Here is a 56,534-nt window from a genome sequence, read left to right on the forward strand (position 1 = left end):
TGCCGAAGCGTTCGAAGATGAGGCGTGCGTGGCCGACGCCGGTCACGGCGCCCAGGCGCAGGACCATTTCCTGGTTCACATAGAGAACCGGAATCAGCAGCGCGAGCGTCCAGAGCAGCGACGTGCCGTAGTTCTGCCCCGCCTGCGTATAAGTGCCGAAGGCGCCGGCGTCGTTATCGCCGACCATGACGATGAGGCCGGGGCCGAGGATGGCAAGCAGTGTGCGCAGGCGCGCCATCCAGTTGCTGCGCGGAGCGGTGTCGTGGCGGGCGATGGTGCCGAGGGCGCCTTTGATATCGCCCACGTGCGCGTCGTCGAGCACGGCACTCCGACGTTGCGTGATGTTTGCAGGAGTGGTGGACATCGTTACTTATTCCTTAGTAGTACTTTTTTGAACTTAATGATTGAGACGTGGCGCTGCCCCGCCGACTGCTGATGCGGGAGCAGGGGCAGAAGTCGGCGACGCCAGGCCGTGTCAGCGAACGAGCTTTTTGAATGCCGTCCAGACGGCAGCGACTACGCCGGTTGAGCCGTGCGAATGTGAGTCGATCCCGAGCATGCCGTTGTAGTGCGTGCGAGCTTCTTCGACGTGCGGGAGTTGCGAAACGAGGAGAGCGAAGTGCATGGTGATTCCTCCAGATGCCTGAAACGTGGCGCCATCGATCAGGCGTACCTTCGTTTCGCTTCACGCGGGGGGCGATATGCCCGGGCGTGTGGGAGGAACGTGTGCGGACTGATGTCAGGCGAAGCGGGCCGCGCCTTGTGGGAGCGCAACGCAATTCGTGCAGGGACAAGGCTCAGGGTCGGGCATTGTGAACTCCTCTGTTGTCAGGGTCAGGGTCCGAGTCAAGCTTGACGGACGTGTTTAACCACACGCCAGGTCCCGCGCGCCAGTGCGCGAAAACGGCGTGAACAAGCGGCGTCGCGAGCCAATGGCTCGACGCGCCGGGTCGCGTTGACGAACGTGCGTGACAGCACGCGCGTCAACGACGGCGGCCAATCGAAAAGATGCGCGGGAGGGACTGCGGAAGCTACTGCGGCGCGCACCGTCTGCCTGCTGGCAGGACGGCGGCTAAGGAAGAATCCAGGCGGGCGTCGTGCCGGTCAGGCAGAAAAACGATTCGAAGGTCGACAACTACAACTGTCCAAGGCATATGCCCCTTTCGTGGAAACAGGCGAATTCTAGTGACGACGCGTGAGCCGAGTCAACGACTATTTCAAAGATTTTTCTTTCGAATCTGTTACTTCCATTTAACGAAATTCATTTGCATTCCGTTTTGTTATGCACTCCACAACAGAACCACTGTCGGTGAGTTTGTGTTGCACACGTGCTGCGCCGCGCACGCTCGTGAGCCTCCCAGAATGCCATTGAGCTGGCACAGTCCGGTGCGTTTGGCATCCCTCTTCGAACTGCTCTGCACTGCATGACAATTTTTACTTGCGCGCTCGCAGATGGCGCGCATAGAATCCGCCCTGTCTTAGAAACAGGAGAGTCCTTCGTGGACGCAAGCTCTAGTTGTCGATCTTGTATGCCGGCGTGTGCCGGCAACCAGACTGCAATCGCGCGTTAGCGACCGGACTTTCCCTCCTGCCGCTGACCCCGATTGACGGGTCAGCGCGCTTCTTCCGGACCGCCCGTGCGGTCTGTCTGTAGCTCGCTCCCTTTTTGCTTAAGTACGCCGACAGCGCCCGACTTCGCTGACGGTGTGCCACTTATCGAACGTTGCCCGGCCAGCCGGGCTCGACGGGAGTTGAATCATGCATATCGAACGCTTTCTCCTCGCCTCACGCGATTACCTGCGTGCAACGCCAGCAGTCGCACCGCAACGCGAACCTGACGGGCACAGCCAGCTCTGGCGGCACACAGGTGCCGACAGAGTCCAGGCAGTGCAACGCGGCACCTCGGTTGCAGCCCTCTGGAAGATGCCAGGACGCACCGGTGGCGGTACTTGGTGGCCCGCCTGACCGGGTCATCGTCGCAAATAGGCTTTGCAAGACTGCAGCCCCCACGGCGAGTCGGCGCCGGACACCCTCCCGCGTTGGCATCGCTTATTCATCAGTTCGCTTCCCAGAAAAACACAAAATGATCTCCTTTGGCACGCCCACACATAACGACAACAGCATTGACAGCCGATGTATGCTCGCTCCGCCCTCGCGCCTGAAGCCAGTCTGCGCCGCCGCAGCGCTGTTGGTGGTACTGGGGGCCAGCATCAACATGCCGGCTTACGCACACTCGGAGTCAGCCGCGCCCACATCGGCGGACCAGGGCTCTTCCGCAACCACAAACACCGACACAAGCGCGGCATCGGCCGGGGCCGCCGCCGCGCCGACCGGCTTCTGGGAGCGCTCTAACCTGCTCGGCGACATGGGCGGACTGCGCACGCTACTGGGCGATCACGGCATCACGTTCAACGCGCAAGAAACCAGCGAGCTCTACGGCAACTTCTCCGGCGGTATCTCGAAGGGCGCTTCATACAACGGCGCCACTCAGTTCGGCCTTAGCGTCGATACTGACAAGGCGCTCGGCCTGAAGGGCGGCACCTTCTTCGTCGATGCCCTGCAGATTCACGGACACGGCATCACGGCGGCACGCCTGAATGCGCTGCAAGCCGTGAGCGGCGTTGAAGCCAAAGCGTCGACGCGTTTGTGGGAACTCTGGTACCAGCAGGCGATAGGTGACAAATTCGACGTCAGGATCGGCCAGCAGAGCCTTGATCAGGAATTCATCATCAGCCAGTACGGCAGCACGTTCGCGAACGCGACTTTCGGCTGGCCCGTCCTGGCCGCCACTGACATGCCTGCGGGCGGCCCTGCCTATCCGCTCTCGTCACTTGGCGTGCGCCTGCGGTTCAAGCCGAGTGACTCGATGACGATTCTCGGCGGCATCTTCGACGGCAACCCCGCGCCGGGCAATGGCGACCCGCAGCAACTCAACGCCAGCGGCACCCGGTTCAACCTGCACAACGGCGTCATGATGATCGGCGAGGTCCAGTACGCGATCAACCAGCCGCCGGCAGGCGGATCTGGTTCGGCACAGCCGGGCGGGCTGCCGGGCACCTACAAGCTGGGCTTCTGGTACAACAACAATCACTTCGCGGATCAGCACCTCGACACGAACGGCATCTCGCTCGCGAGCCCGGCGTCGAACGGCGTGCCGGCCACGCATCGCGGCAACTTCAGCATTTATGCCGTTGCAGACCAGATGGTGTGGCGCCCGAGCGCCGACAGCCCGCAATCGGTTGGCGTGTTCACGCGTGTGATGGGCGCGCCGGGCGACCGTAACCTGCTCGACTTCAATATCAATGGAGGCGTCGTCCTGAAAGCTCCGTTCAAGGGCCGGGACAGCGACTCGGTCGGGCTCGCGGTGAGCTACGCGAACGTCAGCTCGAGCGCGAGCGCACTCGACCGTGACATCGCAACGCTCAAGACGCCGGGCTACCCTGTGCGTTCGGCGGAGACGGTGATCGAGGCGACCTATCAGTATCAGGTTGCGCCGTGGTGGCTGCTGCAGGGCGAACTCCAGTACATCTTCCATCCGGGTGGCGGCATCCCCGACCCGAATAACAGCGGCGCACGCATCGGCAACGAGGCCGTAGCCGGACTGCGAACGGTCGTGACGTTCTGATGCCCTGACGTTCTGCAGTGTCCGGGCCTGCCGACGATTTGTCGAAAAGGCCCGGACAGGTCACTAATAGGACGCGTTCGTCTCGACTTCCGGCCACCGCATCAGTCGGTAGCCGGCCTGAAAGCGGCCGTTCGATCTGCTAACACCGTGATGCGTCGGCTGCTATTGCGCTTGCCGTCGAACCGGCTGAACTGAAATTACTGCGCTCATTCCCGTGCGACGGCTTCGAGCAGAAAAACGAGCAGATTCGGCGTTTCAGTTGGGAATCAGCGTCGCTCGTCCTTCGCAATGCGACGCAGGCCGAGCGCGAGTGCGAGCGTGGCGAAGCTCAAGGCGGCGATGACGCCGGCGCCCAGATACACGGCGAAGCCCAGTCCGTGAACCGTCGCCACGCGTCCCAGAATCGGCGCGAGTATGCCGGCGGCCAGATAACCAAGGAGATACAGCGCCGACAGGGTGCCGCCTCGTCCATCGCCGGGGGTCGCGCGGTTGATGAAATCGCGGTGGCAGTCGGGCAGGCTGTATGGGTCATGCCCGTCTCCCCCGGTATCAGAGCTTGGAGCCGCCATCGACACGCAGCGTGTCACCCGTCACCCAGCGCGCCGCATCGGATGCGAGGAACAGGGCAGCGCCTGCGATGTCGTCGGGTTGCGCCACGCGCTTGAGGGCCTGCATGCCGAGGGTGAAGTCCCGCCCGGCATCGGTTTTGGCGAAGTTCGACATGTCAGTTTCAACGACGCCCGGCGCGACGGCGTTCACGCGAATGCCGCGCTCGCCGAGCGCTGCGGCGAAATGCTTGACCAGGGTGTCGATTGCTCCCTTACTCGCGGCGTAGGCTGACAGATTGCCAACCGAAGCGCGGGCTGCAAGTGAGGACAGCAGGACTACGCTACTGCCCTCGCCCAGCACGGGCAGCAGTTGCTGGACGAGGAAGTATGGGGCGCGCACATTGACGGCGAACAACCGGTCGAAGTCCTCTACCGTCGTTTCCGCGATCGACGAGGCCTTCGAGATGCCAGCATTCGCAACGAGAATGTTGAGACGCTCGCCAATCAGCCCGCGTACCTGACGGGCCAGTTCGTGAGGGCCGTTCGCCGCGCTCAGGTCTGCCGCGACCTTGTCGGCCGAACCACCCGACGCACGGATCGCCTCGACGACGGAATTCGCAGCCTTCTCGTCGCTGCCGAAGTGCACGATCACGCGCGCGCCTGCTGCTGCCAGAGCCTGAGCGGTTGCGCGGCCGATGCCGCGCGAAGCGCCCGTGACGAGTGCAGTTTTGCCGTGAAGATTAGTAGTCACGATTAACTCCTGTTGAATTCGGGATCAAATGTCGGTGTAACTGGCGACTCAGGAAAGGAACCTGGAAACGTCTTCCACGAAACGCTCGGGGTATTGATAGAGCGAGCCGTGATTGGCGTCCGGATAGATGATCAGTTGGGCATTCGGGATGTGCTGGCGCAGAATCAGCGAATTGACCGTATAGATGATGACGTCGTCGTCACCATTGACGACCAGAGTCGGCTGGCTGAGTGCAGACAGGTAGGCATACGGCTTGTCTTGCGGCGCGCCCCATTTCGCGAGTGCCGCGAGCTGGGCCGGTGCCACGGCTTCGTTGGCCGCTGGATCACGGTTCTCCGTGCGAAGGCGGAAGCGTTCGAGGAACGCACGTCCGGCCGTCTGGCTGGTCCTGGTCGGCGAGAAATGGACGCGCAGCCAGAGATGGTCCGGTTCGGCATAGCTCGCGCCGAAGATATCCTGCGCTTCGGGCGTCAGCGAGGCCATGCCTTCTCCGCTGCGCGGGCCCGTGCCGACGAGGATCAGGCGGCGAACCAGCGTGGGCTCAGCAATGGCGAGCGTCTGCGCAATCAGGCCACCCATTGAGAATCCCAGTACATCGACCTGTTCGAGACCGAGCGCACGAATGAATGCGGCAGCGTTGGCCGCCATTTCCTCGATCGATTCGGGAACGCTGCCTGAACTGCTCGAAATGCCGGCGTTGTTGAACAGGATGACCTCACGTCCGGCGGCCAGGCCGTCGGTCACGGCGGGGTCCCAGTGATCCATGGTGCCGGTGAAGTGGATGTTCATCACAAGCGGTACGCCCGCGTGATTGCCGAAGCGGCGATAGGCGAAGCGGATACCGTTTGCTTCAACGTACTGCGTTGGTGCGGTCTGGTGCGTCTGGTGGCTCATGATTGCGATCCTTTCAGAAGTAAGTGCAGCAGTTGTTTTGCCGGTATGTTTGAAATGCATGGGGTGCTGCTTTGGCAATCCAGTCACGCGCCTGGAAATCTCGTGGGGCGGTGCCTGCTGATGGGTACTGTATGCGGTGGCTGGCAAGAGGAAAAAGACTTTGTAGGCAAGTGGCCATGCCTGAAAGATATGGCGCGTGCATGACTGCGCGGTCGCAGCCCGCTGGAATAGTTCAGGTGGACGCGGGCTCGTCAATCCTGCGAGGATGCCCGCCGGTCAGCGCGAGCGTCAGGATCGAAACCAAGGCGAGTCCGGCACCGAAGTACATTGCATTGAAGAGACCCAACCCGTCGACGATCCGGCCGCCGACGAACGAACCCAGTGCAATCGAGATCTGGAAATTGGCTACGAACAGCGCCATGCCACCTTCGCGGACTTCGCGGGTTGCCTGCGCCATCCACATCTGCAGTGCGACGGGCATGGCGCCGTATGCGGTTCCCCACGCGGCCAGCGCGACCAGCACCGACGGCCGACTGGTGCCGAGTGCGGGAAGCATGGCGAGCGGCAATGCGATAAACAGGATGCTCGCGATGAGCGTGGTCCTGACGTTCCGTTGCGCGAATGAACCACCGATGAAATTACCGAGCAGCCCGATGAACGTGTAGCCGAGCAGCAGCAACGAGATGACCTTGCCGCCAAATCCCGACACCGTTGCGAGGAACGGAGTGATATACGTATAGGTCGCAAACTGTCCGCATAGGGCCAGCGTCATCGCGATCAGCCCGATGCGTGCCGGTCGCGTACCGAAGATGCCGAGCAGATCGCGTGTGCTTACCCGATGCTCTACGTGTAGCGACGGCAACGAAACCCACTGGGCCAGCAGCGCGGCAACGGACAGCGCGAGCGCTGCGCCAAATGCGGTACGCCAGCCAGCCAGGTCTCCGATCAGTGCCCCGGCCGGCCCGCCGATCAGCATGCCGAGCGAGACGCCCGCGAAAATCAGCGATGTGGCCCGACCGACATTTTTCTCCGGCACGAGTCGGGCGCCGAGCCCCACACTGATTGCCCAGAATCCGCCGATTCCGAATCCGAACAGCGCACGGGCCGCGACGAGAATCGTAAAGTTCGGCGCCAGCATGGCCGTCAGATTCGAGATTACGAGCAGCAGGCCCAGGCCTAGTAGCACGCGCCGACGGTCGAAACGTCCGACCGCTACCGTAAGAAACGGCGCGGCGATGGCGGCCAGCAGCCCGGGCGCCGTGACCATGATGCCGGCGGTTCCTTCGCTGACGCCCAGTCCCTGGCTGATGTAACGCAGTAGCCCGACGGGAAGGAATTCCGTGGTGCAGAACACAGTCGCGCTGAGTGCGACCGAAAGAACCGCGAGCCAGTTTCGCGTGCGCGGGGGCTGTATTGAGGTAGTTAGCGACATTGATATATCCGGGTGCGTGAATCGAATTGGATGGCCGAAATGGCGGCGTCGCGCTCGACTCGCTCAGAGCTTCGAGCCGCCATCCACATTGAGCGTCGCGCCGGTTGTCCATCTGGCCTGGTCGGAGGCGAGAAAGGTGATCGCAGCGGCGATGTCATCGGGTTCGGCGAGCCGTTTGATGGCCTGAAGGCTGAGTGTCATGTCGCGGCCTTCGTCGGTGCGGTTGAAGCTCGACATGTCGGTTTGCACCACGCCGGGCGCGACTGCGTTCACGCGGATGCCGCGCGGTCCCAGGCCAACCGCGAAGTGGCGCACAAGGGTGTCCACGGCGCCTTTCGTGGCCGAGTAGGCCGATAGTTCGCCGACGGCCGCATGGGCCGCGAGCGACGAAAGCAGCGTGACGCTGCTGCCCTTGCACATGATCGGCAGCAATTGCTGAACGAGAAAATACGGAGCGCGGACGTTGACTGCGAACAGTTCGTCGAAATCTTCGACGCCTGTTTCCTCGAGCGTGGCTGCCTTCACGATGCCAGCGTTGGAAACGAGGATGTCGAGCCGTTCACCGACGATTGCCCGGACATGGCGCGCGAGCCTGTGCGGCCCGTCGGATTCGGCTAGATCGGCCTGGAGGGCATGGGCACGAGTGCCCGTCGCAGTGATTTCGGCGACGACGGCCTTGGCCTCACGCGCACCGCGGCCATAGTGAACGATGATCTGAGCGCCTGCCTGCGCGAGCGCAAGCGCAGTGGCGCGTCCGATGCCACGGGAAGCGCCGGTGACGAGCGCGGTCTTTCCTGTCAGGGTATTCATGATCGTCCTTCCAGCAGATAACTGACATTGGGGCGAGGTAGGGTTTCGTCCGGCTGATGTGATCGAACGATAGCCGCCACTTGTCCGCGCGAAAAAGACTTTGTAAGCTGATCCCCATACCTGTCATGCATGACTAAAAGGAACGCGTGAATGGAACTGCGTCATCTTCGTTATTTCCTCGCCGTGGCCGAAGAGGGCAGCCTGACCGTCGCGGCGGAACGTCGGCTGTACACGTCCCAGCCGTCTCTGAGCCGGCAGATCAGAGACCTTGAATACGAAGTAGGTGCGCAACTGTTCGTGCGTAGCGCGCGTGGCATTGAACTGACCGACGCCGGCAAGGCATTTCTGGTCCATACTCGCCTCGCCCTTGCACAAGTCGATGCGGCGTGCGAGGCAGCGCGGCGGGCGGCGCGACCGTCCAAGCCGACGTTTGCGGTTGGCTTCCTGAGCGGACAGGAAGTGACCTGGCTCGCGGAAGCGACTCGCGTGCTCGCGAGCGATCTGCAGAGCATCGAAATGACGGTATCGAGCGAGCACTCCCCTGAACTCGCAGAGGGATTGTCGACGGGACGGCTGGACGTCGCCTTCATGCGTGCCGAAGCCAACCGACCCGACCTCGATTACGTGACAGTCGCACGCGAGCCTTTCGTCGTGCTGATGCCAAGCGATCATCGCCTTGCGGCCTTCGATGAGATCGACGTGCACGAACTGGCGGGTGAATTATTCATAGGTGGTTCAGACGTAGCCGGTCCCATGCGCGGCGCGATCGAAAACTATCTGGCGACAAACGACGTCGTCATCGAGCCCGCGCATCGCGTGCACAACCTGACGATGGCGATGTCGCTAATCGCCTCGACGAGAGGCGTCGCACTACTGCCCTCCTATGCCGAGAAACTGCTGCCCTGGTCGGTAACAAGCCGACCACTCAAGGGCGAACCGCCGAGAATCGAGCTTGTGGTGGGCTATAACCGGAATAACCGCTCAGCGATTCTGTCGACGTTTCTGTCGCGCATCGACCAGATCAAACAATAAGATGCACGACGCGGTGTGGCCTGTGCGGGGTGCAGTCCCGCACGCGTTGAAAGTGCTGAAACGCGCTGAAAGAAGCTGATGCTTACCGGTGTTCGCGCCGTTCGGGCGGCAGCCAAAATGCTGACGACACTCGTGAAGCTCAGATTTCCGCACTTCGCCGCGCTCTCGGAGACGACCGGGCGGCAATACGTACGGTGACCGGGCGCGGATACCAGTTCATCGCAGAAGTGCTCCCGCAAGTCACGAATTCGGATAGGCACCCTGCTGCACCTGCAGACGGACCGGCTTTTTCCGGCCTGCCGCTACCTGCAGAGGTCAGTCCTCTCATCGGCCAGGAAATTGCCATACGCGAGATTTGCCGTGGCCTGCAAACGCATCGTCTGGTCACGCTCGTGGGTACCGGCGGTGTGGGAAAGACGCGGTTGGCGCTCGAAGCCGCGCACGGGGCCGCCAGGATTGCCGAAAGGCTGCTTCGGATCGCTCCGCGAGCAGTCGTACTTGCAACAAGCCGCGAAACGCTGCGCGTTGCAGGGGAGCTGATCTATCGTGTTCCGTCGCTCGAGGTTCCGCCGGACGAAAATTGCGATGTCGCTCTCGACTACAGTGCGGTACGTCTCTTCGAAGAGCGTGTCGGACCGCATGCCGGGCTCAGCGTGGATTCACGGACAGCGTTGAGGCTGAAGTCGCAAATCTTCCGCCGGCTCGATGGAATTCCGCTGGCGCTGGAACTTGCTGCGGCATGTGTGCCGGCGTTTGGGCTCCAGGGCGTGGCCGACCGGCTCGGGAATCGCTTCCAGCTCTGCCTGAGCTATGGAGAGCGAAGGCGGAGGTGCTGGTCGCGATCCGGGGCGACGAAGCGATACCGGCGGCCGAATCGATTTTGATCGATGCTCTTGAGACGGCCCAGAAACACGGATTCCTTGCGTGGCAGTCGCGTTGCTCGTTGAGTCTTGCCTGGCTCCGACACATGAAAGGCGACGCGAAAGCCGCGCTCAATGCCATCTTTCCCGTGACGCAGCAGTCCGCGGGTGCGGGTGACATTGGCGCGGCAGGTCCGACGCTTACCGGCCGTGAGGCGAATCGCAGAAGCCGGCCGCGCAGATACTGAGCGCACGGCATCGGTCACGACAGGCTACCTTGCGGGCCGTCATGCCTTCGACGACGGACGTGCGTTGACTTTGTCGTACCACGCTTGCAGTGCGTCGAAGCCCGTAGGAATGCTCAGCTTCATGCCGCCCGCCGCGAAGTCGATCGCAACGAGCGTAGTAATGTCAGCCACCGAGAATGCGTCGCCCGCGACGAATGGCACTGTCTTGAGGCGGTCGTTGAAATCGGCAAAGAAGTGCCCGACGCGCAGCTTGCTGCGCTCGACGATTTCGGGGATCTGCTCGTACGCATGCGGGCCTGAGAGCGCCCGACCTTTCAGCCCGGCAACGGCGTTCCTGACGCCCTCCATTACCGCCGAGAATCCGTCCAGCTCGGCACGTCGTTCCCACGTCGTGACGAGCGCCTTCGTAGTTGGCGTCGTGCCTAGCAATGCGGGCTTCTCGGGGTAGGCCTCCTCGATGTAACGCCAGATTGCCGGGACTTCGCCAATCGCTGTGCCGTCTCGCAGCACGAGCGTGGGAACCTGGCGGCGAGGGTTGATCGCAACGTAGGCATCGGAGAATTGCTCTTTGGCGCCGAGGTCCACCGCCTTGGCAGGAAATTCGATGCCCTTCTCGGCAAGGAAGATGCGAACACGGCGAGAGTTCGGGGAAGCCTTCGATTCGAAGAAGGTGAGATCGGTGTTCATTGATGGTTCCATCCAGAAGTGTCGCTTGTATAGGGCTTCGCCGGTTCAGCAGGAAGCCTAAACCGCGTTGAAAGCTCAACCCGCTGTCTTGCCTCCGTCGACGGTGAGGATCTGCCCTGTGACAAACGCAGCACCGTCATTGGCCAGGTAGAGCACCGCCGCCGCGATGTCGTCAGGCCTACCGATTCGTGCGAGCGGAACCGTTGCCGCGAGCGAGGCCTTGTTCTCCGGCGTGCCGGTGAAACGGTCCAACATGCCCGTGTCGGTGGGACCAGGCGCTACGGCGTTGACGCGAACGCGCGCCGAAGCGGCCTCGAGTGCAGCCGATTTCGTGATCCCTTCCACAGCATGCTTGCTGCCCGCATACACCGAAGCGAAGGCCGCACCCTCATGACCATAAGTCGAGGATATGTTGATGATGCTGCCAGCTTGCTGTGCGGTCATCACGCGCAGTTCGTGCTTGAGGCTCAGCAACGTGCCGAGCACGTTGGTGTCGAAGGTATCAGCGTAGCTCTCGGCAGTCTGATCGACCACAGGTCCCGGTTTACCTTCCGTGCCAGCATTGTTGACTGCAACGTCGAGCCGGCCGAAGCGAGCAACGGTTTCATCGACGAGGTGACGGACGTCTTCGTCGCGGCGTACGTCAGCCTGCACGAAGAAAGCTTGTGCGCCTGCTTCGCGCAATTCGGCCTCGAGCGCCGAACCTTCCGCGGCACGGCGGCCCGACACGACGAGACGTGCGCCCAAGCGGGCGAATGCAAAAGCGGTGGCGCGGCCGATGCCCGTGAGGGCGCCGGTGATCAGGACGACGGGTTGGTTCATTTTGCGGCTCCAGTTAGGTAAGTTCATGTCAAACGCAACGCAGAGAGAGCTTCGATTCCAGGGGCGCGCGCAATATCTATTGCTTAATATGCAGCTCCCGTCACTGGACGCGAGTTACGCGACAGCGACGGTGACGTCGTCCGGCGCGTGTGGAATGCTCTAACTCGTGCATGCAGAGTAGCGTTTCAGCTCGCAACGCAAAAAGACTTTCCAGGCTGACCGGCATGCCTGCGAAGCATGGCTCCGGAGCTGGGGATAGTGGGAAAGCATGACTACCGATCTACGTTAGCGCGTTACGGTCCCGAAGCAGCGAACCTCATCGCTGGTGGAGCAGCAAATAGCCGCGGCGCATCCGTCACCGGAGCACACCGTTTGCCCTGATTGATGAGGTACGCACAGAGCCTTCCGTGCCGGTTTCAGCGGCGCAGAATGGACCGGATGTGGCAACGCATTTAGACCCGTTGCGCCTGATGGCTTCCTAAGACTCGTTACGCCTGGCGATTTAGAGCTGGGTGCAACATCATGATGGCATCGTTCTCGGCCATCGAGAGTACCCGTGGCATATTGAACTGACTCACCAGCACAATGTGACGGTCCCGAATGCACCCACTAAGGAGCATCTCTTGGTCATCTATTTGCCGATGCCTGAGGAGTGGGAAATCGCCGTCGAAAGGTTCCGCGAATTGGGAAATGAACCAGTGCCAGCAGAGAATCCGTACTGGGATCGACGGGGTCTGACGTTCGAAGATCCCGATGGCTACCGCGTGGTCCTGCAGAATGCTTGTTGGACGCGCTAGCGCTGCTGGATCAGGTACTGCGCGGTCGTTCGGACGTGCGTTTGCGGCAGAGAGCCGCGTTCGGCCACGAACGGCCGTTCACAGGCCGAGCGTTAGTGCCCACGGCCGGTTGCCATATTCGGTGCCTGCGGGGCCCTGAGAGACTCTTGGGAATCGAGCCTCGAATGCCTGAACCTGCGTTACTGCGAGCGCCCTACGGCCCTCGCATGTCGGCCGTCGGTAGTCGGTTCGAGAGCAAGCTGATCTGGGACGCTATCTTCTTCGCATCCTCCGGCGTCGCGGGATTGTAGACACACATGCTGAGATCAGTCCGGCCGTCGACGGAGAAGGTCGAATATTCGAAGGCGAGCGGGCCGAGCACCGGATGGCGGATGCGCTTGATGGCCTCGCCGTGGACCTCTCGAACCTCGTTGTCGCGCCACATCACCTTGAACTCGGGACTGAGCCGGCATAGCTCATCAACGAGAGGCGCCACCTCCGTTGCCGCTCCCGCACGCGCTGCATCGACGCGGAATGCACCGATGATGTGGCGCGCCACGCTCTCCCAGTCATACTGCACGGCGCGCGCACGCGGATCAAGGAAGATAGTGCGCAGCACATTGCGTTGGTTTGGCGGCAGGGAGCCATAGTCGCCCAACATGACAGTGGCCGCCCGATTCCAGGCAAGGACGTTCCAGGTGGCAGTGCGAATGAGGGCGGGGCTGGGGTCCAAAGCGTCGAGGACACGCTGCAGCCGAGGCGTGACACCTTCCTTCTCTTGGTAGCGGGCTTCGGGCGGCCGCCCGAGGCCAACTAGAAAAAGGTGCTCGCGCTCGACATCCGTCAGCATCAAGGCCCGCGATATTCGATCGAGCACATCCGCCGAGGGGGCACCGCCGCGACCTTGTTCAAGCCACGTGTACCAGGTGGGGCTGATATTGGCGCGCTGCGCCACTTCCTCACGGCGCAGCCCAGGCGTCCGCCGGCGCTCTGCGGGAAAGCCGAGTACTGCGGGATCAAGCTTCATTCGCCGGTCCCGCAAATAGGCGGCGAGGAGGTTTTCGTTGTCCTGGCGCGACTTCATGCTGTTAGTAGTCTTACCATAATAAGGTCACTACTTTACCGGAATACTCGCAAAGCTGACACTTGTCTCCAGCGAAACCTGGAGACAAGTTCATGCGCGTTTTCATCACCGGCGCTACCGGATTTATCGGCATTCCCACCGTTAAGGAACTGATTGCTGCGGGACATAAGGTTCTCGGCATGGCTCGTTCAGACGAGGGAGAAAAAGCCCTGGCAACTATTGGAGCGGACGTGCATCGCGGTTCGCTTGAAGACCTCGAAAGCCTTCGGAGGGGCGCAGCGGCGGCCGATGCCGTGATTCACCTGGGCTTTATTCACGACTGGTCCAACTTTGCAAGTTCTTGCGAGGTCGATCGCATCGCAATCGAAGCTTTGGGCTCAGTCCTCGCTGGCTCAGATCGGCTTCTGATCGCCACGTCGGGAACGGCAGGACTAGCCGGGCCGGGCCAGATCGCGACCGAGGACCATGACGTGCCGCCAGATTTCCCCTTTCCCCGCGTCTCGGAGCAGACGGCGCTATCACTGAGGGGCGTGCGCGCCTCGGTGGTGCGGCTTCCCCAAGTTCACAACACAATGCGGCAAGGGCTTCTGACTTACGCCGTTGCTGTGGCGCGCGAGAAAGGCGTGTCAGCCTATGTCGGGGAAGGACGCAACCGCTGGGCGGCGGCACACATCTCGGATGTCGCCCGTCTTTACCGGTTGGCGCTGGAAAAGAACGAAGCGGGCGCGAAATATCATGCGGTGGCTGAAGAAGGCGTGCTGATGCTGAATATTGCCGAAGCAATCGGCCGCGGGCTGAAACTGCCCACAAGATCCATATCCGCGGGAGAAGCTTCGACGCACTTTGGTTGGCTGGCAATGTTCGCTAGCCGCGACCTTGTGGCATCAAGCGAAAAGACGCGGAGGACGCTCGGCTGGAATCCGACCGGGCCCGGGCTGATTGCCGATCTAGAACGGCTTGGCGCATCGAATAGCTGAAGCATGCGGGCGCGCCGCACGCTTTCTCGAAGGACCGCTTTCGGCGACCCCGAACGTCTCTGGGTCGGCTGAGGCCGACCGCATCGGTGGAGAGGTCGGGCCACGAACAGTCAGTAGCAACCGCTGCATTTGGTCACCAAAGCGTCGTTCCGCCCCCCAACAAACGCCCCTCTCGGCACATACGCGATGACTGATGCGGAGCCCCACTCCAGTTGTGGAAAGCGTATCGGTCAAGTGTGGCGTAGCGCGCGATCCAGGTCGTCGAGCAAGCGTTGGATCGCCACGCTATTGGGCTTGTAGTACACCCAGTTTTTGATTTTCTTCGAAGTCACCAGGTCTGCCGCTGCCAGCGCCTGCATATGCGTGGTGACAGTGGGCTGACTGAGGCCAGTCTTCTCGGTGATGAAGCTGACACAGACCCCATCCTTCACAAGGTCCGCGTCCCGCTGCGGTGGAAAGTGCTTTTCCGGCTCGGTAAGCCAAATGAGTATCGTCAGCCGGTGGCGATTCGAGAGTGCATGCAGCGCCTCCTGCAGCTGGTTCTCATCGACATTGTCCATTTTCGACATTGCTCAGATTTTCCTTGACGGGACCAACCTATATTGTACTCTTTCTATATAGCTACTTATCGATATAGGTCGACTATGGCGACGCACGCAATGACTTCCACGAGAACCCAGTCGATCGTACGCACGATCAGCGTTGCTGTCGTCTTCACGCTGTTCGTGGCGGTCGTGTTCGGCTTTGGGCTCTATCTTTTTGTGCTGGTCGTGCCAGTGATGCGGCAAAGTCTCGGAATCGACTATACGGCGATTGGCATCGTAACTGGTGGGACCCAGACGGCGTACCTCGTTGCGGCGTTAGTTTCTCCGCGCCTCACAACCCGCTTCGGCGAGGGGCAGGTCATTGTGGGCGCTGTCACTGCGGCAGCCTTGCTTTTGCTACTGTTCGCGAAAGTCCAGAGCGTAATGTCGGTCGGACTCGTTCTCGCCGGACTTGGGGCGACGGCGGCTTTCATGATGGTCCCGAGCGTCGGTGCAATCTCCGGTACAGTTCCCTTCGGGTACCGTTCCCGCGTCAATGGTCTGGTTTCGAGCGGCACGGCCTATGGGCAATTCGCGAATGGTCTTCTTGTGTCGCGGGGCTTACCAGCACACAGTTGGCACTCCATATGGATTGTGGCGGGGTCGGTCTCGCTCGTCATCGCCCTTGTGGGACTGCTTGCGCTTCGCCGCTTCGCTCCACAGGTTTTCAGCCGCAAGGCGCCAAAGCGCGCCGTAAGTCGTCGCGCGTCCGGCGGCCGGTGGCAATTGATGACTCGCACCAACCTGACGGTCTGGATACTGCTCGCGTTGAGCGGAATGGCTTGCGGGCCGTGGCAAAACTACCTGTCGAGCTTTCTGGCCGATGAGGGACATTCCCTGGCAACTATCGGGCAAGTCTGGTCGACGATTGGCGCGGTGGGACTGTTCAGCGGATTTGCGGCGGGGATGGCTGCCGACAAGGCAGGGGCACGGATTGCGCTCGCATTCTCCTTCACTGCACTCGCCGGCTCCGGTCTCCTGATCGCTTTCCATTCCGAAGCATGGCAATTGCGAGCGGCCGCCGTGTGTTTCGGTCTCTCGTTCTATGCGATTTACGGACTGATTCCCGCGTATATCAGCAAGACTATGGACCCTTGCTCGGCAACCACGGTGTTTGGTGTTGCCAACGTCTTTCTCGGTCTTGGAACGACATTGGGCAACGTGATGGGGGGCAATTTCGTCGCCTGGTTTGGTTCGCTCAAGGACGTTTTTATCACCGCGTCGGCGATTGCATGCGTGGCGATGATACTCACGGCGACGCTCCGTGATGAACGAGCGGTTACCTCCTGATATACCGCTTGCACTGCCAATTCGCCGTCCACCGAGCGCCTGCCTGCTGGACCGCTCTGGCTCGCTTTCCGTCGATGGCACTGTGTACGGCATGCGACGGTGGTCGGCCAGAAGCTGCCTTTTACGATCGCAGCCACTCAGTCATTCGAGTGGCTGTTCGGCAGCGAACAGCGGACCTTCTCTAAAAGGATCGAATCGAGAATCCGGCGCTGCAAGCCGCACCACGGACGCGCAGATCGCTCGGCAGATTGAGCCGTGACATGGCGTCAGTGGTGTGATTGCCTACGTCGAGCGCTTGCCTGATTTGAAGCCCGCGATCGAAACCCGTCGATATTTCGCCCCCCGGTTTGACGTGACCGTCACGATCGCAGTGATTCGTCGTTCAGCCCGGACGATCGGCACGCGTCTTGCGACCGTGAGCTACAGGGCCGGAATCACGTTTGGATATTCAAGATGGTACTCCACACGCTTGACGCCCGGCACGCTCTCCGCCGCAACGCGGATGGCCCGCTTTTCCTCCACAGATTCGATCACCCCGCATAGATGCGCGACACCGTCCTTGACGCGCACGCAGTTTTTGGGCAACCCCCAGCTCTGCCCGTGCATTGTCCGGACTATCTCTTCGCGCAGGCTCGCGTCATCGCGCGAAACTAATTCCACGACCGGAGCAATCCGCGCGAGTGCGCGAATCAGGTTCGAGCGACTTAGATTTCCGATCAGCGTGCCACTCTTCAACACTGGCACGCTGTCGAGACGTCGACGCTCCATGAGGTCCGCGATCCGCTGGAGCGGCATGTCCTCCGAGATCGAAATCACCTCTTCGCACATCACGTCGCCGACGACGCGCCCGTGCTCCTTCAGATACCTCGCGGCCTGAGCGCGGGGGGACGACAACAGGAGTTCGAGCCACCACTGGCGCTTTCTGTGGCAGGTGCTGTTCTCTACTCGATGCAGAAGATCGCGTTCGCCGACGATACCGACAACTTGTCCGTTCTCGTCGACGACCGGCATGCTTCCGATATGGTTTTCGACCAAAAGTGTTGCCGCTTCGTGGATCGTCATGTCCGGTGTGGCAGTGATGACGGACGCAGTCATGATGTCTTGCGCGCGCATAGTTGCTCCTCCTGCTTGTTTGCGACGGGTCCTCGTCTGGTGCTCCCATCACGTGGCTTTGGCAGACCGTCCCGAGCCGATCGCTCGGTGCTGAGGCGCCTTGATTCCACAACCTGATTCAATTCCCGGAGGGGTCGGTGCTCCTTGGGCAAACACCCGCCTTGAATAGCCTTTTCTTATCGTTGAGCGCGATCGCGCCGACTGCGCTATCGCACTGCGAGTGAACAGTAGAGGTCCGGAATACAAAGGGCAATTGAGTCATCCAGTGCGGGCTGCGGAGCAAACGGAATCTGCGATGCGTCGAAGCGCGGAAACGGAGTGTTTCCCGAAGCACGGGAAAATACGGCGGAGTCTTCTAGCCCAGAATCGAAATCGTCGTTACCGGTCGCGGCAATACAGCATTGGACCCCGGCGGTGGCCATCGCCGTGAGCAGGCAGCAGGTTCGAACAATGTTGACCCGGCTCGCGCATCTCATGTCGAGGTTCCTCAAAAGGCCAGTTCAAAAAGAGCTCGTAACGGCACGGTGCAATGCAATAGCGGCATGGGTCGAATCGTAGATGATTCGCTGACACCCGAACATAACCTGAATAGGTGATCGCGTGACTCTCTCTCAGCCCGTGCCGGTGCGACCTGTCCAGTCCACTTCGGACAGCCAGCCTGACGACTCGATGTTCGCACTCCGGGATGAGCCCTCTGGCCGACCTGGCCGTCGGCCACGCAGACAGCATGTCAATGCGTTGCGACCTCAACGAGGATGTCCGCGTGCACATCTTTATCTTGCGCAGCGCGGAGGCTCCGCGATTTGCATCCACGGACAAGAAGCCTTTCGGCCTCGCCTTGCGCGGGTGGCTCGCCATCGTCGCCTGCAACGCCAGCGCCTGCAGTTTGCTATCTCAGCTTGCCGAGCCACAGCGCGGTGAGCGTTGAGCGATTCCGGACGTTGAATTTGGCGTAGATCGCCTTGATATGGACATGCGTCGTGTTCGGACTTTGGTCGAGCTTCTGCGCGATCTGCTTTTCCGTGAGTCCGTCGAGCAGCCACAGCAGCACCCTTCGCTCGGCCGTCGTCAGGGGCGCGTCGGCGATGAGCAGGCCGTGGCTGAGCAGTTGCTGCCGGTTGAACCATCTCAGCCCGTGCATCACGAAACCCAGACGCTCGAGATCCGGCGCAGAGAATCGGGGTGCCCGCACATCGCGAAACACGAAGAGATGAATCCGCACATCGTCATTGAGCGAGCAACGCACCTGGATGCTGTCGCCGTGGCCGACTTCGAGGTAGTGGCGCCGATAGTGCTCACCTTCAAACCATTCGGCGGGCATCGCCTCGAAGAGCAGGTTGGCGCAGAACGGCTCGTTCCCTGAGGCGGCCACGACATGTGACGAGTCGACGTGGCCGGACCAGAGCGTGTCGTACTGCTCCTGCACCGAAGCGACCATCGCCGGTACCGGATGCAGAAGCCGAACCAGTCGTGGACGCCAGCCGAACAAAGGATCCTTTGGCGCGAGCGAAGGCAATCGCACGACAACGGCCCAAAGCGCATTCTGTGCTTTGACCATGGCACAGAGCTTGGTTAGCAGATGGGACAGCGCGACATCGCCATCACCTGCTGAGAACTCGGCCAGCCGATCCCAGAGTGCATAGACGTCATCGTGCACCGGTGGATTGGTGGAATCCGCGAATGGAAGCATGTCGTCCTCAAGAAGAATGTGCGGATCACCGATCTTCGGTGAGCATGAGGGTATCACCTTTTCAGGTAGTACCGACGCGTATCACGGTGCTCGATACTGATGTGCCGCTCACAGCCGCGACCGTCATCAACTGGAACTAAACAGCACTGGGCACTCGATGTTTCATGGTGCGACGACACCCAGCGGACGCGGGACAAGGCTGCCGCGCGCGACGTGGCGAGCCAGCGCACCCGCCGCACCGATGTAATCAATCCTTGAACGCGCGCTTCCCGCCACAACGGGCGGGAAATACTGGCCTTTCCTGTAATGTCCAACACGGAGAGACACGGCAAATGGATAGCGAACCTCAGCCCGCGCCCGAGAGCGCCGCGGGACCAGCCCGGTCATTGCCCCCGGCAACGGGATGGTACCCCTGGCAGGTCAAACTTCAGTGGGCGGTGCTCGTGCTCGCCACGGCACTTTGCCTGGCCTTGTCCGTGCACGAAGGCGTCGAAGTCTTTGTCATCGGTGCCGTTTTTCTGGCGTCTGGCATATCCAGCATCGCGGGCTTCGCCTTCTCCGCAGTCTGCGGCGCAATGCTGTTCCATCTCTCCGCCGACCCGGTGCAGGTCGTCCAGATCATGATTGTCTGCAGTATCGCGAACCAGACAGCAATGGTCTGGTCACTCAAACGGGATATCCAGTGGCGGCCGCTGTTTGTTTTCCTGGTCGGCGGCGGGGTCGGACTGCCCCTGGGCATCGCCGTACTGCTCACGCTGGATCGTCACGTCTACACCCACGTGCTTGGTGTGTTCCTGGTTCTCTACGGGTGCTACATGCTCGCCAGGCGGCCGCTCGTCATCCGGCGCCAGGCGAAGGCACTCGATGTCTTGGCGGGATTTCTCGGCGGCGTCACGGGTGGCGCGGCCGGCTTTCCCGGAGCATTCGTGACCATCTGGTGCGGGTTCAAGGGGTGGAACAAGGACCGCCAGCGTGCCATGTATCAGCCGTTTATCCTGATCACGCAGGTCGCTGCGCTCGCTGCAATTAGTCTCTTGCGACACTCCGCCGGCAAAACCGGTTTCACCCCAGCCATTCTGCTCTGCATACCCGGGTCGCTGCTCGGAACCGCGATCGGCATGACGCTCTATAAACGGCTGTCCGACAATCATTTCGTACGGCTTGTGAATCTGCTGTTGATTGTCTCGGGGATCAGCTATTTTGGATAACTAGAGAATCCGCCGCAGAACGTGCGCCCCGTCGAATCTGGCTGTCCGCTCAAATGACCTCTGAACCGCAGCGGAGAGTGATGTCCAACAGCGCTGTGGTCCGCTATCGGGTCGCCTGCGGGCATCCGCGTCGGGCCGCAGGCAGCCATGAAGGGCCACTCGCTCTCGGGCCGCCGCCGATGTTCGGATGACTCACACACCCCTTACAGCGGCCGTTCACATGCGCGAGCCTTTATCGCTTGCCCTGAGACGGGGTTTATGTGTCCGCCTGCCGCTTATCTTATGTGCGTTGCCCTACATATACGCTTCGTCGCCCCTGGTCATCTACGTCAAATCATCTAGCCTTTTTCTGTCCGAAACGAGGATTGCGCGACGTCACGGTTGCCATATCCAGGCACCTCCGACCATCACCGGTCGACCCAGAGGGCGCTTGAGGTTACTACTCTCCAACGCGACAGGGGTGCCGACATGCCGCAAACCGTCCGAAAGTATTGGGGCCCCTTTCAGGGGCGCACGACGCTCAATTTCAACTGGGACGCCATCAACCACGACTCAACGGTCATCGTCACCGCCGCCGAGTACAAGGTGACGACGCCCGCCAACAGCGAGCACCGTTTCATCGGCGCGGCCACCATCACCGTCGACAACGTCTGCCCCCACGGGCCGCCATTCGACTCCAACCACGGTGTCACCTTCGTCGTCAACGTCAATTGGGGGGCGCCGCTGAACATCGTCACGGACGTCACCGTTCTCGACGATGCGCCGATCGAGATCCAGTACTGAGGCTGGGATCATGCCGCTGACAATCCGCAAGTACTGGGGGAAGTTCCTCGGCCGCACGACCCTCAACTTCAACTGGGACGCCATCGACCACGACTCGACGGTGATCGTCACGGCGTCGGAGTACGCCGACAACAAGGTCCGGTTCATCGGTGCAGCAACGATCTCCGCCGACAACGTCTGCCCCCACGGACCGCCCTACGACCCCAACCACGGCGTCACCTTCGTCGTCAATGTGGACTGGAACTCGCCGCTGAACGTCGTCACCGACATCACCGTCCTCGACGCCAAGCCGATCGAGGTGCAGACGTACGTACCGGACGTGACCAACCGCCTCGCGGTGCGGTTGCAGTACCAGCAGAGTGACCAGTGGTGCTGGATCGCCTGCGGCGCCACCGTCGATCACTTCTACGACCCGGCAAGCACCTGGAAGCAATGCGAGGTGATGACGCAGATAGGACAGGAGATCAACGGGTTCCCGACGAACACCACTGCCTGCCCGTCGGCGCAGGCACTGATCCAGAACCCCGACCTGGCCGCTCGCTACGCCAACCCCTACGCCATCGGCGCCCGCTACGTGCTCGACGACGCCCGCCTGGGGATCGACACCCGCTATCTGAAATCCGGCGGGGTGACCGACGCGTTGAAGACGGTCGGCAACTACGCCAGCTATCACGGACCGGATCTGACTCTCGCCGACCTCAGAGCCGAGATCGACGCCGGGCGACCTGTTGTCGCCTCGATCACCTGGCTCAGCGGCGGGACCCACTTCGTCGTGATTGCCGGCATCCAGGGCGAGGGGCTGCTGATCCTCGATCCGGTCAACGGCGAGTGCTTCACGGAGTTCGGCGCGTTCCCCGGCACCTACTTCGGCGGAGCGACCCTGGACGGCTACGCCTTCACCAAACCCTGAGCCACCTCGAAGAGCACCGGCACTCCGATACGGTCGCCGGAATGCCGCACAGATGCGCGACACAGGGGTGGCGACCTCAGCGGACGACTGGTGAGGCGGCGATGGTGTCGAGCAGGGTCGCCAGACGGATCGACTGCCCCGCCGTCCACGGGCTGGGACCGCCTCTTGCGATGCGGCGACGGACACATAGTCGTCAGTGGGGGAGGTTTTCGGTAGTGACCGCGCTGCGGCGCCGGCGGGTTGTTTGAGGGTGTATTGTTCGGTCTTCACGTCGACCCTTCAAGGTGGCTCGTTGACCTGGGGCTGCAGGCCAGTGGCGTGCACGATGTGCTCCCGAAGGGGTGAGACCGCACGGTCTCACGCCGTGCTCGTCGTCTCAATCGCTCTGAGGGCTGCCCGCCGATGTGCGCCCTCGGATGCGGGGCCTCCTTCAGGTGGCTGTGTTCGCGCTCGAACGGCAACTTTGCGGCGACGGGATCCAGCTGACGCATGTCTCTTCATGGCCCGGAGCACTCGGTCGCCACGTCACCCCGATCGACTGCTCCCAATCAGAAAACCGCCATTGGGCCGCCAGAGTAGCGAAGGTCCGGATTGGGTGACTACGGAAGTTCGGAGCGGCGGTCGGGCGACGAACTTCCGAGTGCGGCCATGAAGCGACGCTCGCCCGACAGTGACAGGTGGCAGAAACTCGCCGCGTTTCGGCCATTTGCCCCTTTCGACGACGGTCCGCAAATTGAGTGCATGTGCGGCGGCCATTATCGACCGTCGCGACCTCGCTACGCCGGCTTGCCGCGACCCTGGAAAAAACCACGTCGACGTTTCATAACGCTCGAGTCTCGTCATTTTCGGCGTCCTTCGCTCAACCTGCGGCTCCAACGCAAAAATAGGCGCGATGAACTAAAACGTAGACGTGGTTGCTCAGGCGGCGTTGTTGCTATTGGTAAAGCGACCGGGACTTTCTGCTGCGACGTTGAGAGCGCGGATCGCCGACGCGGCGAGAGGAAAGCTGACGGCCCGCCACGCGAGACGACAGGGACAACAGGCTGCCAGGTAGCAGGTTCATGGCTGACACCAACCAACACGATTGGCAGCAGCAGAAGACTGATTGCTACCGCCCCGAACAGGCAGCCGGCAATCGGATGCTCAAACTCTGTCTTCACCGCCTGCCAGGCAGTCAGGCATTTCCAACCATGGTGCGATTGCTGCATTCGACCGTGTTGCATTTGCGGCGCCGCACACAACTGTTGCGGCTCTGTCGTGCGGTCCGCAGAGGCTGGAATTTCTCACGCAACTTCGCGAGCTTTGTGTCAATTGCGCGAGGATCGCTGCCGGCTGATTCGGAAGGCGAGTTGGATCGGCGAGGCCTTCACACGCGCCCGTCTGAGCGCTTCAATGCGGCGGCGGTTTAACGTCGAACGCAATCCGCCCCGCCGGCAAAAAAGTGAGCGAGATGACGGCCTCCCAGGCTCGGGTGCCGTCCAGCCGCCATAACACCTGCCGTTCCAACCTGCGAGCGCCGCGCCTTCGTTGAGCGGGACCACCAGGTTGATCTCGCCGTATGGGTGCAAGTGATAGCCGGCGCGCAAGCTGCCCTCGGGGTTGTTCTGGACGCTATCTGTGCTGTCCAGCAGTACCGCTGTGGCGCTAAAGAAGAACCAGTCGCGCCAGGTCTTTGTACAACTCGCTCTCAACGCCATATTTCGCGTTCAGCCATTGCTCGACCCCAATGCCGGTGGTCATGTCCTTGACCTCTTGCAGCAGGGGGATGAGACGGGCCACAAGTTCGTCTTTACTATGGCAATATGCACCTTTCAGTAACCTTCTCGCCCCCCGAGAAATCCCCTTCAAGGAAGCGTTTTCATGGACCAGAAAGCATGTGTCTTCAGCGAGCTGCGCCCACGATTGCAGAAAATCGCGTATCGAATGCTCGGCTCGGTAGCCGAGGCGGAAGACATTGTGCAAGACCTATGGCTGCGCTGGCAGTCGGCCGACCGCGAGAGCATCGACAACGCGGAAGCTTGGCTAGTCGCGGTCACGACACGCATGTCCATCGACCACCTGCGCGCCGCGAAAATCCGACGCGAACACTACACGGGCATCTGGCTACCGGAACCGGAATTGACAGATTCCCCGACCACGCCAGAACAGGCCAAAGAACGCGCCGATGACGTATCAGTTGCTTTCCTACTGTTGCTCGAGCGCCTCACGCCCGAGGCACGCGCAGCGTTCCTGCTGCGCGAGGTCTTCGACGCGGACTACGCGGAGGTGGCACTGGCCATCGGCAAGAGCGAAGCGGCATGCCGTCAGCTCGTGAGTCGTGCGAAGGTCCAACTGCGCGATGAGCGTCCACGTTATACAGTCTCGCGCGAAACGCATCGGCGCCTGCTGGAGGGGCTCGCGCAGGCGATCGAGCGCGGTGACTTCCACGCAATCAACGCGTTGCTCTCCGAGGACGCCATCCTGATTGGCGATGGCGGCGGCAAGGTGCAGAGCTTCCCGAAGCCGATGGTGGGCGGCAGGCGCATCGCGCAGCTCTTCTATGCGTCTCATTTACGATTTGGCAGCGAAATGCGGCTCAAGCTGGTGCAACTCAACGGCCAATGGGCGCTGCTACGCTATTTCGAAGACCAGCTCGAATCCGCACAGTCGTTCGAAATCAACGGCAATCGCATCGTTTGCATTCATGTGCAGCGCAACCCCGACAAGCTGGCACGTATCGCAGCTGTGCACGGCAACGGCTGATACCATGCGCTGCGCACGCGCACTTGAGAGGCAGTAAGTACCCCGGCCCCCCTATCGCGCCGCTCGTCGATAAATAAATCTGGATTTGCGTCACAAACGAACGCACCCACCCGTCTAGTTGTCAGGAACATTACGACTCTTGCTTCCATGACAGACCATCTTTCGTGCCGCTCGAACGGCGCCGACGATCCGTTGGCCAGCAGTTTCGCGACCAGCTATGCTGGCGTGGTGTCGTTTATCGCAGTCGCGAATGAGGGCAGTTTTGCGCGAGCGGGCGACCGCTTGGGCATTGGGCGCTCATCTGTGAGCCGCAACGTTCAGAAACTTGAGGCTCAACTCGACGCGCGGCTCTTCCTGCGCACGACGCGCAGCACCTCGTTGACGCGCGAAGGCGAGCTCTTTTACGAGAACTGCCAGGCTGGTCTCGCGCGCATCGCTCAGGCACTCGAAGACATGCGGGAGCTGCGCAACGGACCGCCTCGCGGCCATTTGAGCATCGCCTCGACGGCGGCCTTCGGGCGCAGGGTCGTCGCGCCGCTATTGCGGGGCTTTCACGCGCGCTATCCGGATATTTCCTTGGAACTGCTGCTGAACGAACGGCCCGCCGATTTCACTTCGGATCGCGTCGACGTGTCGTTTCGCGATGGACGCATGGAAGACAGCGGCATCGTCGCGCGCCGCTTGATCCCCATGCAAATGATCGTTTGTGCATCGCCCGCGTACGCCCGAATTCACGGCTTGCCTAGCCACGTCGATGAACTGCTCGAGCATCGCCACATCAACCTGCGGACGGCATCGGGGCGCCTCAAGGAGTGGGAATTCAAGGTGGACGGTCTTACGCAGCGGTACCAGCCGACCGCGCGCCATACGTTCAACGACCCGGATCTGGCCTTGCAGGCCGTACTCGACGGACTAGGCCTGGCGCAGTTGCCTGCCTACCAGGTGTGTGAACTACTTCGTGACAGGCGGCTCGTCAGCTGCCTCGCCCAACACGCGCCAGACGACGGTGGCCACTACCTCTGCTTTCTCAGCCGAAAGCAGCTTCCGGCCCGCATTCGGGTGTTCGTTGACTACATGACTGAGCAAACGAGAGCGCTCGATCTCCAGTGTTCGACGCCGCTCACTATTGCGCAGGCAGCCGACCAGCAGCCCGCATGACGACTCCAATGATGTTTTGCAGGAAACACGGTGATTCCTCGCAAAGGCCTACCGGACAACACCGAGCATATGTATGATCGTTCGCGACCAGGCCGTCACCACCTCCCACAGCAGAGAGGCGTCTGCAAACCGATGCATCACGATGCGAATCCGCGCAGTGGGCGCGGAGGCGACCTGTCGAACCACAATCTCACGGAGAATCGTCAGACGATCGTCGGCATTGCGGTACAGAACTTACCGAGGTCAAGACAGTAGTATATAAATTGCGCGAGCGCGATTATTTGGCAATTGCCGCTCGGCCGGCAACGGACGTACCGTGGACGATCATGCGGTTCCAGCAGCGCCCGACCAAGAAACTACCGTGATCGAATTTGGGACCCCATGAGCAATCCTTTGCATCCCCCACCTCTGACCCTGCTCGAGAAGTATCGCGGCAAAGAAGGGCAAACGCTGTATTCAACGACAGTCACCGTTACCGGTGGCACAGCGGGACACGGCCGTGCCTCAGGCATCGCGAGTTCCGACGACGGCCAGTTGGCCGTCGAGCTCCGCCTACCCGAGGAACTGGGCGGACCCGGTGGCGGCACCAACCCGGAGCAGCTTTTCGCCGCGGGCTATGCGGCCTGCTTTCATGGTGCGCTGAGTCTGCTTGCCGCGCGCGCCGGCATTGCGCTCGCCAACACCTCCGTCGACGTCACGGTGCGATTCGGCCGCGATCCCGTTGATGGCTTGTTCGTCCTAACTGCGTACACACGTGTCCGCTTGCCGGGTCTAGAGCGTGAGCTCGCCGAACAGCTCGTTCGCGAAACTGAGCGTTTTACGCCTTACACTAAGATGGCGCGGCAGGGAATCGAAAACGTCGTCGCGCTCGCTGCTCCGGACGACACGGACTGAGACTGCGCGCCGCACATTCCCGGCACTACATCGCGATCGACTCCGCTGCGATATCTTCCGTGTGTTCGCCGAGCAGCGATCGCAGTTCGCGCTCGATCTGCACACATAACGTCGAAATCGGTACGTCGTTCGCGCTTCCTTCAAACGGATTTTCTGTACTCTCGCCGACCTGTTCTAGCGAGGTGTACATCCACGATACTGCGACGCTGCACGGCACGACGAGCCATATCATGTTTCCGTGCATGAAGCCACTCACGCTATCGTTGAGCTTGTCGAATTCGTGCAGCAAGCCAAAAGGAAAGAGCAGGCAAAAGAAGCGGACGAATAACGTGCTCACGGTCGCGTATTGACGCGGATATGGAAAATCCTTCAACCGTTCTGCCTTTGCCTGCAACGCAACGAAATCGCCCAAGGCGCGTTGAAGTTCCAGATAGAACGACAAATTCAGCTTTCCCGCGGTATGAAGCTTCTGCAGGCATGCGCCCTGGGTGTTCAGCAAGGCTGTCGCGGCGTTTGGGGCGTTTAGCGCGAGCGCGGTATCCGACGCTGGTAAATATCTATGCAGCGTCTCCTTGAGGCTCAATTCCCATTCCGGCACCCTGTAGTGACGACGGTATTCGGCATTAAATCCCTTGTTCATGCTCTCCCACACTCGCGGGCTGCGCAACGAATAACGCAACGTAGTGAGCCAGGCTAAATGACGCTCGATCAGCCTGCGGCTGACGATTTCGTCGTCTGGAAAATCGCGGGCGAGCTGCCCCCAGCGCCGGCTCGCGCTCACAATGCCGGTCCAGATGTCCTGCGCGTCCATTGCCCTATTGTAGGTTTGAACGTTCTTGAAGCCGACGATGAACGACGTCGCGGTGCCAAGCAGCACGACGATGGTAAGCGGCACCGATAGCCACTCTATGTTGCAAAACCTGAACAGAATGACAGGCAACGTGCCCCAGATCGCGAGCGCGTAGATTTGTCTCCGGGTCCAGTAAAGAAATTCGGATAACTTATAAGACTTGCCGAGGTGCATATCGTGATCGCCTCGTTACACGGTGAATGAGTGGGCGCATGGATGGTCCGCTCGACGGATGCGCGATGCGTGTGCTTCCCGCACTCTCAAGACGTTCGACACACTCATTTTGTGACATCGAACACGAAATTGCCGTTGGTGTGCAGAGTATGTGGCTGGATGCGTAACCCAATTGGTGTAAGAAAGACAACACTATGGATCCTTACATGCGGCTAGCGCGAGACAGCACACCGACCTACGATTTACTTACGCGCTGATCCTCGGTTGAGGCATCAACCAGTCGCGGAGTCGAAACTCACACCTACTCAAGGGGAAACGCATGACGCAGCGTATCAACTACATCCAGCAGTCACCGGAACTATTCAAGAAGTACATGGAATTCAGCAATCAGTTGAAGGAGAGCGCGATCGAAGAGTCGATTCGCGACCTCATCTCGATACGCGCTTCCCAGATCAACGGTTGTGGCTTCTGCGTCGACATGCACGTAAAGGAAGCTCGCATGCACGGTGAGCGCGAGCTGCGTATCCATCATCTGGCGATCTGGCGTGAATCCACGCTATTCGCACCACGCGAGCGCGCCGCCCTCGCATGGACCGAAGCACTGACACAGCTAGGCGCGCACGGCCTTGCAGACGATATTTACGAGCGCGTGCGTACGCAATTCTCGGAGAAGGAACTCTCGGATCTGACCTTCGATGTGATGGCCATCAACGGCTGGAATCGTGCGAATCTCGCTTTCAGGACCGTGCCGGGATCGGCCGACAAGGCCTTCGGCCTCGACAAGGCCAACCTGGCCTGACTGCTCATACTTTGCTCTCGTCGCGAGCCCGCGTATGCGGGCTGCTCTACTGGAAGCCAATCATGGCTGGTTTCAAACATACCGCAGTCACGGCGCTCATCACTGCACAGGCGTTGATGTGCAGCGTTCAGGCCGCGCCGCCAGAAGCTCGCGTCACGCCTCTCATGACGGTCCCGCTTGAGCACTATCCGGGCAAGGAAGCGTTGATGATCAGCGTCGAATATCCGCCGGGCGCCGCGGATCCGGTGCATCGGCACAATGCATACGGCTTCATCTACGTGCTGGAAGGCACGATCATCATGCAGGTAAGGGGCAAAAAGCAGGTCACACTTTCGCCAGGGCAAACGTTCTATGAAGGCCTGAACGATGTCCATACGATCGGGCGCAACGCGAGCCAAACGGAGCCCGCAAAATTCCTCGTGATGCTGCTGAAAGATAAAGGCGCGCCGGTTCTTGTACCGGCGAAATAAACCAGACGCCTACGTTGCCCCAGGTCGAACGTTCCCGACCCCTAGGAAAACATGGCATTCCATCCGGAAAGTTGTGCCTGGCGAAATCGAGGGAGTTGCCTCTACCGAGCGCCTCGCCGCCGCGCCAATGCGACAGCCACCGGTTAAGTGGTGGCAACGCTCGGTTAGCAGCATTCGCTCCTGCGATTGCGTCAAGCGCTCGGGAGAACCGCGAATGCGGTTGGCGAGACTATAGCTGTGGCAGACAAGAACTGACTGAGACAAAAAGATCGGCTGGCAAATCTTTAGTAGCAAGTGCATGACCGCATCAGGCCAGAAAATACTCGCTTTCGTAATCACGCAATAATCTTCTGCATTCCTATATTTATCCACTCAAGGGAGTAAGCATTCATGCGACTCGTCATTATAGGTGCCGGCTTCGCCGGCATGTACGCTGCGCTTTCCGCAGCTCGTCTGCGCGACATCCAGGGAGTGACTCCCGAAGAACTCGAAATCGCGCTGGTAGCTCCGGAGCCGAAGCTGGTGGTTCGCCCGCGGCTCTACGAACGGAATCCTGAGACCCTCACGGCACCACTGCTGAATGTGCTCAACGCCATCGACGTGGTGTATGTGCAAGGTAGCGTCGAGACGGTTGACACCCAATCCCGCATGATGCAGATCGCATACGGAAAAGACCTGAGCAAGTCGCTCTCTTACGACCGCCTGGTGGTGGCCACCGGCAGTCGACTATTCCGTCCCAACATTCCCGGACTCGCCGAGCACGGCTTCAGCGTCGACTCGCTCGACGATGCGGTTGCCCTCGACAAGCACCTGCACAGCCTCGCCAACCGCCCGCGGTTGAACGGGCGCGACACGGTCGTCGTGGCTGGCGGCGGATTCACTGGCATCGAGGCGGCAACTGAAATGGCGGGCCGTCTGCCCGAGATTCTCGGTAAAGATACCAAGACCCGTGTCATCATCATCGACCGCAACAGTGTGATCGCACCCGACATGGGCGAAGGTCCCCGCCCCCTCATTGACGACGCGCTGCGCAAGCTCGGTGTGGAAACCCGCCTCGACGCCGGCGTCGCCTCTCTCGACGAATCGGGCGTGACATTATCCACCGGCGAACACATCGAGACGGAGACCGTGATCTGGGCAGCAGGCATGCGTGCCGCCCCGCTGACCGCGCAGATTCCGGCCGAACGCGATAATTCTGGCCGACTTCTGGTCGATCGCGATCTGCGCGTACCGGGCGTTCAGGGTGTCTTCGCCACCGGCGATGCCGCCCGTGCCGCCTGCGATGACGACGGCAACTATGCACTGATGTCATGCCAGCACGCGACGCGTATGGGCGCATTTGCCGGCAACAACGCCGCAGCGGAATTGCTTGGCGTTCCGACCAAGCCCTACCAGCAGAAGGCCTACGTCACTTGCCTCGACCTCGGCGAAGCCGGCGCACTGTTCACGCGCGGTTGGGAGCGCAAGGTAGAGATGGTCGGCGATGTCGCAAAAAAGACGAAGCAGGAGATCAACACCGTCTGGATATATCCACCGAAGGCCGAGCGCGCCGCCGCACTCGCGTCGGCCGATCCAGAGCGTGTGACCGATCTCTGAACACCTCGCGAGGATCGAACGCGTTTTCCACGCTGAAAGCGCGATCTGCCAAACATCGCGCTTAGGAGCCCCCAGAGATGAACCAGATGACTTGCAACTCCCAAGAGGAGGCAAACATGAAACTGGATAACACCCGCACCTCGGCAGTCCGCGCCAGACGAGTTGGCGCTATCCAGTTACCAAGTCGAAACATTTAAAACTCGAGCGATGTGGGGTGGACGCCGTCTGCGGCGTCCGCTATAAGTCGAAATGAAAAGGACACGGCTTCCAGCGGTAGGTGGACGCTGGGCTGACAGCGTCGAGCAATATCAGGTCGTCCCCTCGCACTCCTCTTCCAACCCAGCGCCCGCTCGTAGCGGTTCAAACGAGGATACGACGTTCCACGCGGCCAGTTGCGCAGCGACGAAGTCGATAAATACCCGCACACGCATTGGCATATTTCTTCCGAACGCGTGAACTGCGTGAACGGGCACCGATGCTAACGCGCTATCGGGCAGAACCACATGCAACCGCCCCGCTGCAATGTCTTCTCCCACGGCGATCTCCAGAATCTGCGCGATACCTAGTCCATTCAACGCTGCAACCCGCATTGCATCGCCGTTGTCCGCGTCAAACCTCCCTTCGATCGCCATCGACATCCCGTCTCCGAAGACTAGGGGGTACGCACGTCCGTTGAGCCGGTAACGCACATGCTGATGCTCGGCAAGATCCGCGACCACACGCGGCGTACCTCGCTCGCGCAGGTAAGCGGGCGCGGCCACCAGAGCCAGTTGAAGACTGGCGACCCGCAGCGCATGCAAGCTGCTGTCTTCTAGCCAGCCCACTCTTATGACGATGTCGAAGCGATCGCGTATCAGGTCCGCATGGCGATCGCTAACGCTCACGTCCAGCGCGAGTTCCGGGTGACTCGCCATGAGTTTCCGCGTGACGGGGTCGAGCAAAAGGCAGCTCAGCTCCGCAGGCAAGCTCACACGTAGTCGTCCAGTGGCGGCCGCAGGCGAGCGCAGCACTTCGTCCGCACCTTCCAGTCCGCGCATCAGTGGTGCTACGCGCTCATAGTACGCCTGACCCTCCATGGTCAGGACAAAAGCGCGCGTCGAGCGTTGAAACAACCGAACACCCAGTCGCTTTTCGAGCCTCGCGACGCTCTTTGACACGGCTGACGGTGTGGTGCATAACGATTGGGCTGCCATCGTAAACGACCCCGTTTCGACGGAACGAACGAAAGCCGGAAGGCCATTAAATTTTTCGACAGACATGACAAAGCGGAACAAGTGAAATAGCCGATGTGTGACTACATCAGCGTGGCGGCCGTTGCTAAATTTCAGCGGTACGCCAGATCGGCGGAACATCGTGGAGAAAACATGAATCGGCTCGCAAATAAAGTTGCTGTCATCACCGGCGGAAATAGTGGAATCGGACTGGGCACTGCCAAACTACTAGTCGCCGCAGGTGCGAACGTCATCGTTGTGGGGCGCCGAGCAGATGCCGTCCATGCGGCTGTGTCCGAGCTTGGCGACAAAGCACTGGGAGTGACGGGAAATCTCGCAGATCCGAAAACGCATGACGATGTAGCATCACTCGTGTCTCATCGTTTCGGTGGGCTCGACTTTTACTTCGCAAATGCGGGAATCAACACACTCGAGTCGTCGAGCGAAGTTAGCGCTGATTCCTACGACCTGCACTTTGCGACCAACACAAAGGCAATCTTCTTCGGCGTACAAAAAATTGCGCCGTTGATGCGCGATCGCGGTGCCGTCTTGCTGACCAGTTCGATTGCAAGTTACAAAGTGTTTGATGGGCACGCCGTCTACGCAGGCACAAAGGCCGCAATCGAGGCGTTTGCGCGGAGCTGGGCGCTCGAGTTCAAGGCGCGCGGCATTCGAGTGAATGTCATGAGTCCGGGACCAGTCGACACGCCAATACTTTCGAAGCTTGGCGTGGCGGATGCCGAGCGGCCAGCGTTCGAGGCCGCCGTAGCGGGCCGCATTCCGCTCGGGCGCCTCGGACGTCCGGGAGAGCTCGCGCGCGCGGCGCTCTTTCTCATGAGTGACGAGAGCAGCTTCATCAACGGCGTCAATCTGAGAGTCGATGGCGGCATGTCGCTCACGTGATCTCATGAGCAAGACTGCTCAGTTTGCCGGGCTCTGGTACGTTGCGACATAGCGCGCTTTCGCGATGACCTTCCCATGCATCTGAAACGCAACGAGCGCCGGACTCGACTTCGGATCCACATCGATATGGGGCACATCGAGTGCGTAGACAGTAATCACGTAGCGATGCGGCTTGCCTTGCGGCGGACACGGTCCGCCGTACTTCGACTCTCCGAAGTCGGTCAACGTTTCGACGGCGCCAGCCGGCAATAGTTGAGTGTTGCCGGAGGCACCTTTCTCCAGAGAGGCTTGCGATGGGGGTATGTTAGCAACGGCCCAGTGGGTCCAGCCGAGGCCGCCGGTTGGCGCGTCGGGGTCATACATCATCACAGCGAGGCTGCGGGCTCCGGGCGGTATGTGCTTCCATGAAATCCGCGGCGATACGTTTTCGCCGCGGCAGCCGAAACCGCTGTACACCTGCTCTTTTGTGAAGCGGCCCTGATCCAGATCGCTGACTTTCACAGCAAGTGTTTCGGCGAGCGCGATCGCGGGCAGTGTTGCGAGCAGTGTAAAAACACAGACCGCTTTTTGTGTTATGAGAAGAAATCGCATAGCAAACTCCTGTGGATTGGTGAAAGGTCCGACGACACTTCTATCGCACGGTAACGCCAGCGAGAACTACTCGGAAGTGGGATCCACGAAACCACTTTGTTGCTTGGCGCGCAACAAGCGCACCACAATTGCTGGGGGCCACAACTATGTTGGCCGACCGGCCAACATAGTTGTCGCTGACCGGCCGTGCTGCTTGATGCTCTCTAAATCGCTGTGCTAACAATCGCACGTTTGGTCCTTAATGGTCCAAGTTGACGAGAACATCGAGGTCATTCCTTTTCAAAGACGAGCGTGAAATCGCTGTTATGCAAAATGATCACGAGCACTTCCAAGGTTTTACCGGGTCGTGCAGACGTAGCACCTAACATTGACGGTGGAGATTGCTGAAGCCGGGCAGCCTCTCAGCCGCAAGCCGTAGGGGATTCAGCCCCCGATAGCCGTCGCTCGAACGTCGGACAAACGAATTCTGGCGGCGAGCGAGTCGGCGGCGGCTGCCTGTCACTTCGCTAGCAAGCGGTTGACGCATGGCACGTTATCCCGCCATACCTCGCGTTTCCGCTGCAATATACGTGCTGTATATCGCTTCTATTGGGTCAACACTAAATCCCGCCGCGCGCCACGCATCGATCCCACCTGTTAGCGGCAACGCAGTCTGGACGCCAGCGCCTCGTAGGCGCTTCGCCATCCATGCCGCTGATACTTCTCCGGGACATGAGCAATAGATCACCATCGTTCGACGAGTGCCAAATTCGTTGACGATCTCATACGCTCTGCGTTCATCGACATAGATTGAGCCAGGAATGACAAAGGGATCGAGGATGCGTCGCTCATGCGATCTAATGTCGAAGACCACAGGTCGCGGGTCACATGACTGGAGAACATGCAACTCGCCCGCCGTAATCCGAGCAGTTTCAAGAGCTCTTGCGAGCAGTATCCGTCGCAAATAGCGATAAAGAATATAGGACACCAGTCCCACAGCAACCACAACTAACGCCTGCCATCCAAGCTGGGAAAATATCCGAAATATCAAGTCAATTTGTGCAGAAAATAGCGCACCCATAGTCAGCCCAACAAATGCCCAAAGGCAGATCCCGATACAGTCGTAGGATATGAACACACGTAGCCTAACTGCCATAGCGCCACACAACGGCACAGAAACGAGGGACAATCCTGGTAGAAACCGGGCGACGATCATGACACGGACTCCCCAACGCCCGAAGAATCGCTCTGTCTTTCGAACACAGGTCTCTCGGGACATCGACAGCTTACATATTGTTTGAAGTGTGCGCTCACCGTACCGCTTGCCGCCTTGAAACCAGACAAAGTCACCGATCGAACCTCCCACGACAGCTGCTGTCAGCATGATTGAGAAATTCGCCAAAGTCGAAGAAATCGCGTGCGTTGAGATGGCAATGCTCGCACCGATGGTGATTAAAGTCGGGATGGCGGGCAACGGCAAACCAAGTGACGAGCCAAGAACGTTCAAAAAGACTATCAGTGCGCCGTATCGGGAAATTAGTTCATGTGACAACATACTGCGCTCCTTGGATTGCCTACGCACGCACTCTCCTCAGGATGAGTCAAGCCGTTTCTAACTAACGGGCATTGCCCGAGCATCATCCCCTCTACTCAGAGAAGTGTTTCTTAGATAAAAAGCGATATACACAAGATGCCGGCTTAACTCAGTTAATTTAACGACAATGCACAGGCGATCTATTGATGAAAATTACTTGTATCCATCGACCAACGAGACGACCTCAGTTGTCAACGTTTCCGCAAATCATTACTGCCAGTATCATCGCCCTCGCGTTTGCGGGAGTTGGTCGCGAAAATGGCTTAAATACCTCATCACCGCGGCCGATGATTCGTCCGCTAATTGCGCAAACGCCTGCATGACGCGCTACGCCCAGCCGCCATGTTTGATTGCCGAAGCAGCCCAGCGTCGAGTCACTCCAAGCCACCGTTACGGTCGTTGGAGTTGGACGCTCTATCAAACGCACGGACGCGCTCGCCGATGGTCGAGCGCGACCCTTTGAGGTTCGACGATTCACACTGTTTGCTGCGACGCACTCCGGTGTAGTTGGACCGGCATACTCCCTTGCCAACAAGCTGATCGTCCGTAACCAGGGATCGAGTAATAGGGTAGCCATATTAGATCTAGAAAGTCTCTTGTCGAACACGACTCACGAATAGCAGTCGACCTACCTCAACCAGAACGGCGACGAAATGCATGCCACGAGCCTGGCTTTCTTAATGCCTCCGCCAGCACTTCATGGGTGGTATCCCGTCGAGATTGAACGGCTGGAAAAGTTGAATCATGTTGGATTTCGCGGTGTGCTGACTCAGCCCTGCAGGTACAGCTTGAGCGCTTCGGATCCGCCAATATGCCGGCCGTTGATGAATACTTGCGGCGCGGTGGTGCTGCCGGATACTGCACCGAGCACTTTCCCACGGATTTTGTGATCGAGCGGTACATCGACGTAGTCCATCTTGCGATCCGACAGCAACTGTTTCGCCTTAGCGCAATAGGGGCAGCCAACCTTCGAAAACACCACAATCTGGTCTGGACGCAGCGCGTTCGGCGCCGCATAGTTGAGCAGTGTGTCGGCATCCGACACCTTGAAAGGGTCACCCGGTTCGTCAAGCTCGATGAACATCCTATCCACTATGCAGTCCCTTACCAGCATCGAATAGCGCCTGCTGCGCTTGCCGAACCCCAGGTCAGTTTTGTCCACAAGCATGCCCATGCCGTCAGTGAACTCGCCATTGCCATCTGGAATCATCACAATGTTCCCGCATTCCTGGTCCCTAGCCCATTCGTTCATCACGAAGGCGTCATTGACGGACACGCAAAGGACAGCATCCACGCCTGCAGCACGGAACGCGGGAGCCAGCTCATTGAAGCGCGGAAGGTGGGTCGAGGAACACGTAGGGGTGAATGCGCCTGGTAGCGAGAACACAGCAATCGTTTTGGCGTTGAATAGTTCGGCAGTGGTCACGTTCTTCCATGCGTCTTCAACACGCATGCGGAACGTCACGTTCGGAATGCGTTGACCTTCACGGGATTGGGGCATGATGGACTCCATAAGTAGTCACGGTCCGGATTTGGCAACGGCGTCGGACAACTGCGTCGAGGTGGGTAGGGGGAGTAACGTCTGCCCTCCCCCGTACATAGATTCTGCCGCTTATGAGACAAATGTGGCAGCTCAGGCTTTCGAATTCAGTCTCTCAAGAAGGCCAACAGATCCCGGTTCAATTGATCCTTGCGGGTTTGCGGGAAAATACCGTATCTGCGCAATTTCCCGTATGGGCGCCATCACTCAGCAACGCGGAAAATAGGTCGAACAACTTCCCAACATGCAGGGAATGCTCGGCGCACGAACGCGTTTCTCCTCTGCAATCCTCTCGCGGAAATACGCGCTCGAACAAATTGTCGATTTCGACAGCAATCTGCGCGACCCGTGACACCTCCTCTTCGCTGCCTCTCCGGAAAATAGAATTCCGCGGGACATTTCGAAGAATCTCAGAGGGATCCTATCTTCGACCAGTGCATTCGTCGAGCCTATGCCTTTCACGCCACCTATGCCTTCTGAACGAGATACCGGAAGAACCTCGTGCCCTCGTCCGAAAAGCGGTGGACCACCGTGGTTCCGATGAGCCCGCTGCCATCAATCATTACAAAGCTTCATGATCGCGCTCCGAGGTTAGATCTGCATCGGGATCCGGTAAGTGAATTGCACTCGACCGAATGGCTGGACTACTCGCAGCGCGCCCACTGCTTCTATTCGCCGACGACCCATGTAGCGCATCGTAGGCTTACGGTTGGCTACGCAATAGACCAGCAGACCGAACCAACGTGTTGTCCAGACCACAACAATCAACCGGAGACCAGCGGGGGAGCACTAAATTGAACTACTCAAGTCGAGTGCTCTAATTCGCACAGTCATGTAGTCGAGGAGAACACTTACGTGGGGCGGCAATTGCTTGCACATCCGATAGCATGCGTAGTGACCTCTGTCGTCCGGTGCGTATTGAGCTAGACACGCAAGGAGACGCCTTTCACGCAGTAGCACACTTGCCTGATAGGCGGGCAACTGAGCAATGCCCTCCCCGTCCAACACCGATTGCAAGACGAGATCCGGGTCATTGAATGTAAGCAAGGCCCTCGGGACCGTCTTTTGGCTCACCCCGCCCGTCTTGAATTCCCACTCGGCAACGCGACCGGATGCCGTTCGGACATTAATGCAGCGATGGCCGCTAAGCTCATCCACAGTGCGTGGCAAGCCGAGCTCGCGAGCGTAGGCAGCCGATGCGCAAACATGTAGCTGCATGGGTATGAGTTGCCTCGCCACAATTCGAGCGTCATCCATTCGATCATCACAAAACGCGATGTCGATTCGATTTGCGGTAAGGTCCGGGGCGATATCTTGGAGCCAAAAGTCGATCGCTATATCTGGATACTTAGCACGGAAACTAGTTAACAGCGGCCCAACAATTCGGCGGCCAAACCCCGTCGTAGAGCAAATTCGCAAACGTCCACAATGCGGATCACGGTGAAGTACACGCATCACTTCATTTTCCTGGGGCAATCCGGTCGATTTCCTGACGGCAGTTCTCTCGTAGATGAGTTCGCCCTCGCGCGCCAATGAAATACTTTGTGTCGACCTCGAAAATAGCCTAGCATTCGGCCGCGCCCCCCGCTCCCGCAATTTTCGACTCGCCGAGGCGGGTCGACTCGAAATCCGTCACTGGCCTTCGAGAACCTACCTTCCTTCACGACGGCAGGGTATTCAATGATGCCAAGATAGCTGCTAGTGAAACTGCAGGCGAGTGAGCCTTGGCCGGCCGCGGCTCGGAGGGACATTTTCCTCTGGACAAGAGAAAGTCCCATAGAGCATGCGCATCGTCGATATGAGCGGTGATTCGCTCCAAATCGACGACGTCCCGCGCGATGCGGCAACAAATCACCAAGGCGAAACCTCACCGAAAGGTCGGAACTACGTGCACCCGACGAATAGGTAACGTAGACGTGCTGTGTGAATGTCATCGTCGTTTCAACGCCAAGATACCGACAGGTAGTTGGAGGGAATCATAGTGTTGTCCTCTCGACAACAGTGCCGTTTGCCATTGTCGATGAATTTTGGTAGCAAGACCCGCATTCGGTAGCCGGTAGAGAACCGGTCGAAACGTATATCAACCCTCCTAATGGCTGGTCCATGACCTATTCTTCTATATCGCCATTTTCCTGCCAGCTAAAGCATAGCTGTGGCATCTAAGTGCGGCAGAGTCAGGATATGCAGCGGTATATAAGACGGTGTGGAGGTCAAGTTTGTGACAGCAAGGTCAGTATTCTTCCTGACCCGCCGTGCGTGGCGGCTCATGTTTTTGATTTGACGAGTACAGTTGTGCCAACCACGCCAAGCGACCTAATTTGGTGTGCCAACGGTAGCGGCTACTGACTAGATGTAGCTAGCATCCAGTGAAGGGCGGGTCATCTCGAAAGGAGATATCGCAATGCGAAGAACAGCAGTGTCAATTGAATGTCAAGCGTGCTGCGCCTACGGCGACGAGATGCTCGTCGGGACTTCCGTCGTCTCTTCGATGGGACTAGAAATCGACCAACGCTACTGGCCGAATTGCATCCATCGTGAGCAACAGCATTCCACCCGGCACCAGTGGGCTTTCGAGCTGTCTTTCAACGCTGGACTTTACGAGTTGCAGGACGAAGATTTCCAGTCGGCGGTTTCTTACTTCTCTCTAAGCTTGCAGCATTCTTACGAATTTTATCTTCGTGCCGCGGCGTATCAAGATGGAATCAATAAGGAGCGTTTCGATACGGCGTGGAGAATTCTATCTGATCGTCCAGACCTACAGTTCGAAGCCTATGTAATTTATTACCGTGCGGCGTTCGGGTTCGCCCCGGACCAATTGTCTGACGTCCATAGGGTGATGCGCCAGACAATCGCGGAAGACACCGTGGTCTTGACACGTGCGGAGGTTGTTTCATTGGCCCAGTTGGTTCTGAATGCGCTTCAACTGGCTACGGCAGACGCGAGGCATGCATTTCCCGAAGGGTTTCAGCGCGTCAAGGATGAACATACCACTGAAGCAATACCCAGGGTCTAGCTGCATCTTTCCTGTGCGAACGAGGATGTACCGGACGCGCGCCTGATGTCGGAAGACCGGCACATCGGGACCACCGGCTATAGCCGACAGTTTCTGTCGATCTCTGTTCGTCGTCGATTGTTGCCGTTCGGACAACATGATGGATGCATTCGCGATGCTACCGGTGCTCGCCTCTCTGCCTACAATCTTTCACACGGCTCGAAACGCGAGCAAAACGAAGCGCGCGGAACTCGCCGCCGTGCTCGTGTACCGCGCCGGTGCGGAGTGCCCCACTTAATGAACAGGAGTATTGAAGATGAGCGAAACAACTCGCAATTTGCAACCGGTTATCGCCAAGCTCGGCAAGGAAGGTTCAGGCGAGCTCGTGCCTTCCCGCTACGCCGTGCGCGTGGGTGACGTCGACGTCGTGCTGATCAGCGATGGCATTCTGCCGCTTCCGACCTCAACCATGTCCACCAACGTGAGCGAAGCGGACCGCAACGAATGGTTCGACGGTCGCTTCCTGCAACGCGACATGTTCGACTGGGCGCTTAATATTGCGCTCGTGCGCAGCGGCGAACGCCTGATCCTGATCGACTCGGGTGTGGGCGACGGTTTCGAATACTTCACGCGTGCAGGTCGGTCGGTGATGCGCCTGGAATCGGCTGGCATCGACCTGGCTGCGATCACCGATATCGTGATTACGCATATGCACATGGATCACGTCGGCGGACTGAACGTTGATGGCGTTAAGTCCAAGCTGCGCCCGGACGTGCGCATTCACGTATCTGCGGCCGAAGTGGAATTCTGGAAAAATCCGGACTTCAGCAAGACGGTGATGCCGGAAGCCGTTCCTCCCGCGCTCCGCAAAGCGGCTGCGAAGTTCACGGAACTCTACAGCGAAAACATCATGCAGTTCGATCAGACCGTCGAAGTCGCAACGGGCGTGTCGGCGCGCGTAACGGGTGGGCACACGCCGGGGCATTGCGTCGTAGACGTCGCATCGAACGGCGAGAAGCTGACGTTCGCAGGTGACGCGATTTTCGAAGTCGGCTTCGAGAATCCCGAATGGCAAAATGGCTTTGAGCACGAACCTGAAGTAGCTATGGACGTGCGCATCGCGTTGCTCAACGAAGCGGCTGAGACCGGCGCTCTGCTGGCAGCAGCACATATCGCGTTTCCGTCCATCGGTCACATTGCAAAAAACGGCGACGGCTTTCGTTTTGTGCCGGTGCTGTGGGACTACTGATCATCGACTAACAACCGATGGCAATTCTCAGAAGAGAATAAAAATAAGGCAATCTCTTCGCAATCCTGCTCGTACCTAGATTCTGGCTCTGAGTTGACGACTCTATTTCCGGTTCAAGTGAAATAAAGTCGTCAATTAGCATATGCAGGAACGAATGTGTCAACTCACCTTCGCTTCCGATTCCCATAAAATCCTGGTCTAAGGTGCGATTCTGTGTACGTGACGCAGCCGAACAGCTCCGCCATGAGCACGGCAGCCTCGCTTGGCATCAGGTTCCGTGGCGGCTGGTATCTCGCACGCCCTTCGACAAGATCTCCGTTGACGACAGCGCATCGGATCTGATCGACCAGCCAGCAGCGCATTTGTCGAAGTTTGCGCATGCGCCGATTCCGCGCCTGATTGACCACGAACGCGGCTGGCGCGGGCGACATCGCTGTGTCGCGGCGATGTCACTCGCGGCAGTTGATCGTCGCCCAAAATGACGTCGACGTACTCCCCCCTCGAGTCAAGCTACTCCAGACATCCAGCAATGGCTCGCGCTTCAGGTCCGATCTCGCCACAGATGATGAATGCCGTGCACGCGGGCTTTCGCCTTTTCCAACTTTGCATTTCAGAAGCACCGACGCAGCTTGCCAACGCGGGAAATCAGGGCGCTTTAAGCGGCCTTTTCAGTTTCCACTCTCGCGCATGCTCCCTTGATGGCCAACCCGAAGAGTACGCGTTAGGCCTACTCAGTTCAATTAGCCAATGGCTAACATCGAGTTAGCCATTTGGTGTATTCCAATGGTTTAGGGGTGCACGCATACTGGCCACGGCCGGACGACCACGTGCGCAAGCAGGTATCCGGTGAGAATTAGCGCTAATGCGTATTTTATGAAATTCGCTTCGCCAGCAAGTTTTGCCGTAGTTCGCTACGCGGGGACTCCTGTGATTGATGATTCTGGTTCGACGTTGATTGCCAGCGTACCGACGCAGTTCTTTAGGTCGGCGGCGAACAAGTCAACGCCAAATCCTGGACGACGTCCACACTATTTGCTACGCCAACCGCACGATGAGGAAGGCGGGCCGTCCTGGGAAGGTTTCGACTCGCTTCGTCTGTGCATCAACAACTGGAACTTCGACTTCGAAGGCCCGCTATTTGCTATCCCGGACGAGGTCAGGGGCGCATATCTTCGCGACCTGACATTGTCCGTTACGTGTGACGATCTGGGCAACTACCCGATCAGAACAACGAGTTATTTGTACAGCAAGGAAAGCGCATTCATTGGGGTCATCGATTTACGTTACTTCGGCGAAAACATGCGGCGCACCCATCGCTTCAATCTCGCGGCGCATCGGCTCCCGGTTTCAACGCGTATGTCTGTTCGATTTTCGGTGGACGGCGGTGGTGCGCCGACCATCCCTACCCCTCCCTCCATCACGAGTGTAGCGGTCGCTCTCACGATAAGCGGCTCTTTCCAACACGACCAAGCAAGGACCATATGGGATACCAACAAGCGCTGAGTGGTCTCGCGGCGGCGTCCGACGACCTGGGTGTCATCGGGAACAATATTGCCAACGCCAACACCGTCGGCTTCAAGCAATCGACTGCGCAATTCGCGGATATGTATGCCAATGCGTTTGCGACATCCGTCAACAATCAGGTCGGCATTGGAACGCAGCTTTCCGAGGTTCAGCAGAACTTCAGCAATGGCAATATCACCTCGACCGGATTGCCATTGGACGTAGCAATCAACGGCAACGGCTTCTTCCTGCTTTCGAACAACGGCGCGACGACGTATTCTAGAAATGGAGTATTTCATCTGGACCCGAGTGGCGCGATTGAAAATGCCCAAGGTCAGAAGTTAATGGGTTATGGAGTCGATGCCAACGGGAACATCGTCAGGGGAGCTATCGGCCCCATCGTCATCTCTAACGCGGACCTCCCGCCGACTGCAACTACGACCATTCAGGCGTCGTATAATCTGAACTCCGGAGACAGCAACGTCGCGAACGCTACGTTCAGTCCGAGCGATCCGTCCAGTTACACGACCAGCCAGCAGGTCAACCCCTACGACTCGCTTGGCGACGACCAGCAGCCGGTCACTTTTTATTTCGCGAAGACAGCAACGGGTTCGTGGAATGTCTACGGCACCTACGGTGCAACTGGTACCCCGGTTGGGCCAGGCGCGAATGGCCTCCTGGGAACGGTCACGTTCAATAGTTCCGGGCAGATTACCTCGCCGAGTCCCGCAACATTTGCAATCAGCATCCCCAACGCTGCGGACAATGGCGCGACGACACAGAATCTCACGCTCGATTTGACCGGAACGACACAGTACGGCGCCAAGGACGGCGTCACCAATCTCGCCCTAGACGGCAACCCCGCCTGTCAGCTCACCGGATTCACGGTCGGGTCGGACGGCGTGTTGACTGGCACCTATTCGAGCGATAGGTATACGAGTACCCAGACACGCAATCTTGGACAGATCGTACTCGCAACGTTCAACAACCCAAACGGCCTCGTCGACCTTGGCGGAAACGCCTACGCGCAAACCAATGAATCGGGTGCGGCTCAGATTTCGACGCCTGGTTCGACGACGCACGGCACACTTCAAGGCGGTGCGGTGGAGGAATCGAACGTCGAACTCACGAACCAGCTCGTCGATCTCATCACCGCGCAACGCAATTACCAGGCGAACGCGCAGACCATTAAGACGCAGCAAAACGTGGATCAGGCACTCTTCAATCTCTGATTGAGCAATACGCGGCGAGAAATCGCAAGTCCTTACGCCTGACGTCTTCGCCGAATGTGAAGCGAGCCTGGCAGCAGGAATTGCGATTCCGCGCCCGTGGCAGTGCTCTGAGGCCGGCCGTCTAACGCGCCTGTAACGCAGGTTAAAGCAAACTGCTTCCTTGCCGTTGGGGGTAATCGCCGAACAGTGATCGCTCCCCGCCCCTGAACGCATGTGAGCCCAAACGCACTAGACTCGATATGTGCCTGCCATTCCGGATTGAGTGGGTCGTTAAGATGCATGCGCCTCGCCACCATCCGGTGCGAAGTGTTACGGAGTTTCCGACTGCGTGCGCGTTAACCAGCGAAATCGTGCCCGCGAGTTCATGCACACGCACAATCGAACCGGCCGGCTACGCGGCGCGCCAACTTGCCCCTTCTATCACCTTGAACAGCGAGCCGCCCCAGCTGCAGTCCATGTTGCCAACACACGACGCGTTTCCCATCAAGGTATGGAATCGTCTCGTTTCGCATCGCGCGCAGCTGCGAACGCGCCATGTTCTGCCGTAGTCAGTAATCGCGATCGTTGCTGCGCTTATTGAAGGCGAGCCCGGTTCGTCGCAGATGTTCGAAACGGTCTGCGAGTGCTTTTTTCAAATCGCTATGCGGTGCAACCCAGACCAGCCCGTGTACATAGTGGCGCCGTGCGCCAACGGCTGAAGCTCGTTTGCCCCGACGCACACATGTTGCTCATATCGCCAACTGGTGCGATGCGGTCAACACTATGAGCCCGTTCGCATGTCTACCACCACATGCTACTCCCTCCTACGATGACGCGTTGCGGCGAACTGCACTAACGGCATCCGCAAGGCTCGGGGCTTATCCGACACCGCGAAGCGCAACTCATGGTGCGACGTATCAACGGCGTTCAGCAATCGCCGAAGCTGGTCCGAAATTTCCTCGCAGTCTGCAAGTCGCGAAGTAGGCGGGTACACAACATGTGCCAATGACCACGTTGTGTCCACAGCCGCCCTACTCGACAGCTATCTTGTCCGCGACACACAGCTGATTATGCGTTGAAGGGTCCGCTCCACGCTTTGGAGCCCCGCCGTTAGTCTTAGTGTCCGACTGCAGTGCGTGGTAAGCCCGCGAACACCTTGCGGCGGACCCAGAGGTTCAGAGACGACACGATGCTCCACGGGGCCGTGGTCCGTAACGGCGGCTTCCAGCTCCCCTCGACATACGTAACAGGGTAGTTTCGAATGACAAAGAAAATGACCGGTACGGCCGCACACCCTCGAACCTACCTGGGACTCGAGGCTCGAGGGTCCGCGTCGCTACGGCGACCCGGGATCTCGCGAAATTTCTCCGGTGTTATCGGTTTCATCAATGTCGCACTCAGCGGCAGCCTCACCGAGGCGTCACGTCGCCTTGGTGTGTCGTCGCCCTCGCTAAGCAAGAGCATTGCTCGGCTTGAGTCCCAGCTGAATGTGCGACTTTTGGAGCGCTCCAATCGAAAAATAGCGCTGACCGCCGAAGGCACAATATTCTTTGAAGAGTGTTTTCCGGCTGTGAATCACATCATTCGTGTTGCGGGAGATTTAACTGAAACTACTGCTATACCTGCCGGACACCTTCGTGTCGCCTGCTCACCAAGTTTCGGCCGGCTGTATGTCATTGGCATGCTGCCGTCGTTCTGCGCAACGTTTCCGGGCATTCAGATTGACCTCGATCTCAATGATCTCAGTCTCGATCCGGGGCGAAACGGTATTGACGTTGGGATCCGATACGGCGAGGTGAGCAAGGGAGATTTCGTTGCGCGGCGCCTCTGCGACTCTGGATTGGTGGTATGCGCGTCACCGTCATATCTCATCGAACACGGAACCCCGCTAACGATAGATGATCTTCGCCAGCACAGGCTCATCCTGCATCGGCGCGCGGATTCTGGTCGGCCGGTTGAGTGGTTGTTTTACCAGAACGGCGAGGCGGTCAAGCGTCGCTTCGATGGCTACATTGTCGCCAACGATCTGGATCTCATACAACAGGCGGCGCTTTCCGGGTGCGGGCTGGCGCAGCTCGACAGCAAGCAAGCGGGAAAACACATTGAAAGAGGTGAGTTGGTCCCCGTATTGGCGGGACTTGCGCCCCGGGGCGGTGGATATTTCATCTGTTACCGCAACAGTCCGCGAACGCCTCCGAGGGTCAAGGCCTTCGTCGACTTTCTCCTCGACCATCTGGCTGGCTACCGAAATGTCTAACGCTCAACGCAGGCGGATTCTCCAACGGTTGCAGCATGACGACCATGCAAGGCGGCGAGCGCTTGGTTCTCAAAGGCAAGTGCGCATTGGCAGTGACAATCACGGACGTGCCGGAACTGAGCCCTAGGGAAGGTCTGCAAAAGTCCTGGCGCTGAAGTCTGGTTGTCCTCTCCTGGAAGAACGCGAATTAAAGGAGTTCCTCGATGACACAGCTCGGTCTTGGCCTGGATCTTTCAACGAAACGCACACGCAAGCGGGAATTCTCGATGAGATGAGGCGCCTTGTGCCATGGTCGAGGTTGATTGCGTTGATCAAACCGCACTATCCGAAGGGTAAGACTGGAAGGCCGCCGTTTCCGGTTGAGACGATGTTGCAGATTCACTTCATGCAGCAGTGGTCAGAACGCCCCATGGATTGATCGAACCGTCGGTCTTGAATACATCGATGGTAAGGGCTTTAAGCAAACCAAGGCGGTGGCGACGACCGACGTGTCAATCAGGGTTCCCGAGTCGGGAATACGCGTGGTATCGCCGAATTAACGACGGGGGCAATCTGCTGCCACTGACCCGGCATGAGCAGAAAGCACTGGTCAACGCGCTGAAGCATCTGGGCAATCGCGAGACGAGCTAATGCACTACGTCGCGCTCCTGACCGGTGCTCGCATTCAGACCGTCCTGACACTTCGCTGGGGCGATTTCGCTACGCCGCCGAGCCAAATCAACCAGTGGCCGCTCAAGTTGCAGTGCGGGCCGTGGGCCAGACTCGAAAATTGCCGCGTCATCCTTCACCAACAGGCATCCGCGATTCTACGCGGAAAAACATACCACCAGAAATACCACCAGGTGCGACACGCTGTGCATCTACCCTCCTGCCGTTGATTGTTGTCGCATAGACAACACGGGGAGTTCCTTTGCAGGGCTACTGCCGCAAGACGACCACGCTTACGCTTTGTCCTGACGGCGATGGCGCACGATGCCTGATGCAAGCCGTGAAACACAACACTACAAAAGAAACGTGCAAACGCGCACAGCAAGTCTTCACTGCCTTGCGCGTGCACGTCATTGGTCGCGGCAGCAAAAGCTGTTGCGATGCGCGTTGCGCAACCTCTCACCATGCGAGGAACGACCCGTGACAGAAGAAGATATCCGCAACAACGCCTTTGCGATGCCCGTACACAATCCGGCGTATCCCCGTCCGCCCTTCCGCTTCATCAATCGGGAGTATTTCATCATCTCGTATGAAACGGACATGGATGCGCTAAGGGCCGTCGTTCCGGAACCGCTGACGGTCGACAACGCTATCGTCCACTACGAATTTATCCGCATGCCCGATTCGTCGGGATTCGGCAACTACACGGAAAGCGGTCAGGTGATTTCGGTGCGGGATGAGGACGGCAATCGCGCCAACTTCACGCACGCGATGTATCTGGACGACGAAGGCCCGATCGCCGGTGGACGCGAAATCTGGGGGTTTCCCAAGAAGCTGGCTTCGCCAAAGCTCTGTGTCGATGGCAAGGACACGCTCCTCGGCACGCTCGACTACGGAACGCAGCGCATCGCCACCGGGACGATGGGCTACAAGTATCGCGCGCTCGACACAGCGGCCGAGTGCCGCAAGCTCGCCGACACGCCCAACTACCTGCTCAAGGTCATTCCCCACGTAGATGGCTCGGTACGCATTTGCGAACTGGTGCGCTTCTTCCTGCGTGACGTCGACGTGATCGGCGCGTGGGAGGGACCTGCAGCGCTCGAGCTACATCCGCACGCACTCGCATCGGTTGCTGATCTGCCGGTTCGCAAGGTGATCGGCGCACGTCACGTCATTGCAAATCTGACGCTCGATGTCGGCGACGTGGTCTATGACTATCTCGCCCCTGCCGAGTCGTTGAAACTCGCGGTCAACCAGTAAACCCCCGGAGGACGTATGGCATTGAATGATAAGGTCGCGCTCGTTACGGGTGCAGCAAGCGGTATCGGCGAACAGTGTGCACGCAAGCTTGCGTCAGACGGCGCGACGGTCGTGATCGCGGATCTGAATCTCGCGAACGCTCAAAATGTCGCTAAGGAAATCGCCGCCAATGGCGGGAAAGCGTTCGCCGTTGCGATGGACGTGACCAGCGAAGAAGCGGTCAATGCGGGTGTGGCCGAAACGGTAAACCGGCTCGGCGGCATCGACGTGCTCGTGTCGAATGCAGGCATCCAGATCGTCAACCGGATCGAGGACTACCCATTTTCCGACTGGAAGAAGATGCTGGCGATTCACCTCGACGGCGCATTCCTGACGACCAAGGCCGTCATCAAGCATATGTACGCGGCGAACAATGGTGGCGCGGTGATCTACATGGGCTCGGTGCACTCGCACGAGGCGTCGCAGCTCAAGTCGGCCTATGTGACTGCGAAACACGGGCTGCTCGGTCTCGCCCGGGTTGTCGCGAAAGAAGGTGGACCACGTGGCGTGCGCGCCAATGTCGTGTGTCCGGGCTTCGTGAGAACCCCGCTGGTCGACAAGCAGATCCCCGAGCAGGCCAAAGCCTTGGGAATCTCTGAGCAGCAGGTTGTGAAGGACGTAATGTTGAAGGAGACAGTCGACGGCGAATTCACGTCGCTGGAAGATGTCGCGAACACGGTTGCATTCCTCGCCGGCTTCGAGTCTAGCGCTCTCACCGGACAATCGATTGTGGTCAGCCACGGCTGGTTCATGCAGTAAGGAGGCAACCATGTATCCGAGCCAGCGTAACAAGCTGCATCAGCCCCATCCCATCAAGCTCCCGGCATATGACGAAATCGGACTCGTGCTGCAGGGCGGCGGCGCACTGGGCTCATATCAGGCCGGCGTATATGAAGGTATGGCCGAAGTCGGCGTGGAACCGACGCGAATATCCGGGGTATCCATCGGCGCGCTGAATACGGCGATCATCGCCGGCAATGCGCCTGCGGACCGGATGGAGGCGCTGCGCGGCTTCTGGAACACGATCAGTCAGCCCGCGGATTTCTTCTCGCATGTCGGTGCGCGGATTCCAACGTGGCCGGGGCTTGAAGATATGGGGCGCCGGTGGTCGAGCGCATGGGCGGCGACGCGCACGCTGATGGAAGGTCAGGCCGGGTTCTTCTCCCCGCGCACGCCTACGCCTCTCGCAGGGCTCGGCCGGAAACGTCCTGACAAGGTCAGCTATTACGACACGTCCGCGTTGCGTGAAACGCTTTTGCGATACGCAAACTTCGATCGGATCAATGACGGGAAGATTCACGTATCCGTTGGGGCGGTCAATGTGCGAACGGGCAATCTCGTGTACTTCGACAATTCGACAATGCGTCTGGCACCGGAGCATTTCATCGCATCCGGCGCGCTGCCGCCGGGCTTTCCAGCCGTCGAGATCGATGGAGAGTTCTACTGGGACGGCGGACTGGTTTCCAACACACCGCTCACAGAGATCATCAGGGAAAGCCAGCATAAGGACACACTCGTTTTCCAGATCGATCTGTGGAGCTCGCGAGGCAAGCTACCAGGTGACTTCCTCGACGTCAGCGAGCGCACCAAAGACATTCAATATTCGAGCCGGACGCGAGCGATCACCGCGTTCATGTCGCAGAACCAGAAGCACGCCCAGATGATCAAGGCGCTGCTCGAACACATTCCCGAAAAGGTACGGCTTGCGCACCCCTTGTTGCGGGAGGCACAGAACACGGCGGATGGCAGTGCGGTGAATGTCGTGCACCTGATCTACAAGAATAAATCGTTCGAGGGGCACTACAAGGACTATGAATTCAGCAAGGATACGATGCGCGAGCATTGGGCGAGCGGTCTCGAGGATATTCGCCGCTCGTTCGGCCACCCCGAGTGGTTCGATATCCCGAGCCGCGAAATCGGCTTCGTCACGCGGGACGTGCATCGCTATCGACAGGAAGTCAACCGCATGGTTTGATCGTCCGCAGGCGGTTCGGAAGCGGTCGCACCTGAACGTGCCGTGAACGTCTCCGAAGGGTCGCGAAGCGTCTCTGGCTTCGCATTTCAGCACTCGTACACCAATGCGTGCTGCCGCCGATCGGCGTCCACCCGTGACGGGACCAGACCGGATCCCTCGGCGATCTTGCCATACCTCAGATCGAACGCCTCGATCTTCAAGTCGGCTCAAACTTTGGCCAGCTTCAAACGTTCGATATTCGCACAAGGCGCGGTTCTTTTATGCTGCCGCACTCACGTTAAGCGGAATAACGTTGTCACCTGCGGCTGCTCGCCCGTGCAGGTAATTCGTCCATGCGCCCATGAGGACCGCGCGGCGCTCAAACATCGTATCTCGTTGATATGCCACCGCCGTCTCTCCGCGTGGCCGGTGCGCAAGCTGTCGCTCGCCATGTCTGGGATCGTAACCTTGGGCGTCGACCCAACCGCGAAAGCACGCACGACAACCATGGGGCACAGGCGTGCGGCCCGGAGTATCCGACACAATGCCGGTTTCCCGAAAGAACGTCTGCAGATCCACATCGGAAACCGGGCCGAACCGCCGTGTGCAGCAGAACGAACGTGCACGCGCGTAAGCTCGTGCGGCTCAATGCCCGCAAGGTGCGCTCGCATGAACACGGGTGCATCGGTATGCAGGATCGCGGGGTGGTGCTTTGGCTTCGACTGCCGCGCGCTTCTGCTCGGCAGCAACGCGCGCGCTTGGCACCGGATTACACATCGCGCGCTCCGGGTACGCCGCGAACGCCCATTCCATGATCGCGCTAGCACGCTGAAAGACGTTATCCGCGACACGCAGGCACTCGATCCATGCGGACTCGAGCGCATCGAAAAAGTCACGCGGCTTGAGCGTATCGACCCGGCGCTCCAGCAGCGGTGCCAGGTGCGCTTTCACGCTACTGAGCCACCGCCGCGCGTTTGTGCCGTCGGCTTGCCTCCAGCCACTCTTAGCCTTCTCATGCGTTTTCACGGCGGCCTGCAAGAACGTGGGCACCTTCGCATCCCGCTCGATAATCACCTGCTCGCGTCTGCGCTCCTGGATGGGGTCATGGCTACCATCGATCTGGCTGCGCATTGCCAGCGCACGCGCTCGGGCGTCGCGCAGCGACGTAGACGTAGCGCCCACTTGCCGCCGTTAGCATTGGGTCGAATCATCAGTCCGGGTACCTGACTATCACTGAGCGGCATGTCGCCGGGTTTCAGGTTGCGCAGCGCGCGGTCGGTCAGCATCGGCATAGGGTATTTCCCAGGATTTTGACCCACCATCTAGCCCACCACTGGACACATGGCAGCAGTCGGAACAAAATGGATCGAACCGGACTCATTATGTTGGCAACCTATTGATTATACAGTGAAATTTGGAAACGCTCGTGGGTCATACCGGATAAATCTGTACAACAATGGATCGACAAATGGATTACAGTCCCGAAGCCATCCGCACGATCGCTCTGGTCGGCCATGCCGGCTGCGGCAAGACCTCGCTTGCCGAAGCGCTCCTGCACCAGGGCGGCGCGCTGCACGCGCCAGGCAGCGTGAATCGCGGCACCGCCCTCTGCGATTTCGATCCCCTCGAACGCAAATACCACCACTCCCTCAACTCCGCCATCGCCCACCTCGACCACCAGGACACGCGCATCTACCTGCTCGACACACCCGGCTACCCCGACTTCGCCGGCATGTCGATGAGCGCGCTGCCCGCGGTGGAAACGGCGGCCATCGTCATCAATGCGCGCACCGGCATCGAGATGACGACGACCCGCATGATGGCGTACGCGCAGCAGCGCAAGCTGTGCCGGATGATCATCGTGAACGGCATCGACGCGGAGAAGGTCGATTTGCCGGGGCTGCTCGAGCAGATCCAGGAGACCTTCGGCAAGACCTGCCTGCCGATCAATCTGCCTGCGCAAGGCGGCCGCGAAGTGGTGGACTGCTTTTTCAACCCGGCTGGCGAGGCCGATTTCTATTCCGTGGAGGCAGCGCACAATGCGCTCGTCGACCAGGTGATCGAACTCGATCCCGAGTTGATGGAGTTGTACCTCGAACAAGGCGAAGCCATCAGCCCCGAGCAACTGCACGAGCCGTTCGAACGCGCGTTGCGCGAAGGCCATCTCGTCCCGGTGTGCTTCACTTCTACGGCGACGGGTGCGGGCATCGCGCAACTGCTCGACGTGTTCGTGCGGCTCCTGCCCAATGTCACCGAAGGCAATCCACCGCTGTTCTACCGCGAAGTGGAGGGCAAGGAAGGCAAGGAGCCCGTGCGCGCCGAGCCGGATGCCGACAAGCACGTGCTCGCGCATGTGTTCAAGATCGTGATGGACCCGTATATCGGCAAGGTGGCGGTGTTTCGCATTCATCAGGGCACGGTGACGCGCGACAGCCAGCTTTATATCGGCAACGCGCGACAGCCGTTCAAGGTCGCGCATCTGCTGATGCTGCAGGGCAAGGAGCATACGGAGGTGCAGCGCGCGGGGCCCGGCAATATCTGCGCGGTGGCGAAGGCTGACGATATCGGCTTCGACGCCGTGCTGCACGACGCGCCCGAAGACGGCAACATCCACCTCACGCCGCCTGCGTTTCCCAATCCGATTTACGGTCTCGCTATCGAGCCGGCGCGACCCGGCAACGAGCAACGCGTGTGGGAAGTGCTGCAAAAGCTCGCGGCAGAAGATCCTTGCCTGCAGATCGATCACCCCGAAGGGACCAATGAAACCGTGGTCCGCGGCCTGGGCGAACTGCACTTGCGCTACATGCTGGAGCGGCTCACCGATCAGTACAAACTCGATGTCGTGACGCGTCCGCCGACGATTGCGTGGCGCGAGACGATTGGCGGCAAAGCCGAGGGCCATTGCCGGCACAAGAAGCAGACCGGCGGCGCGGGCCAGTTCGGCGAAGTCATGTTGCGCGTCGAGCCCTTGCCGCGCGGTGCGGGCTTCGAGTTCGTGGATGCAGTGAAAGGCGGCGCGATTCCTTCGCAGTTCATGCCTGCCGTGGAAAAAGGCATCTTGCAGGTGATCGACAGCGGGCCGCTCGCGGGCTTTCCCATGCAGGACGTGCGCGTGATCGTGTACGACGGCAAGCACCATCCGGTGGATTCGAAGGAAGTGGCGTTCGTTACCGCGGGGCGCAAGGCGTTTATCGATGCGGTATTGAAAGCGCAGCCTATCGTGCTCGAACCGATTGTCGATATCGAGGTGATGACGCCCGAGGCCGCGATGGGCGACATCATCGGCGATCTTTCGGCGCGGCGTGGGCAGGTGCATGGCACGCGCACGATGGGCGGGCAGGCCATGGTCATTGCGGGGAAGGTGCCGCTTGCCGAGCTCAACGATTATCAGTCGCGGCTGAATTCACTCGCGGGCGGGCATGGGAATTACAGCATTCAGCTGAGCCACTACGATCCGGTGCCGCCGACGCATCAGGAAAGGCTCGCGGCGCAGCATAAGGGGCGGGGGGAGAGTGTGGAGTGAGGTGTTTGAAATGAGGCTGTTGATTAGGAAATAAACATTTCCTATAATCTCCCCATGGCATCCGAGCACCCATCCCAACCCCTGTCCCGCTCCCCCGGCCGCCCACGCGAGTTCGACATGGCAACCGTCGTGGACGGCGCCGTGCGCGTTTTCCGCGAGCGCGGTTACCACGCCACCTCCGTAGGCGATCTCAGCGAAGCAACGGGCCTGACAGCAGGGAGCCTCTACAAGGCATTCGGCGACAAGCGCGGTGTCTTTCTCGCCGCGTTCGACCATTACGTCACTACGCGCAACGCCGAACTGCGTCATCGCCTCGACAAGCAGTCCAAAGCAAGCGAGAAGATCCGCGTCATCTTCCTTTTCTACGCCGAATCTTCCCATGGCAGCGAGGGTCGGCGCGGATGCCTCGTGGTTTCCAGCGCAACGGCGCTCGCCACTTTCGACGACGAAGTCGCCACGCGCATCGAAGCCGCCATGCGGCGCACCGAAGAGATGCTGCGCGAACTCCTCCAGCAAGGCCAGCAAGACGGCTCGGTTGCAGCGGAAGTCCATGTCCCGGCGATGGCGCGCACGTTGCTCGCCCTGCTCCACGGCTTTCGTTTGATCGGCAAATCCGGGCGCACGCAGCGCGACATGCTTGCCGCGGCCGACGAAGCCATGCGCTTGCTGCGTTGAAAATTTTTTAGCCAATTTGGAAATGAATATTTCCAATCTTCGCCTACGTTCCTCAAATCCATAGGAGCTTCACGCCATGAATACGCTCTCACGCATCATCGACCACGGTCCAGCGTCGCTGGCCGACCCCGTCCTGCCCGGCTTCGCGCATCGCTTCGAAACTGTCGAAGGCACACGGCTCCATTACGTAATCGGCGGAAATAAGGATGGCGAAACAGTCGTGCTGCTGGCAGGCTATCCGGAAAGCTGGTTCGCGTGGCGCAATGTCATGCCGCTGCTCGCCGGGCGTTATCGCGTGATCGCACCGGACCTGCCCGGCCAGGGCGACTCCGACCGCCCACAAGGTGGCTACGACACGCAATCGCTCGCAACCGCCCTGCACACGCTGCTCGGCAAGCTCGGAGCACGCCGCTATCACCTCGCCGCTCATGATGTCGGCGCCTGGGTCGCTTACCCTTATGCGGCACTGTTCGGCGATGAAGTGTCGAGCCTTGCGTTGCTCGACGCCGGCATTCCCGGCATCACGCTGCCGGAAGCGCTGCCAGTCGCGCCCGAGCGCGCGTGGCGCACCTGGCACTTCGCCTTCCATGCGGTGCCCGATCTGCCGGAGCTGCTGATAGCGGGCAAGGAGCGCGCGTATCTGGAGTGGTTTCTGCGCCGCAAAACGGCGAATCCGCAAACCTTCACGGATGCCGATATCGACGAATATCTGCGCGTGTTCACGAAGGAAGGCGGATTGCGCGCGGGGCTGGCCTACTACCGAGCGGCCGATGTTTCGGCGCGTCAGAATCGCGAGTTGAGCACGCGCGGCAAATTGCGGATGCCCGTTCTCGCGCTGAGCGCCGATCAGGGCTCGATTGCCGACATGGCCGGTCCGCTGCGCCCTTACGCCGATGAGGTGCAAGGCGCGACGCTGGCCCACTGCGGCCATTTCCTGCCGGAGGAGCAGCCCGCGGCGGTGGCCGAAGCATTGCTGCATTTCTTCGGCCAGACCTGACTCGGGCCGGCGTTACTCCGGTGCTTCGACCGTGGTCACCGCCGAGGAGAACACATACCCCTCGCTGCGCAGCGTCTTGATGTAACGCGGCTCGCGCGCCTCGTCGCGCAGGCGCTGGCGCAACCGGCTCACGAGCAGGTCGATCGAGCGGTCGAACGCGTCGGCCTGGCGGCCTTGCGTGAGGCTCAGCAGCTGGTCGCGCGTCAGCACGCGCTGCGGATGGTCGAGAAACACGCGCAACAGCCGGTATTCCGCGCCGCTCAGCGCGACGATCGTGCCCTCGGCGTCGAGCAGATGCCGCGCCGTGGTGTCGAGTCGCCAGTCGCCGAACGCGAGCAGTTGCGCCGCCTCGCTCACTTCCATGCCCGGCGGCAGCATGCGTGTGCGGCGCAGCACCGAGCGGATGCGGGCGAACAGTTCGCGCACGGCGAACGGCTTGGGTAGATAGTCGTCGGCGCCCATTTCGAGGCCCACGATGCGGTCAGTCTCTTCGTTGCGCGCAGTGAGCATCACCACGGGCACGGCGCGGAACTTGCCCGCACGCAGCTCGCGGCATAGCACGAGCCCGTCGTCGCCGGGCATCATGAGGTCGAGCACGATCAGGTCGGGCGCGCCACCCTCCAGCACCGAGCGCATTTCTCGCCCGTTCGCGGCCAGCGACACGCGCATGCCGTTCTTTTCGAGGTAGGCTCCGACCAGTTCACGTATGCCGCGATCGTCATCGACGATCAGAACGTGATCCATCTTTTCCGTCATTGGTATTTTTCTCCTTGCGCCCGAGGCGTGAACGGGTTTCTGCGATGCACGAACAGTACACCGGATGCGCAATCTCCGCAGCCAGGCCGCTCGCCGCGAAGAACAGGATGGCGAGCAGGCGTTTCATGCGTCCTCCACCAGGGAAAGACTCGCACCGTCGGCAACCGACGCTTCGAGCGCGTAGACGTCCAAACCCTCCAGGCAGCCGAGATTGACGCGCCAGCGCGCCGGGTCCCTGCGCGTCTGGTGAAACGGATAAATGCCGCAGTGACTGCAGAAAAAGTGCTTCGCCACGCCCGTATTGAACTGGTACAGCGTGAGCGCGTCTTCGCCCGCGAGGATCGTCAGTTCACGGCCCTCGAACGGCGGGCTCATCAGCGCGCCCTTGCGGCGGCACAGGCTGCAGTTGCAACGCCCGGCCGGCTCGATCGGCGTGTGGACTTCGAACTTTACCGCACCGCAATGACAGGAACCCTTCCAGCGGGTCGTGCTCGTCGACGTGCTCATCTTGCTCTCCATTATTTCGATGGGTGATGGATAGCGCGCCACCCGCCGCGTACAACCTGGAACCGCCCCGCCCGATTCGGGACGACAATGACCGCTAGCGCCCATCCGGCGCGACGCATATCGACCTGAAATGGCCGGCGATGACCACAGCCGGGCCAGCCACAAACCGGCATTGTTTATGCTCGCAAGCTGATAGCGAGCGAAACGCAGAGAACGGCTCCAGGAGGTCCCCATGAAATGTCTGCGCATCTACGCCGACGCCCAGGGTGAGTCCCATTTCGAGGACATCGATATCCCGCTCACGCCACTCGAGCTCTTTCCGAACATCCCGCCCATTT

52 protein-coding genes and 4 pseudogenes (1 of these 56 running past the window's edge) are annotated in these 56,534 nt (G+C 59.7%); 31 read left to right on the forward strand and 25 right to left on the reverse strand.

The features are described 5' to 3' along the window. Both BFD71_RS24415 and BFD71_RS41555 read right to left on the reverse strand, forming a co-directional pair. The coding region (locus BFD71_RS24415; RefSeq protein ID WP_141710789.1) for a divalent metal cation transporter at positions 1-364 on the reverse strand (364 nt) is incomplete at its 3' end. Between the two features lie 111 nt (positions 365-475). Beyond that, positions 476-625: a hypothetical protein gene (locus BFD71_RS41555; RefSeq protein ID WP_176732954.1), complete on the reverse strand. Its 150-nt coding sequence runs from the start codon at positions 623-625 to the stop codon at positions 476-478. A gap of 1,512 nt (positions 626-2,137) precedes the next feature. On the opposite strand from BFD71_RS41555, the gene BFD71_RS24420 reads away from it, so the two are divergent. After that, positions 2,138-3,625: a carbohydrate porin gene (locus tag BFD71_RS24420; RefSeq protein WP_069266904.1), complete on the forward strand. Its 1,488-nt coding sequence runs from the start codon at positions 2,138-2,140 to the stop codon at positions 3,623-3,625. Between the two features lie 266 nt (positions 3,626-3,891). Here the strand turns inward: BFD71_RS24420 and BFD71_RS24425 are convergent, their stop codons facing one another. The 5 genes from BFD71_RS24425 to BFD71_RS24445 form a co-directional block, all read right to left on the reverse strand. Continuing rightward, entirely contained in the window at positions 3,892-4,194 is a 303-nt protein-coding gene (locus tag BFD71_RS24425) for a hypothetical protein (RefSeq protein WP_069266905.1), read from the reverse strand. After that, a complete protein-coding gene (locus BFD71_RS24430; RefSeq protein ID WP_069266906.1) occupies positions 4,175-4,924 on the reverse strand; it encodes an SDR family NAD(P)-dependent oxidoreductase in 750 nt (249 codons plus the stop codon). Before BFD71_RS24430 ends, BFD71_RS24425 begins: the two co-directional genes overlap by 20 nt. Positions 4,925-4,972: 48 nt before the next feature. Beyond that, positions 4,973-5,818 (reverse strand): alpha/beta fold hydrolase, encoded by an 846-nt coding sequence (locus tag BFD71_RS24435; RefSeq protein ID WP_069266907.1) that lies wholly within the window; start codon positions 5,816-5,818, stop codon positions 4,973-4,975. Between the two features lie 232 nt (positions 5,819-6,050). After that, on the reverse strand, positions 6,051-7,250 hold the full coding sequence (locus tag BFD71_RS24440) for an MFS transporter (protein ID WP_069266908.1): 1,200 nt from the start codon (positions 7,248-7,250) through the stop codon (positions 6,051-6,053). A 63-nt stretch (positions 7,251-7,313) separates the two neighbouring features. Then, positions 7,314-8,060, reverse strand: a complete 747-nt coding sequence (locus BFD71_RS24445) for an SDR family NAD(P)-dependent oxidoreductase (protein ID WP_069266909.1) — start codon at positions 8,058-8,060, stop codon at positions 7,314-7,316. A 150-nt stretch (positions 8,061-8,210) separates the two neighbouring features. Between BFD71_RS24445 and BFD71_RS24450 the strand changes: the two genes are divergently transcribed. Both BFD71_RS24450 and BFD71_RS40725 read left to right on the forward strand, forming a co-directional pair. Continuing rightward, positions 8,211-9,092 carry a LysR family transcriptional regulator gene (locus BFD71_RS24450; RefSeq protein ID WP_069266910.1) on the forward strand — a complete coding sequence of 294 codons (882 nt, stop codon included), beginning with the start codon at positions 8,211-8,213 and terminating at the stop codon, positions 9,090-9,092. A gap of 194 nt (positions 9,093-9,286) precedes the next feature. Then, the gene (locus tag BFD71_RS40725; protein WP_141710791.1) at positions 9,287-9,976 is read left to right on the forward strand and encodes a hypothetical protein; all 690 of its coding nucleotides are present in this window, start codon (positions 9,287-9,289) and stop codon (positions 9,974-9,976) included. Between the two features lie 263 nt (positions 9,977-10,239). On the opposite strand, the gene BFD71_RS24465 is transcribed toward BFD71_RS40725, so the two are convergent. Continuing rightward, complete coding sequence (locus BFD71_RS24465; RefSeq protein ID WP_069266913.1) at positions 10,240-10,887, reverse strand: glutathione S-transferase family protein; 648 nt, start codon at positions 10,885-10,887, stop codon at positions 10,240-10,242. A gap of 75 nt (positions 10,888-10,962) precedes the next feature. Beyond that, the gene (locus BFD71_RS24470; protein WP_069266914.1) at positions 10,963-11,709 is read right to left on the reverse strand and encodes an SDR family NAD(P)-dependent oxidoreductase; all 747 of its coding nucleotides are present in this window, start codon (positions 11,707-11,709) and stop codon (positions 10,963-10,965) included. 524 nt (positions 11,710-12,233) lie between these two features. Between BFD71_RS24470 and BFD71_RS42285 the strand changes: the two are divergent. Continuing rightward, positions 12,234-12,506: pseudogene (locus BFD71_RS42285) on the forward strand (VOC family protein); the annotation flags it as partial. Between the two features lie 193 nt (positions 12,507-12,699). On the opposite strand, the gene BFD71_RS24475 reads toward BFD71_RS42285, so the two are convergent. Continuing rightward, a complete protein-coding gene (locus BFD71_RS24475) occupies positions 12,700-13,569 on the reverse strand; it encodes a helix-turn-helix transcriptional regulator (protein ID WP_069266915.1) in 870 nt (289 codons plus the stop codon). A gap of 92 nt (positions 13,570-13,661) precedes the next feature. On the opposite strand from BFD71_RS24475, the gene BFD71_RS24480 reads away from it, so the two are divergent. Continuing rightward, positions 13,662-14,546 (forward strand): SDR family oxidoreductase, encoded by an 885-nt coding sequence (locus BFD71_RS24480; RefSeq protein WP_069266916.1) that lies wholly within the window; start codon positions 13,662-13,664, stop codon positions 14,544-14,546. A gap of 230 nt (positions 14,547-14,776) precedes the next feature. Here the strand turns inward: BFD71_RS24480 and BFD71_RS24485 are convergent, their stop codons facing one another. After that, the gene (locus BFD71_RS24485) at positions 14,777-15,115 is read right to left on the reverse strand and encodes an ArsR/SmtB family transcription factor (protein ID WP_083245449.1); all 339 of its coding nucleotides are present in this window, start codon (positions 15,113-15,115) and stop codon (positions 14,777-14,779) included. A 90-nt stretch (positions 15,116-15,205) separates the two neighbouring features. Here BFD71_RS24485 and BFD71_RS24490 point away from each other — a divergent pair, with 90 nt between their 5' ends. Continuing rightward, on the forward strand, positions 15,206-16,420 hold the full coding sequence (locus BFD71_RS24490) for an MFS transporter (protein WP_069266917.1): 1,215 nt from the start codon (positions 15,206-15,208) through the stop codon (positions 16,418-16,420). 420 nt (positions 16,421-16,840) lie between these two features. Here BFD71_RS24490 and BFD71_RS24495 read toward each other — a convergent pair whose 3' ends face one another. Both BFD71_RS24495 and BFD71_RS24505 read right to left on the reverse strand, forming a co-directional pair. Further along, on the reverse strand, positions 16,841-17,533 hold the full coding sequence (locus tag BFD71_RS24495) for a CBS domain-containing protein (RefSeq protein WP_069266918.1): 693 nt from the start codon (positions 17,531-17,533) through the stop codon (positions 16,841-16,843). A gap of 889 nt (positions 17,534-18,422) precedes the next feature. Beyond that, entirely contained in the window at positions 18,423-19,223 is an 801-nt protein-coding gene (locus BFD71_RS24505; RefSeq protein WP_141710792.1) for a helix-turn-helix transcriptional regulator, read from the reverse strand. A gap of 332 nt (positions 19,224-19,555) precedes the next feature. Between BFD71_RS24505 and BFD71_RS24510 the strand changes: the two genes are divergently transcribed. The 4 genes from BFD71_RS24510 (at position 19,556) to BFD71_RS41565 (ending at position 23,533) form a co-directional block, all read left to right on the forward strand. Further along, a complete protein-coding gene (locus tag BFD71_RS24510; RefSeq protein ID WP_069266920.1) occupies positions 19,556-20,431 on the forward strand; it encodes a sulfite exporter TauE/SafE family protein in 876 nt (291 codons plus the stop codon). A gap of 468 nt (positions 20,432-20,899) precedes the next feature. Continuing rightward, positions 20,900-21,214, forward strand: a complete 315-nt coding sequence (locus BFD71_RS24515) for a hypothetical protein (protein ID WP_069266921.1) — start codon at positions 20,900-20,902, stop codon at positions 21,212-21,214. Between the two features lie 10 nt (positions 21,215-21,224). Continuing rightward, entirely contained in the window at positions 21,225-22,124 is a 900-nt protein-coding gene (locus BFD71_RS41560; protein WP_069266922.1) for a papain-like cysteine protease family protein, read from the forward strand. A gap of 1,061 nt (positions 22,125-23,185) precedes the next feature. After that, positions 23,186-23,533, forward strand: coding sequence for a hypothetical protein (locus tag BFD71_RS41565; protein WP_176732955.1), 348 nt, complete (start codon positions 23,186-23,188; stop codon positions 23,531-23,533). Here BFD71_RS41565 and BFD71_RS24525 read toward each other — a convergent pair. Beyond that, positions 23,514-23,939 (reverse strand): annotated as a pseudogene (locus BFD71_RS24525) (4-hydroxylaminobenzoate lyase). The gene BFD71_RS41565 and the pseudogene BFD71_RS24525 overlap by 20 nt on opposite strands. Before the next feature lie 45 nt (positions 23,940-23,984). Here BFD71_RS24525 and BFD71_RS24530 point away from each other — a divergent pair. From BFD71_RS24530 to BFD71_RS24540, 3 genes are all read left to right on the forward strand, one after another. Next, a complete protein-coding gene (locus BFD71_RS24530; protein WP_069266923.1) occupies positions 23,985-24,866 on the forward strand; it encodes an RNA polymerase sigma-70 factor in 882 nt (293 codons plus the stop codon). Positions 24,867-25,013: 147 nt separating this feature from the next. Beyond that, positions 25,014-26,024 carry a LysR family transcriptional regulator gene (locus BFD71_RS24535; RefSeq protein WP_069266924.1) on the forward strand — a complete coding sequence of 337 codons (1,011 nt, stop codon included), beginning with the start codon at positions 25,014-25,016 and terminating at the stop codon, positions 26,022-26,024. Between the two features lie 381 nt (positions 26,025-26,405). Then, positions 26,406-26,918 carry an Ohr family peroxiredoxin gene (locus BFD71_RS24540; protein WP_069266925.1) on the forward strand — a complete coding sequence of 171 codons (513 nt, stop codon included), beginning with the start codon at positions 26,406-26,408 and terminating at the stop codon, positions 26,916-26,918. Positions 26,919-26,943: 25 nt separating this feature from the next. Here the strand turns inward: BFD71_RS24540 and BFD71_RS24545 are convergent, their stop codons facing one another. Then, positions 26,944-27,942 (reverse strand): bestrophin family protein, encoded by a 999-nt coding sequence (locus tag BFD71_RS24545; protein WP_069266926.1) that lies wholly within the window; start codon positions 27,940-27,942, stop codon positions 26,944-26,946. Positions 27,943-28,261: 319 nt separating this feature from the next. Here BFD71_RS24545 and BFD71_RS24550 point away from each other — a divergent pair, with 319 nt between their 5' ends. The 3 genes from BFD71_RS24550 (at position 28,262) to BFD71_RS24560 (ending at position 30,807) form a co-directional block, all read left to right on the forward strand. Beyond that, positions 28,262-28,741: a carboxymuconolactone decarboxylase family protein gene (locus BFD71_RS24550; protein WP_069266927.1), complete on the forward strand. Its 480-nt coding sequence runs from the start codon at positions 28,262-28,264 to the stop codon at positions 28,739-28,741. A gap of 62 nt (positions 28,742-28,803) precedes the next feature. Then, entirely contained in the window at positions 28,804-29,211 is a 408-nt protein-coding gene (locus BFD71_RS24555) for a cupin domain-containing protein (RefSeq protein WP_069266928.1), read from the forward strand. A gap of 390 nt (positions 29,212-29,601) precedes the next feature. Continuing rightward, the gene (locus BFD71_RS24560) at positions 29,602-30,807 is read left to right on the forward strand and encodes an NAD(P)/FAD-dependent oxidoreductase (protein WP_069266929.1); all 1,206 of its coding nucleotides are present in this window, start codon (positions 29,602-29,604) and stop codon (positions 30,805-30,807) included. A 308-nt stretch (positions 30,808-31,115) separates the two neighbouring features. On the opposite strand, the gene BFD71_RS24565 is transcribed toward BFD71_RS24560, so the two are convergent. Beyond that, on the reverse strand, positions 31,116-32,066 hold the full coding sequence (locus tag BFD71_RS24565) for a LysR family transcriptional regulator (protein WP_083245458.1): 951 nt from the start codon (positions 32,064-32,066) through the stop codon (positions 31,116-31,118). A gap of 105 nt (positions 32,067-32,171) precedes the next feature. On the opposite strand from BFD71_RS24565, the gene BFD71_RS24570 reads away from it, so the two are divergent. Further along, the gene (locus tag BFD71_RS24570) at positions 32,172-32,921 is read left to right on the forward strand and encodes an SDR family NAD(P)-dependent oxidoreductase (RefSeq protein WP_069266930.1); all 750 of its coding nucleotides are present in this window, start codon (positions 32,172-32,174) and stop codon (positions 32,919-32,921) included. A gap of 18 nt (positions 32,922-32,939) precedes the next feature. On the opposite strand, the gene BFD71_RS24575 is transcribed toward BFD71_RS24570, so the two are convergent. From BFD71_RS24575 to BFD71_RS24590, 5 genes are all read right to left on the reverse strand, one after another. Next, positions 32,940-33,512, reverse strand: coding sequence for a YbhB/YbcL family Raf kinase inhibitor-like protein (locus BFD71_RS24575; protein ID WP_069266931.1), 573 nt, complete (start codon positions 33,510-33,512; stop codon positions 32,940-32,942). Between the two features lie 532 nt (positions 33,513-34,044). Continuing rightward, a complete protein-coding gene (locus tag BFD71_RS39385) occupies positions 34,045-35,046 on the reverse strand; it encodes a VTT domain-containing protein (RefSeq protein WP_141710793.1) in 1,002 nt (333 codons plus the stop codon). Positions 35,047-35,269: 223 nt separating this feature from the next. Further along, positions 35,270-35,662, reverse strand: a complete 393-nt coding sequence (locus BFD71_RS39390; RefSeq protein ID WP_083245453.1) for a DUF3331 domain-containing protein — start codon at positions 35,660-35,662, stop codon at positions 35,270-35,272. A 192-nt stretch (positions 35,663-35,854) separates the two neighbouring features. Further along, positions 35,855-36,586, reverse strand: a complete 732-nt coding sequence (locus BFD71_RS24585; protein ID WP_069266933.1) for a glutathione peroxidase — start codon at positions 36,584-36,586, stop codon at positions 35,855-35,857. 828 nt (positions 36,587-37,414) lie between these two features. After that, complete coding sequence (locus tag BFD71_RS24590; RefSeq protein WP_256094920.1) at positions 37,415-38,080, reverse strand: substrate binding domain-containing protein; 666 nt, start codon at positions 38,078-38,080, stop codon at positions 37,415-37,417. A gap of 946 nt (positions 38,081-39,026) precedes the next feature. On the opposite strand from BFD71_RS24590, the gene BFD71_RS24595 reads away from it, so the two are divergent. The 10 genes and pseudogenes from BFD71_RS24595 (at position 39,027) to BFD71_RS24630 (ending at position 49,759) form a co-directional block, all read left to right on the forward strand. Further along, the gene (locus BFD71_RS24595; RefSeq protein WP_141710794.1) at positions 39,027-39,638 is read left to right on the forward strand and encodes a hypothetical protein; all 612 of its coding nucleotides are present in this window, start codon (positions 39,027-39,029) and stop codon (positions 39,636-39,638) included. A gap of 295 nt (positions 39,639-39,933) precedes the next feature. After that, a complete protein-coding gene (locus tag BFD71_RS24600) occupies positions 39,934-40,866 on the forward strand; it encodes an MBL fold metallo-hydrolase (protein WP_069266935.1) in 933 nt (310 codons plus the stop codon). An 873-nt stretch (positions 40,867-41,739) separates the two neighbouring features. Next, the gene (locus tag BFD71_RS40735) at positions 41,740-42,369 is read left to right on the forward strand and encodes a hypothetical protein (protein ID WP_141710795.1); all 630 of its coding nucleotides are present in this window, start codon (positions 41,740-41,742) and stop codon (positions 42,367-42,369) included. Continuing rightward, complete coding sequence (flgE, locus tag BFD71_RS24605; RefSeq protein WP_069266936.1) at positions 42,348-43,601, forward strand: flagellar hook protein FlgE; 1,254 nt, start codon at positions 42,348-42,350, stop codon at positions 43,599-43,601. Before BFD71_RS40735 ends, flgE begins: the two co-directional genes overlap by 22 nt. Positions 43,602-44,841: 1,240 nt before the next feature. Further along, on the forward strand, positions 44,842-45,837 hold the full coding sequence (locus BFD71_RS24610) for a LysR family transcriptional regulator (RefSeq protein ID WP_083245454.1): 996 nt from the start codon (positions 44,842-44,844) through the stop codon (positions 45,835-45,837). Further along, positions 45,838-45,962, forward strand: a pseudogene (locus tag BFD71_RS42290) (LysR family transcriptional regulator); the annotation flags it as partial. 78 nt (positions 45,963-46,040) lie between these two features. Next, positions 46,041-46,234 (forward strand): annotated as a pseudogene (locus BFD71_RS24615) (IS5/IS1182 family transposase); the annotation flags it as partial. 731 nt (positions 46,235-46,965) lie between these two features. Beyond that, positions 46,966-47,745 carry an acetoacetate decarboxylase gene (locus tag BFD71_RS24620; RefSeq protein ID WP_083245455.1) on the forward strand — a complete coding sequence of 260 codons (780 nt, stop codon included), beginning with the start codon at positions 46,966-46,968 and terminating at the stop codon, positions 47,743-47,745. 15 nt (positions 47,746-47,760) lie between these two features. Next, the gene (locus tag BFD71_RS24625; RefSeq protein WP_069266937.1) at positions 47,761-48,543 is read left to right on the forward strand and encodes a 3-hydroxybutyrate dehydrogenase; all 783 of its coding nucleotides are present in this window, start codon (positions 47,761-47,763) and stop codon (positions 48,541-48,543) included. Positions 48,544-48,553: 10 nt separating this feature from the next. Continuing rightward, complete coding sequence (locus BFD71_RS24630) at positions 48,554-49,759, forward strand: DUF3734 domain-containing protein (RefSeq protein WP_069266938.1); 1,206 nt, start codon at positions 48,554-48,556, stop codon at positions 49,757-49,759. A gap of 624 nt (positions 49,760-50,383) precedes the next feature. On the opposite strand, the gene BFD71_RS24635 is transcribed toward BFD71_RS24630, so the two are convergent. Beyond that, positions 50,384-50,869 (reverse strand): phage integrase central domain-containing protein, encoded by a 486-nt coding sequence (locus BFD71_RS24635; RefSeq protein WP_069266939.1) that lies wholly within the window; start codon positions 50,867-50,869, stop codon positions 50,384-50,386. A 337-nt stretch (positions 50,870-51,206) separates the two neighbouring features. Between BFD71_RS24635 and fusA the strand changes: the two genes are divergently transcribed. The 3 genes from fusA (at position 51,207) to BFD71_RS24650 (ending at position 54,933) form a co-directional block, all read left to right on the forward strand. Next, complete coding sequence (gene fusA / locus BFD71_RS24640; RefSeq protein WP_069266940.1) at positions 51,207-53,261, forward strand: elongation factor G; 2,055 nt, start codon at positions 51,207-51,209, stop codon at positions 53,259-53,261. 117 nt (positions 53,262-53,378) lie between these two features. Beyond that, positions 53,379-53,936 carry a TetR/AcrR family transcriptional regulator gene (locus tag BFD71_RS24645; protein ID WP_069266941.1) on the forward strand — a complete coding sequence of 186 codons (558 nt, stop codon included), beginning with the start codon at positions 53,379-53,381 and terminating at the stop codon, positions 53,934-53,936. A 76-nt stretch (positions 53,937-54,012) separates the two neighbouring features. After that, positions 54,013-54,933: an alpha/beta fold hydrolase gene (locus BFD71_RS24650; RefSeq protein WP_069266942.1), complete on the forward strand. Its 921-nt coding sequence runs from the start codon at positions 54,013-54,015 to the stop codon at positions 54,931-54,933. A gap of 12 nt (positions 54,934-54,945) precedes the next feature. On the opposite strand, the gene BFD71_RS24655 is transcribed toward BFD71_RS24650, so the two are convergent. Genes BFD71_RS24655 through BFD71_RS24660 form a run of 3 tightly spaced genes read right to left on the reverse strand, consistent with a single transcriptional unit; the run spans position 54,946 to position 56,196 of the window. Beyond that, positions 54,946-55,689 carry a response regulator gene (locus BFD71_RS24655; RefSeq protein WP_069266943.1) on the reverse strand — a complete coding sequence of 248 codons (744 nt, stop codon included), beginning with the start codon at positions 55,687-55,689 and terminating at the stop codon, positions 54,946-54,948. Next, positions 55,652-55,816: a hypothetical protein gene (locus BFD71_RS41570; protein WP_176732956.1), complete on the reverse strand. Its 165-nt coding sequence runs from the start codon at positions 55,814-55,816 to the stop codon at positions 55,652-55,654. The genes BFD71_RS24655 and BFD71_RS41570 overlap by 38 nt, the downstream gene beginning before the upstream one ends. After that, complete coding sequence (locus BFD71_RS24660) at positions 55,813-56,196, reverse strand: GFA family protein (RefSeq protein WP_069267046.1); 384 nt, start codon at positions 56,194-56,196, stop codon at positions 55,813-55,815. The genes BFD71_RS41570 and BFD71_RS24660 overlap by 4 nt, the downstream gene beginning before the upstream one ends. A gap of 232 nt (positions 56,197-56,428) precedes the next feature. Between BFD71_RS24660 and BFD71_RS24665 the strand changes: the two genes are divergently transcribed. Further along, positions 56,429-56,534, forward strand: the 5' portion of a protein-coding gene (locus BFD71_RS24665) for a hypothetical protein (RefSeq protein ID WP_069266944.1). Its footprint extends 260 nt past the window's final position; the window shows 106 of its 366 coding nt (coding positions 1-106); the start codon lies at positions 56,429-56,431; its stop codon lies off the right edge, out of view.

Origin of the sequence: Paraburkholderia nodosa (genome assembly GCF_001718195.1) — a bacterium.
GTDB classification, from domain to species: Bacteria; Pseudomonadota; Gammaproteobacteria; order Burkholderiales; family Burkholderiaceae; genus Paraburkholderia; species Paraburkholderia nodosa_A.

What these genes read in the sequence shown, in the direction of transcription:
- BFD71_RS41555 (WP_176732954.1), bottom strand. Translation starts at nt 625, where the DNA reads ATGCACTTCGCTCTCCTCGTTTCGCAACTCCCGCACGTCGAAGAAGCT.
- BFD71_RS24420 (WP_069266904.1), top strand. Translation starts at nt 2,138, where the DNA reads ATGCTCGCTCCGCCCTCGCGCCTGAAGCCAGTCTGCGCCGCCGCAGCG.
- BFD71_RS24425 (WP_069266905.1), bottom strand. Translation starts at nt 4,194, where the DNA reads ATGGCGGCTCCAAGCTCTGATACCGGGGGAGACGGGCATGACCCATAC.
- BFD71_RS24435 (WP_069266907.1), bottom strand. Translation starts at nt 5,818, where the DNA reads ATGAGCCACCAGACGCACCAGACCGCACCAACGCAGTACGTTGAAGCA.
- BFD71_RS24440 (WP_069266908.1), bottom strand. Translation starts at nt 7,250, where the DNA reads ATGTCGCTAACTACCTCAATACAGCCCCCGCGCACGCGAAACTGGCTC.
- BFD71_RS24445 (WP_069266909.1), bottom strand. Translation starts at nt 8,060, where the DNA reads ATGAATACCCTGACAGGAAAGACCGCGCTCGTCACCGGCGCTTCCCGT.
- BFD71_RS24450 (WP_069266910.1), top strand. Translation starts at nt 8,211, where the DNA reads ATGGAACTGCGTCATCTTCGTTATTTCCTCGCCGTGGCCGAAGAGGGC.
- BFD71_RS24465 (WP_069266913.1), bottom strand. Translation starts at nt 10,887, where the DNA reads ATGAACACCGATCTCACCTTCTTCGAATCGAAGGCTTCCCCGAACTCT.
- BFD71_RS24470 (WP_069266914.1), bottom strand. Translation starts at nt 11,709, where the DNA reads ATGAACCAACCCGTCGTCCTGATCACCGGCGCCCTCACGGGCATCGGC.
- BFD71_RS24475 (WP_069266915.1), bottom strand. Translation starts at nt 13,569, where the DNA reads ATGAAGTCGCGCCAGGACAACGAAAACCTCCTCGCCGCCTATTTGCGG.
- BFD71_RS24480 (WP_069266916.1), top strand. Translation starts at nt 13,662, where the DNA reads ATGCGCGTTTTCATCACCGGCGCTACCGGATTTATCGGCATTCCCACC.
- BFD71_RS24485 (WP_083245449.1), bottom strand. Translation starts at nt 15,115, where the DNA reads ATGTCGAAAATGGACAATGTCGATGAGAACCAGCTGCAGGAGGCGCTG.
- BFD71_RS24490 (WP_069266917.1), top strand. Translation starts at nt 15,206, where the DNA reads ATGACTTCCACGAGAACCCAGTCGATCGTACGCACGATCAGCGTTGCT.
- BFD71_RS24495 (WP_069266918.1), bottom strand. Translation starts at nt 17,533, where the DNA reads ATGCGCGCGCAAGACATCATGACTGCGTCCGTCATCACTGCCACACCG.
- BFD71_RS24505 (WP_141710792.1), bottom strand. Translation starts at nt 19,223, where the DNA reads ATGCTTCCATTCGCGGATTCCACCAATCCACCGGTGCACGATGACGTC.
- BFD71_RS24510 (WP_069266920.1), top strand. Translation starts at nt 19,556, where the DNA reads ATGGATAGCGAACCTCAGCCCGCGCCCGAGAGCGCCGCGGGACCAGCC.
- BFD71_RS24515 (WP_069266921.1), top strand. Translation starts at nt 20,900, where the DNA reads ATGCCGCAAACCGTCCGAAAGTATTGGGGCCCCTTTCAGGGGCGCACG.
- BFD71_RS41560 (WP_069266922.1), top strand. Translation starts at nt 21,225, where the DNA reads ATGCCGCTGACAATCCGCAAGTACTGGGGGAAGTTCCTCGGCCGCACG.
- BFD71_RS41565 (WP_176732955.1), top strand. Translation starts at nt 23,186, where the DNA reads ATGGCTGACACCAACCAACACGATTGGCAGCAGCAGAAGACTGATTGC.
- BFD71_RS24530 (WP_069266923.1), top strand. Translation starts at nt 23,985, where the DNA reads ATGGACCAGAAAGCATGTGTCTTCAGCGAGCTGCGCCCACGATTGCAG.
- BFD71_RS24535 (WP_069266924.1), top strand. Translation starts at nt 25,014, where the DNA reads ATGACAGACCATCTTTCGTGCCGCTCGAACGGCGCCGACGATCCGTTG.
- BFD71_RS24540 (WP_069266925.1), top strand. Translation starts at nt 26,406, where the DNA reads ATGAGCAATCCTTTGCATCCCCCACCTCTGACCCTGCTCGAGAAGTAT.
- BFD71_RS24545 (WP_069266926.1), bottom strand. Translation starts at nt 27,942, where the DNA reads ATGCACCTCGGCAAGTCTTATAAGTTATCCGAATTTCTTTACTGGACC.
- BFD71_RS24550 (WP_069266927.1), top strand. Translation starts at nt 28,262, where the DNA reads ATGACGCAGCGTATCAACTACATCCAGCAGTCACCGGAACTATTCAAG.
- BFD71_RS24555 (WP_069266928.1), top strand. Translation starts at nt 28,804, where the DNA reads ATGGCTGGTTTCAAACATACCGCAGTCACGGCGCTCATCACTGCACAG.
- BFD71_RS24560 (WP_069266929.1), top strand. Translation starts at nt 29,602, where the DNA reads ATGCGACTCGTCATTATAGGTGCCGGCTTCGCCGGCATGTACGCTGCG.
- BFD71_RS24565 (WP_083245458.1), bottom strand. Translation starts at nt 32,066, where the DNA reads ATGTCTGTCGAAAAATTTAATGGCCTTCCGGCTTTCGTTCGTTCCGTC.
- BFD71_RS24570 (WP_069266930.1), top strand. Translation starts at nt 32,172, where the DNA reads ATGAATCGGCTCGCAAATAAAGTTGCTGTCATCACCGGCGGAAATAGT.
- BFD71_RS24575 (WP_069266931.1), bottom strand. Translation starts at nt 33,512, where the DNA reads ATGCGATTTCTTCTCATAACACAAAAAGCGGTCTGTGTTTTTACACTG.
- BFD71_RS39385 (WP_141710793.1), bottom strand. Translation starts at nt 35,046, where the DNA reads ATGTTGTCACATGAACTAATTTCCCGATACGGCGCACTGATAGTCTTT.
- BFD71_RS39390 (WP_083245453.1), bottom strand. Translation starts at nt 35,662, where the DNA reads ATGGCTACCCTATTACTCGATCCCTGGTTACGGACGATCAGCTTGTTG.
- BFD71_RS24585 (WP_069266933.1), bottom strand. Translation starts at nt 36,586, where the DNA reads ATGCCCCAATCCCGTGAAGGTCAACGCATTCCGAACGTGACGTTCCGC.
- BFD71_RS24590 (WP_256094920.1), bottom strand. Translation starts at nt 38,080, where the DNA reads ATGCGTGTACTTCACCGTGATCCGCATTGTGGACGTTTGCGAATTTGC.
- BFD71_RS24595 (WP_141710794.1), top strand. Translation starts at nt 39,027, where the DNA reads ATGCGAAGAACAGCAGTGTCAATTGAATGTCAAGCGTGCTGCGCCTAC.
- BFD71_RS24600 (WP_069266935.1), top strand. Translation starts at nt 39,934, where the DNA reads ATGAGCGAAACAACTCGCAATTTGCAACCGGTTATCGCCAAGCTCGGC.
- BFD71_RS40735 (WP_141710795.1), top strand. Translation starts at nt 41,740, where the DNA reads ATGAAATTCGCTTCGCCAGCAAGTTTTGCCGTAGTTCGCTACGCGGGG.
- flgE (WP_069266936.1), top strand. Translation starts at nt 42,348, where the DNA reads ATGGGATACCAACAAGCGCTGAGTGGTCTCGCGGCGGCGTCCGACGAC.
- BFD71_RS24610 (WP_083245454.1), top strand. Translation starts at nt 44,842, where the DNA reads ATGACAAAGAAAATGACCGGTACGGCCGCACACCCTCGAACCTACCTG.
- BFD71_RS24625 (WP_069266937.1), top strand. Translation starts at nt 47,761, where the DNA reads ATGGCATTGAATGATAAGGTCGCGCTCGTTACGGGTGCAGCAAGCGGT.
- BFD71_RS24630 (WP_069266938.1), top strand. Translation starts at nt 48,554, where the DNA reads ATGTATCCGAGCCAGCGTAACAAGCTGCATCAGCCCCATCCCATCAAG.
- BFD71_RS24635 (WP_069266939.1), bottom strand. Translation starts at nt 50,869, where the DNA reads ATGCGCAGCCAGATCGATGGTAGCCATGACCCCATCCAGGAGCGCAGA.
- fusA (WP_069266940.1), top strand. Translation starts at nt 51,207, where the DNA reads ATGGATTACAGTCCCGAAGCCATCCGCACGATCGCTCTGGTCGGCCAT.
- BFD71_RS24645 (WP_069266941.1), top strand. Translation starts at nt 53,379, where the DNA reads ATGGCAACCGTCGTGGACGGCGCCGTGCGCGTTTTCCGCGAGCGCGGT.
- BFD71_RS24650 (WP_069266942.1), top strand. Translation starts at nt 54,013, where the DNA reads ATGAATACGCTCTCACGCATCATCGACCACGGTCCAGCGTCGCTGGCC.
- BFD71_RS24655 (WP_069266943.1), bottom strand. Translation starts at nt 55,689, where the DNA reads ATGACGGAAAAGATGGATCACGTTCTGATCGTCGATGACGATCGCGGC.
- BFD71_RS41570 (WP_176732956.1), bottom strand. Translation starts at nt 55,816, where the DNA reads ATGAAACGCCTGCTCGCCATCCTGTTCTTCGCGGCGAGCGGCCTGGCT.
- BFD71_RS24660 (WP_069267046.1), bottom strand. Translation starts at nt 56,196, where the DNA reads ATGAGCACGTCGACGAGCACGACCCGCTGGAAGGGTTCCTGTCATTGC.